61 protein-coding genes (2 of these 61 running past the window's edge) are annotated in these 57,671 nt (G+C 38.7%); 20 read left to right on the top strand and 41 right to left on the bottom strand.

Going from position 1 to position 57,671, the window contains the following annotated elements; genetic code table 11:
- Together HWV01_RS08810 and HWV01_RS08805 are read right to left on the bottom strand one after the other, a co-directional pair.
- Positions 1–475, bottom strand: the 5' portion of a protein-coding gene (locus HWV01_RS08810; RefSeq protein WP_211675022.1) for a serine hydrolase. 551 nt of this gene lie to the left of the window's left edge; 475 of the gene's 1,026 nt are visible here — the first part of the coding sequence; its start codon is at positions 473–475; its stop codon lies beyond the left edge, outside the window.
- A gap of 48 nt (positions 476–523) precedes the next feature.
- Positions 524–955: a GNAT family N-acetyltransferase gene (locus tag HWV01_RS08805; protein WP_211675021.1), complete on the bottom strand. Its 432-nt coding sequence runs from the start codon at positions 953–955 to the stop codon at positions 524–526.
- Positions 956–1,137: 182 nt separating this feature from the next.
- On the opposite strand from HWV01_RS08805, the gene HWV01_RS08800 reads away from it, so the two are divergent.
- Positions 1,138–2,034 carry a glycosyltransferase family 2 protein gene (locus tag HWV01_RS08800; RefSeq protein WP_249185490.1) on the top strand — a complete coding sequence of 299 codons (897 nt, stop codon included), beginning with the start codon at positions 1,138–1,140 and terminating at the stop codon, positions 2,032–2,034.
- A gap of 104 nt (positions 2,035–2,138) precedes the next feature.
- Here HWV01_RS08800 and HWV01_RS08795 read toward each other — a convergent pair whose 3' ends face one another.
- From HWV01_RS08795 to HWV01_RS08755, 9 genes are all read right to left on the bottom strand, one after another.
- Positions 2,139–3,410: an SAF domain-containing protein gene (locus HWV01_RS08795; RefSeq protein WP_211675020.1), complete on the bottom strand. Its 1,272-nt coding sequence runs from the start codon at positions 3,408–3,410 to the stop codon at positions 2,139–2,141.
- Positions 3,411–3,434: 24 nt separating this feature from the next.
- The gene (gene rfbD, locus HWV01_RS08790) at positions 3,435–4,316 is read right to left on the bottom strand and encodes a dTDP-4-dehydrorhamnose reductase (protein WP_211675019.1); all 882 of its coding nucleotides are present in this window, start codon (positions 4,314–4,316) and stop codon (positions 3,435–3,437) included.
- A gap of 11 nt (positions 4,317–4,327) precedes the next feature.
- Complete coding sequence (gene rfbC, locus HWV01_RS08785; RefSeq protein ID WP_211675018.1) at positions 4,328–4,864, bottom strand: dTDP-4-dehydrorhamnose 3,5-epimerase; 537 nt, start codon at positions 4,862–4,864, stop codon at positions 4,328–4,330.
- Positions 4,865–5,752 (bottom strand): glucose-1-phosphate thymidylyltransferase RfbA, encoded by an 888-nt coding sequence (gene rfbA, locus HWV01_RS08780; RefSeq protein WP_211675017.1) that lies wholly within the window; start codon positions 5,750–5,752, stop codon positions 4,865–4,867.
- Positions 5,742–6,815: a dTDP-glucose 4,6-dehydratase gene (rfbB, locus tag HWV01_RS08775; protein ID WP_211675016.1), complete on the bottom strand. Its 1,074-nt coding sequence runs from the start codon at positions 6,813–6,815 to the stop codon at positions 5,742–5,744. The genes rfbA and rfbB overlap by 11 nt, the downstream gene beginning before the upstream one ends.
- A 7-nt stretch (positions 6,816–6,822) precedes the next feature.
- Positions 6,823–7,689 carry a glycosyltransferase family 2 protein gene (locus tag HWV01_RS08770; RefSeq protein ID WP_211675015.1) on the bottom strand — a complete coding sequence of 289 codons (867 nt, stop codon included), beginning with the start codon at positions 7,687–7,689 and terminating at the stop codon, positions 6,823–6,825.
- The gene (locus HWV01_RS08765; protein ID WP_211675014.1) at positions 7,682–8,695 is read right to left on the bottom strand and encodes a glycosyltransferase; all 1,014 of its coding nucleotides are present in this window, start codon (positions 8,693–8,695) and stop codon (positions 7,682–7,684) included. Before HWV01_RS08765 ends, HWV01_RS08770 begins: the two co-directional genes overlap by 8 nt.
- Positions 8,685–9,854, bottom strand: coding sequence for a glycosyltransferase (locus HWV01_RS08760; RefSeq protein WP_211675013.1), 1,170 nt, complete (start codon positions 9,852–9,854; stop codon positions 8,685–8,687). Before HWV01_RS08760 ends, HWV01_RS08765 begins: the two co-directional genes overlap by 11 nt.
- Before the next feature lie 276 nt (positions 9,855–10,130).
- On the bottom strand, positions 10,131–12,374 hold the full coding sequence (locus HWV01_RS08755; protein WP_211675012.1) for a peptidase U32 family protein: 2,244 nt from the start codon (positions 12,372–12,374) through the stop codon (positions 10,131–10,133).
- Positions 12,375–12,486: 112 nt separating this feature from the next.
- Here HWV01_RS08755 and HWV01_RS22435 point away from each other — a divergent pair, with 112 nt between their 5' ends.
- Positions 12,487–12,609, top strand: coding sequence for a hypothetical protein (locus HWV01_RS22435; protein WP_256440738.1), 123 nt, complete (start codon positions 12,487–12,489; stop codon positions 12,607–12,609).
- A gap of 59 nt (positions 12,610–12,668) precedes the next feature.
- Here the strand turns inward: HWV01_RS22435 and HWV01_RS08750 are convergent, their stop codons facing one another.
- Positions 12,669–13,682: a hypothetical protein gene (locus tag HWV01_RS08750; RefSeq protein ID WP_211675011.1), complete on the bottom strand. Its 1,014-nt coding sequence runs from the start codon at positions 13,680–13,682 to the stop codon at positions 12,669–12,671.
- A gap of 326 nt (positions 13,683–14,008) precedes the next feature.
- Here HWV01_RS08750 and HWV01_RS08745 point away from each other — a divergent pair, with 326 nt between their 5' ends.
- Positions 14,009–15,856 (top strand): M3 family metallopeptidase, encoded by a 1,848-nt coding sequence (locus HWV01_RS08745; RefSeq protein ID WP_211675010.1) that lies wholly within the window; start codon positions 14,009–14,011, stop codon positions 15,854–15,856.
- A 78-nt stretch (positions 15,857–15,934) separates the two neighbouring features.
- Here HWV01_RS08745 and HWV01_RS08740 read toward each other — a convergent pair whose 3' ends face one another.
- From HWV01_RS08740 to HWV01_RS08710, 7 genes are all read right to left on the bottom strand, one after another.
- Entirely contained in the window at positions 15,935–17,344 is a 1,410-nt protein-coding gene (locus HWV01_RS08740; RefSeq protein WP_211675009.1) for an alanine dehydrogenase, read from the bottom strand.
- 138 nt (positions 17,345–17,482) lie between these two features.
- Complete coding sequence (locus tag HWV01_RS08735) at positions 17,483–18,364, bottom strand: LysR family transcriptional regulator (RefSeq protein WP_249185489.1); 882 nt, start codon at positions 18,362–18,364, stop codon at positions 17,483–17,485.
- A 311-nt stretch (positions 18,365–18,675) separates the two neighbouring features.
- Positions 18,676–18,942: a YceK/YidQ family lipoprotein gene (locus HWV01_RS22480; protein WP_371816357.1), complete on the bottom strand. Its 267-nt coding sequence runs from the start codon at positions 18,940–18,942 to the stop codon at positions 18,676–18,678.
- Positions 18,943–19,292: 350 nt separating this feature from the next.
- Positions 19,293–19,574: a DUF2913 family protein gene (locus tag HWV01_RS08725; protein WP_211675007.1), complete on the bottom strand. Its 282-nt coding sequence runs from the start codon at positions 19,572–19,574 to the stop codon at positions 19,293–19,295.
- A 64-nt stretch (positions 19,575–19,638) separates the two neighbouring features.
- Positions 19,639–19,848, bottom strand: coding sequence for a hypothetical protein (locus tag HWV01_RS08720; RefSeq protein WP_211675006.1), 210 nt, complete (start codon positions 19,846–19,848; stop codon positions 19,639–19,641).
- 246 nt (positions 19,849–20,094) lie between these two features.
- A complete protein-coding gene (locus tag HWV01_RS08715) occupies positions 20,095–21,054 on the bottom strand; it encodes a questin oxidase family protein (protein ID WP_211675005.1) in 960 nt (319 codons plus the stop codon).
- A gap of 322 nt (positions 21,055–21,376) precedes the next feature.
- Positions 21,377–22,024 carry a PEP-CTERM sorting domain-containing protein gene (locus tag HWV01_RS08710; protein ID WP_211675004.1) on the bottom strand — a complete coding sequence of 216 codons (648 nt, stop codon included), beginning with the start codon at positions 22,022–22,024 and terminating at the stop codon, positions 21,377–21,379.
- A 358-nt stretch (positions 22,025–22,382) separates the two neighbouring features.
- Between HWV01_RS08710 and HWV01_RS08705 the strand changes: the two genes are divergently transcribed.
- Positions 22,383–22,685 carry a hypothetical protein gene (locus tag HWV01_RS08705; RefSeq protein ID WP_211675003.1) on the top strand — a complete coding sequence of 101 codons (303 nt, stop codon included), beginning with the start codon at positions 22,383–22,385 and terminating at the stop codon, positions 22,683–22,685.
- A gap of 245 nt (positions 22,686–22,930) precedes the next feature.
- On the opposite strand, the gene HWV01_RS08700 is transcribed toward HWV01_RS08705, so the two are convergent.
- Complete coding sequence (locus tag HWV01_RS08700; RefSeq protein ID WP_211675002.1) at positions 22,931–23,095, bottom strand: hypothetical protein; 165 nt, start codon at positions 23,093–23,095, stop codon at positions 22,931–22,933.
- A gap of 130 nt (positions 23,096–23,225) precedes the next feature.
- Between HWV01_RS08700 and HWV01_RS08695 the strand changes: the two genes are divergently transcribed.
- The 3 genes from HWV01_RS08695 (at position 23,226) to HWV01_RS08685 (ending at position 27,328) form a co-directional block, all read left to right on the top strand.
- Positions 23,226–24,137, top strand: a complete 912-nt coding sequence (locus HWV01_RS08695; protein ID WP_211675001.1) for a LysR substrate-binding domain-containing protein — start codon at positions 23,226–23,228, stop codon at positions 24,135–24,137.
- Between the two features lie 993 nt (positions 24,138–25,130).
- On the top strand, positions 25,131–26,021 hold the full coding sequence (locus HWV01_RS08690; RefSeq protein WP_211675000.1) for a TIGR02285 family protein: 891 nt from the start codon (positions 25,131–25,133) through the stop codon (positions 26,019–26,021).
- The gene (locus HWV01_RS08685; protein ID WP_211674999.1) at positions 26,018–27,328 is read left to right on the top strand and encodes a GGDEF domain-containing protein; all 1,311 of its coding nucleotides are present in this window, start codon (positions 26,018–26,020) and stop codon (positions 27,326–27,328) included. The genes HWV01_RS08690 and HWV01_RS08685 overlap by 4 nt, the downstream gene beginning before the upstream one ends.
- Before the next feature lie 47 nt (positions 27,329–27,375).
- On the opposite strand, the gene HWV01_RS08680 is transcribed toward HWV01_RS08685, so the two are convergent.
- The 6 genes from HWV01_RS08680 to HWV01_RS08655 form a co-directional block, all read right to left on the bottom strand.
- Positions 27,376–27,600: a DUF3955 domain-containing protein gene (locus tag HWV01_RS08680; RefSeq protein ID WP_211674998.1), complete on the bottom strand. Its 225-nt coding sequence runs from the start codon at positions 27,598–27,600 to the stop codon at positions 27,376–27,378.
- A gap of 118 nt (positions 27,601–27,718) precedes the next feature.
- Positions 27,719–27,967, bottom strand: coding sequence for a hypothetical protein (locus HWV01_RS08675; RefSeq protein ID WP_211674997.1), 249 nt, complete (start codon positions 27,965–27,967; stop codon positions 27,719–27,721).
- A 161-nt stretch (positions 27,968–28,128) separates the two neighbouring features.
- Complete coding sequence (locus tag HWV01_RS08670) at positions 28,129–28,599, bottom strand: hypothetical protein (RefSeq protein WP_211674996.1); 471 nt, start codon at positions 28,597–28,599, stop codon at positions 28,129–28,131.
- Positions 28,600–28,664: 65 nt separating this feature from the next.
- The gene (locus tag HWV01_RS08665) at positions 28,665–29,312 is read right to left on the bottom strand and encodes a hypothetical protein (protein WP_211674995.1); all 648 of its coding nucleotides are present in this window, start codon (positions 29,310–29,312) and stop codon (positions 28,665–28,667) included.
- A 558-nt stretch (positions 29,313–29,870) separates the two neighbouring features.
- Positions 29,871–30,989 carry a hypothetical protein gene (locus HWV01_RS08660; protein ID WP_211674994.1) on the bottom strand — a complete coding sequence of 373 codons (1,119 nt, stop codon included), beginning with the start codon at positions 30,987–30,989 and terminating at the stop codon, positions 29,871–29,873.
- 439 nt (positions 30,990–31,428) lie between these two features.
- Positions 31,429–32,220 (bottom strand): hypothetical protein, encoded by a 792-nt coding sequence (locus HWV01_RS08655; RefSeq protein ID WP_211674993.1) that lies wholly within the window; start codon positions 32,218–32,220, stop codon positions 31,429–31,431.
- Between the two features lie 432 nt (positions 32,221–32,652).
- On the opposite strand from HWV01_RS08655, the gene HWV01_RS08650 reads away from it, so the two are divergent.
- On the top strand, positions 32,653–32,865 hold the full coding sequence (locus tag HWV01_RS08650; protein WP_211674992.1) for a hypothetical protein: 213 nt from the start codon (positions 32,653–32,655) through the stop codon (positions 32,863–32,865).
- Positions 32,866–32,893: 28 nt separating this feature from the next.
- Here the strand turns inward: HWV01_RS08650 and HWV01_RS08645 are convergent, their stop codons facing one another.
- The 3 genes from HWV01_RS08645 to HWV01_RS08635 form a co-directional block, all read right to left on the bottom strand.
- Complete coding sequence (locus tag HWV01_RS08645; RefSeq protein ID WP_211674991.1) at positions 32,894–33,451, bottom strand: hypothetical protein; 558 nt, start codon at positions 33,449–33,451, stop codon at positions 32,894–32,896.
- 121 nt (positions 33,452–33,572) lie between these two features.
- Positions 33,573–33,923, bottom strand: coding sequence for a RidA family protein (locus HWV01_RS08640; protein WP_211674990.1), 351 nt, complete (start codon positions 33,921–33,923; stop codon positions 33,573–33,575).
- Between the two features lie 108 nt (positions 33,924–34,031).
- Entirely contained in the window at positions 34,032–34,589 is a 558-nt protein-coding gene (locus tag HWV01_RS08635) for a GNAT family N-acetyltransferase (RefSeq protein WP_075478001.1), read from the bottom strand.
- A 439-nt stretch (positions 34,590–35,028) separates the two neighbouring features.
- On the opposite strand from HWV01_RS08635, the gene HWV01_RS08630 reads away from it, so the two are divergent.
- Together HWV01_RS08630 and HWV01_RS08625 are read left to right on the top strand one after the other, a co-directional pair.
- Positions 35,029–35,436, top strand: coding sequence for a LexA family transcriptional regulator (locus HWV01_RS08630; protein WP_211674989.1), 408 nt, complete (start codon positions 35,029–35,031; stop codon positions 35,434–35,436).
- Entirely contained in the window at positions 35,436–36,692 is a 1,257-nt protein-coding gene (locus tag HWV01_RS08625) for a Y-family DNA polymerase (RefSeq protein ID WP_211674988.1), read from the top strand. The genes HWV01_RS08630 and HWV01_RS08625 overlap by 1 nt, the downstream gene beginning before the upstream one ends.
- 179 nt (positions 36,693–36,871) lie before the next feature.
- Here the strand turns inward: HWV01_RS08625 and HWV01_RS08620 are convergent, their stop codons facing one another.
- The 3 genes from HWV01_RS08620 to HWV01_RS08610 are packed head-to-tail and all read right to left on the bottom strand — an operon-like array spanning position 36,872 to position 40,368.
- Entirely contained in the window at positions 36,872–38,110 is a 1,239-nt protein-coding gene (locus HWV01_RS08620) for an acetyl-CoA carboxylase biotin carboxylase subunit family protein (protein ID WP_211674987.1), read from the bottom strand.
- Positions 38,111–38,117: 7 nt separating this feature from the next.
- Positions 38,118–38,975 (bottom strand): DMT family transporter, encoded by an 858-nt coding sequence (locus HWV01_RS08615; protein ID WP_211674986.1) that lies wholly within the window; start codon positions 38,973–38,975, stop codon positions 38,118–38,120.
- A complete protein-coding gene (locus HWV01_RS08610; RefSeq protein WP_211674985.1) occupies positions 38,962–40,368 on the bottom strand; it encodes an FAD/NAD(P)-binding protein in 1,407 nt (468 codons plus the stop codon). The genes HWV01_RS08615 and HWV01_RS08610 overlap by 14 nt, the downstream gene beginning before the upstream one ends.
- A 471-nt stretch (positions 40,369–40,839) precedes the next feature.
- Between HWV01_RS08610 and HWV01_RS08605 the strand changes: the two genes are divergently transcribed.
- Positions 40,840–41,022 carry an ogr/Delta-like zinc finger family protein gene (locus HWV01_RS08605; RefSeq protein ID WP_211674984.1) on the top strand — a complete coding sequence of 61 codons (183 nt, stop codon included), beginning with the start codon at positions 40,840–40,842 and terminating at the stop codon, positions 41,020–41,022.
- Between the two features lie 55 nt (positions 41,023–41,077).
- Here HWV01_RS08605 and HWV01_RS08600 read toward each other — a convergent pair whose 3' ends face one another.
- Positions 41,078–41,236: a hypothetical protein gene (locus HWV01_RS08600; RefSeq protein ID WP_211674983.1), complete on the bottom strand. Its 159-nt coding sequence runs from the start codon at positions 41,234–41,236 to the stop codon at positions 41,078–41,080.
- A gap of 151 nt (positions 41,237–41,387) precedes the next feature.
- On the opposite strand from HWV01_RS08600, the gene HWV01_RS08595 reads away from it, so the two are divergent.
- From HWV01_RS08595 to HWV01_RS08585, 3 genes are all read left to right on the top strand, one after another.
- Entirely contained in the window at positions 41,388–41,600 is a 213-nt protein-coding gene (locus HWV01_RS08595) for a hypothetical protein (protein WP_249185488.1), read from the top strand.
- A gap of 147 nt (positions 41,601–41,747) precedes the next feature.
- On the top strand, positions 41,748–42,509 hold the full coding sequence (locus HWV01_RS08590; RefSeq protein WP_211674982.1) for an SDR family oxidoreductase: 762 nt from the start codon (positions 41,748–41,750) through the stop codon (positions 42,507–42,509).
- On the top strand, positions 42,509–43,144 hold the full coding sequence (locus HWV01_RS08585; protein WP_211674981.1) for a TetR family transcriptional regulator: 636 nt from the start codon (positions 42,509–42,511) through the stop codon (positions 43,142–43,144). Before HWV01_RS08590 ends, HWV01_RS08585 begins: the two co-directional genes overlap by 1 nt.
- A 22-nt stretch (positions 43,145–43,166) precedes the next feature.
- On the opposite strand, the gene HWV01_RS08580 is transcribed toward HWV01_RS08585, so the two are convergent.
- Together HWV01_RS08580 and HWV01_RS08575 are read right to left on the bottom strand one after the other, a co-directional pair.
- On the bottom strand, positions 43,167–43,817 hold the full coding sequence (locus tag HWV01_RS08580; RefSeq protein WP_211674980.1) for a DUF2268 domain-containing putative Zn-dependent protease: 651 nt from the start codon (positions 43,815–43,817) through the stop codon (positions 43,167–43,169).
- Between the two features lie 122 nt (positions 43,818–43,939).
- On the bottom strand, positions 43,940–44,677 hold the full coding sequence (locus HWV01_RS08575; RefSeq protein ID WP_211674979.1) for a hypothetical protein: 738 nt from the start codon (positions 44,675–44,677) through the stop codon (positions 43,940–43,942).
- Between the two features lie 344 nt (positions 44,678–45,021).
- Here HWV01_RS08575 and HWV01_RS08570 point away from each other — a divergent pair, with 344 nt between their 5' ends.
- A complete protein-coding gene (locus HWV01_RS08570) occupies positions 45,022–45,600 on the top strand; it encodes a sulfite exporter TauE/SafE family protein (RefSeq protein ID WP_211674978.1) in 579 nt (192 codons plus the stop codon).
- Between the two features lie 42 nt (positions 45,601–45,642).
- Here HWV01_RS08570 and HWV01_RS08565 read toward each other — a convergent pair whose 3' ends face one another.
- From HWV01_RS08565 to HWV01_RS08555, 3 genes are all read right to left on the bottom strand, one after another.
- On the bottom strand, positions 45,643–47,142 hold the full coding sequence (locus HWV01_RS08565) for an ABC transporter substrate-binding protein (protein ID WP_211674977.1): 1,500 nt from the start codon (positions 47,140–47,142) through the stop codon (positions 45,643–45,645).
- Positions 47,123–48,163 carry a Gfo/Idh/MocA family protein gene (locus HWV01_RS08560; protein ID WP_211674976.1) on the bottom strand — a complete coding sequence of 347 codons (1,041 nt, stop codon included), beginning with the start codon at positions 48,161–48,163 and terminating at the stop codon, positions 47,123–47,125. The genes HWV01_RS08565 and HWV01_RS08560 overlap by 20 nt, the downstream gene beginning before the upstream one ends.
- 168 nt (positions 48,164–48,331) lie before the next feature.
- A complete protein-coding gene (locus HWV01_RS08555; RefSeq protein WP_211674975.1) occupies positions 48,332–49,180 on the bottom strand; it encodes an N-acetylmuramoyl-L-alanine amidase-like domain-containing protein in 849 nt (282 codons plus the stop codon).
- 442 nt (positions 49,181–49,622) lie between these two features.
- Here HWV01_RS08555 and HWV01_RS08550 point away from each other — a divergent pair, with 442 nt between their 5' ends.
- From HWV01_RS08550 to oleD, 5 genes are all read left to right on the top strand, one after another.
- Positions 49,623–50,843, top strand: coding sequence for a multidrug effflux MFS transporter (locus HWV01_RS08550; RefSeq protein WP_211674974.1), 1,221 nt, complete (start codon positions 49,623–49,625; stop codon positions 50,841–50,843).
- A 106-nt stretch (positions 50,844–50,949) separates the two neighbouring features.
- The gene (locus tag HWV01_RS08545) at positions 50,950–51,999 is read left to right on the top strand and encodes a 3-oxoacyl-ACP synthase III (protein WP_211674973.1); all 1,050 of its coding nucleotides are present in this window, start codon (positions 50,950–50,952) and stop codon (positions 51,997–51,999) included.
- A gap of 4 nt (positions 52,000–52,003) precedes the next feature.
- Positions 52,004–52,882, top strand: coding sequence for an alpha/beta fold hydrolase (locus HWV01_RS08540; protein ID WP_211674972.1), 879 nt, complete (start codon positions 52,004–52,006; stop codon positions 52,880–52,882).
- Positions 52,883–52,887: 5 nt separating this feature from the next.
- Complete coding sequence (gene oleC, locus HWV01_RS08535; RefSeq protein WP_211674971.1) at positions 52,888–54,624, top strand: olefin beta-lactone synthetase; 1,737 nt, start codon at positions 52,888–52,890, stop codon at positions 54,622–54,624.
- A 25-nt stretch (positions 54,625–54,649) separates the two neighbouring features.
- Positions 54,650–55,717 carry a 2-alkyl-3-oxoalkanoate reductase gene (gene oleD / locus HWV01_RS08530; RefSeq protein WP_211674970.1) on the top strand — a complete coding sequence of 356 codons (1,068 nt, stop codon included), beginning with the start codon at positions 54,650–54,652 and terminating at the stop codon, positions 55,715–55,717.
- Positions 55,718–55,788: 71 nt separating this feature from the next.
- On the opposite strand, the gene HWV01_RS08525 is transcribed toward oleD, so the two are convergent.
- The 3 genes from HWV01_RS08525 to HWV01_RS08515 form a co-directional block, all read right to left on the bottom strand.
- On the bottom strand, positions 55,789–56,307 hold the full coding sequence (locus HWV01_RS08525) for a GNAT family N-acetyltransferase (RefSeq protein ID WP_249185487.1): 519 nt from the start codon (positions 56,305–56,307) through the stop codon (positions 55,789–55,791).
- A 25-nt stretch (positions 56,308–56,332) separates the two neighbouring features.
- On the bottom strand, positions 56,333–57,175 hold the full coding sequence (locus HWV01_RS08520) for a mechanosensitive ion channel family protein (protein WP_211674968.1): 843 nt from the start codon (positions 57,173–57,175) through the stop codon (positions 56,333–56,335).
- Between the two features lie 269 nt (positions 57,176–57,444).
- Positions 57,445–57,671, bottom strand: the 3' portion of a protein-coding gene (locus HWV01_RS08515) for a methyl-accepting chemotaxis protein (RefSeq protein WP_211674967.1). 1,336 nt of this gene lie beyond the right edge of the window; 227 of the gene's 1,563 nt are visible here — the last part of the coding sequence; its start codon lies off the right edge, out of view; its stop codon occupies positions 57,445–57,447.

Genomic DNA, 57,671 nt, shown 5'->3' with positions numbered 1-57,671 from the left:
TTGAATATGCAAACACGTCACCAGGGGCCGTTTTAAGTGGTTTATCAACCGCAACAATACCAGATAAATGATTAAGCAATTGCCTAACCGTAATAACCGCGTCCCACTTTCCTTTTAAATAGTTAAGATACTGACTAATTGGCGCATCAAGATCGACTCGCCCTTGGTCTACTTCTCTCATAACTAATGCAGCAGTCATTTGCTTACTTAATGATGCGATCACAAAGGGGGTTTGTAATGTAAATGCGGGCGCTGCCGAGTCAGAACTTGCTGACTGAGATGCTGACGTATAACTAAACGTAATGTCATTACCTTTTGCAATAACTGCCACGCCACTAAACACTCTTGGTACATCAGTACTGGTAAATACTGATTTAAATTCAGCGACATTATTCTGTGCAGCAACATTTCCCATGGGCAACGTCATCGCTAAGCTATACGCCAAACGACAGGCAAGTACATTCGTTTTCATCATTTTATAAATCCATCTATAACGGTGTGGGGAATAATCTAAACGCATTATTTATTGGCGAGACATATAAACAAATTGGTTATCACAGTCATCTATAACAAAGCCAAAACGGGCATATAGCTCACCGACTCGATTACCTTGTAAATGACTTAGCTTACAAGGTAATTGCTTCTCTTTGGCAAGTGTAATTAGCTGTTTTAATACCTTGCTACCAATGCCTTTCCCCTGATGTTCAGGTAATAAGAAAAAGCGGCAAAAATGAATATGGTCAGCGTTTATTTCAATCTTATAGCTGCCAACAGCGATACCATCAATACAGATCAACATAGGTTTACCAACCGCCCATTCCTCTGCATGCATTTGTTGCTGTAGTAGTTCATCCCAACCAAAAACAGCGTTAATCGGCCCATATTCCGCGGATTTTTTTAAGTTAAACGCGAAATCATAATCTTGCTCGGTAGCGAGTCTGTATTCAAGGTTCATGGATTGTCTATATTTGAAAATGGTTGAAATAATGGATAGTACCTATAAGTGATTAATATAACAAGATCAATAAGGTGAACAGTGCCGTATCCTATTCTGTATAATCAATCATCATAATAGCGAATAGCATCTTCCCTCACTACAATTACTAGGAGACCATCACTTGATAGGTGAAAACAGAAATGCTGATATCTATTTGCATGTGCACATACCAAAGAGATCATGTCGTCGATACCCTGAAGAGTATTGCAGCATTACGGCTACCCGAACATGTCAACATTGAAGTTATCGTGGTTGATAACGATGAGCAAGGCTATGCCGAAAAGCTAGTCAAGGCACAAGCAGCCCTCATGAATATTCCTGTTTTTTATCGCCAAGAAACGGCGAAGAATATCGCGTTAGCACGTAACTGTTCAATGGATAATACCAAGGGTGAATGGATAGCCTTTATCGATGATGATGAAGTTGCAGATCCCGACTGGTTAACGCAACTCTTAGCAACGGCGCAAACCTATCAAGCAGATGCAGTTTTCGGTCGCGTTAAATCAACCTACCCCAATAACACACCGCAATGGATAATCGAATCAGGTGTGTTTGATAGATCTGCGGTAAGTAATGGCCAAGAAGTCACCAGTGGCGCAACGAATTCAACTTTAGTCAGTCAAACCGCAATACAGAAATACCAACTCAAGTTCGATTCTAACTATGGTTTAACAGGCGGTGAGGATGCCGATTTCTTTTATCGACTGTATCAGCATGGCGGTAAATTGGTGTGCTCAAGTGAAGCGTATGTCAGTGAAGAAGTGGCAAGTAATCGATTAAACATACATTATTTATTAAAAAGAGCCATCCGAATAGGTGAAACATATACACGCTACCGTATACAGCAAACACCATTAGCAAATAAGCTCACTTATTTTAGTGATGTATTAATAAAACTCATTGTATTACTCTTTATCGTATTAATTAAATTACCTTTTGGCCAATCAAAATATGCAAAACCATTATTACAATTAGTTGATAAATACGGAAAAATGAAAGCATTATTTACCACCGACATCATCAAACTGTACAATTAAAGCAACCTAAGCCCTCATAAACACAAGTCATAAATAAAAAAGCAAGTCACAGGTAAAATGACTCGCTTTTGGTATTAACTGCGTCGTATATTAGCGCTATGAACCTAACCTAAATTAGCCCGTTTAATATCACGAGTATCTAATGGTCTATTCTCCAGCACCATCTCGTTAAATCGCTCACGTAATTCACAGCCATCTTTATGACCCTGGATTTCTACATGTTGAAATAAGATCGGGTCGCCTTTTTTAATATCGACTAATAACCTCGCTCCAATCGCTAAACCTAATGGCAATGCACTCTGTTCAACAGAGAACTCCGCGCCAGTCATTTCACCGTAATAATCATACCCTCCAATACAATCTAGTTGGTCTCCTTTTTTTAGGTCTCGCTTCGCACGGGTGATAACGTCAGAAACGGGAGCCCCCGATGGACGAACAATAGATTGATGCTCCACAACGTTAACATATAGCCCGTATAAGGCTTCAATACCAGGCATGTGATAAGGTAAATACAACAGATAATTAGGACCATCACCCATTTTATAGTAAGAAAGAGAGTGCAATATCTCAGGCTTGTCCGTGGTGATGACAGCAAATACCCCACCACTGGGTTCGACACCACAGACAACTTCGATAACGCCAGTTCGATTCAAAATACCGCCATCTTTTTTTAGTTGCAGCAAATTGACAATATCTTCAAGCGTCCCCTCCGCAAGATGCATACCAGGGACATCAGCAACCAAACCTGTGGCATTAGAAACAATCGTCATTTCCATCGACATTTTAGAACCATCTGCAAACGAAGTGATCATCGTCGGTTTTTGCCCCGATTTTTCAGCCCAAGGAAGTACAGTTTCTGGAGTGGCAAACGAATCGTGAAAACCTTTAAATTTACCCACTGCGACAATACCAAAGCCCAATACATCCGCGTAATTATAAAGGTGCTTAATTAACCCAGGTTCATCACCCCACATATTACTGTAGATCAGGTCTTTTTCACGGAATAACTCAGCCAAAACAGGCCCAACTAATGCGTCAGTTTCGGCGCTGACAACAAAATGCTTATTAGCAGCTAATGCCGCCAGACCAAGCTCACACCCAAACTCGGTATCACCGGTCAACTCAATTACAATGTCTGCATCACTTCTACAGAACTCTGTAATATCATCAGCAATAATAGATAAAGGTAAGTTGGCATCTTTTAATAACGCAATAATAGGCGTTCGGGTTTTAGAGTAGATCGACACGACATCAATAAAATCAAGTAATGTGATCTGTTGTATCAACCCTTTACTGATATAACCCGCACCAGCAATGGCAACCTTAATGCTCCCATGCTCGATTTTATATGCGTCTAATAGATTTCTATTTATCATTGATTTCCCCCAACGATGGAACGGTTATGCTATTGATTTTTTCACCACATGTTGTAATTTTTCCCGCCAATCCGACGGTTTAAATATCGGTGATATTTTATGGCAATTTAAAATGCCATTTTTCGGCCGCTTGGCAATTGAGGCATATTCTTCGCTCGTCACCGCTTTTAAATTTAGATATCGCCCATCGGGTTGATATTTATTCGACTCTTCGAAAATAGCGCAAGCAAAATCAAACCAACTGACTCCTCTATCACCGCAAAAATTATATTCACCGAATTGATAACGTCCAGTTTCAAGCGTGTAATCCTTAGCAATATCGAGCGCTAAGTTAGCCAAGTCACCTGCATACGTAGGGCAACCGAGTTGGTCGTTAACAACACGAATTTCATCCGTATTACGATTGATTGATAGCATAGTTACGACAAAATTACGCTGGTATTCGCTAAACACCCAAGATGTGCGAATGATAATATAGTGAGTCAAATACGATTTTATATATTGTTCACCCTGTAACTTTGTCCTGCCATAAACATTCAAAGGTGCTGCTTTACCAGCTTCAGAATAACCCGCTTTATCGTTGCCACCAAAAATATACTCGGTAGAAAAGTGAATCAATAGTGCTCCTATTTTATGACACTCTTTTGCGAGCAAATAAGGGCCGTAAGCATTGACTGCTTCTGCAATAGCGACTTCTTTTTCAGCTTTATCAACCTGAGTATAAGCGGCAGTATTAATCACTACATCGGGTCTAAATTGCAAAAACAGCGATGAAACTTGCTCTGCATTCGTAATATCCAGTGTATCAATATCGGTAAGTAAAACGTCCCACAACTGATGATCAACACGGGCTTGTATCGATTGGCCGATCTGCCCTTTCTGCCCTGTAACAAGTAGTCGTCCCATAAAATATGTCCTTAAAGAAACAAATCTTTAAACTTAAGTCCCATCTTGTCTTTGTCAGAGAGTAAAGGGTTACTACAAGGCCAATCTATATTTAATGCTGGATCATTCCAAATAAGACAACCCTCATCGTTTGGATCGTAATAGTCCGTGCATTTATATTCAAAATCAGCCATTTCAGACAACACGACAAAACCATGTGCTAACCCCGGCGGCAACCAAAATTGCAATTTATTTTCTGCATTTAACCGCACACCATGGCATTGACCATACGTGGGTGAGTCCAACCGAATATCAACGGCTACATCATAGACTTCTCCCATCACCACACGCACTAACTTACCTTGTGATTTGGTTTTTTGAAAATGTAATCCGCGTAAAACATCTTTCATAGAGCGAGAGTAGTTATCTTGTAAAAAATTATATTCATCACCTATAACATTTCTATAACGTGCAGCTTGAAATGTTTCCATAAAAAAGCCTCGGTCATCACCAAATACATCCGGTTCAATAACCAACGCACCATCAATGGGAGTCTTACAGACTTTCATCTACAGGTCCTCCTTAAGTAAACCGTAAAGGTATTGCCCATACTCCGTTTTCTGTAACAAGCATGCTTGATCTTCTAATTGCCCCCGTGAGATCCAGCCTTGTGAGTATGCAATTTCTTCTAAGCACGCAACTTTTAAACCCTGATTATCTTCAATGGTTTGCACAAACATCGATGCTTTTAATAATGAGCAATGTGTTCCCGTATCAAACCAAGCAAAACCACGACCAAAGCGCTCAACAAACAAGTCTCCAACATCCAAATACATATTGGTTATATCCGTTATTTCGACTTCATCACGTGCCGATGGGGTTAATGATTTAGCCATCTTAATGACTCGGTTATCGTAGAAGTATAGACCCGTAACAGCGATATTTGACTTAGGGTGTGTAGGTTTTTCTTCAATACTGATCGCGTTACCTTCACTATCAAACTCCACCACCCCAAATCGGCCTGGGTCCGTCACTTGATAACCAAAGATCGTTGCCCCTTCATCTCGGCTCGTTGCATTTAACAGTTTCCCAGTAAAATGCTGACCATAAAAGACATTGTCTCCCAATATCAGGCAGACATTATCGTCGCCAATAAAGTCTTCACCAATGATAAAAGCTTGCGCGATCCCCTCTGGCCTTGGCTGCTCAGCATACTCAATGTTAAGCCCAAATGTCGAACCATCACCGAATAAATCTTTAAAGTGTGGGAGGTCCTCTGGCGTCGAAATAATTAATATATCTTTAATATTAGCCAGCATAAGTACCGAAAGTGGGTAGTAGATCATTGGCTTATCATAAATCGGTAATAGCTGCTTAGACACCGCTCTGGTGATGGGATGTAAACGCGTACCTGAGCCACCCGCTAACACAATACCTTTGTATTTTTTATCGCCCATTCGCACTTTCTCCTCGACGTGTTAACTGATAATCACCGCTTAGAACTCGCTGCCACCATATTGTATTATCTAAATACCACTGCACCGTTTTTCTGATACCAGTCTCAAATGTTTCTTCTGGTTGCCAGCCTAATTCACGTTGAATTTTGCTCGCATCAATCGCATACCTAAGATCATGGCCCGGTCTATCACGAACAAATTTAATCAAGTCGCGATAATGTTCAATTCCATTAGGCTTATCGGGTACAAGTGCTTCCAGCGCATCACACAAGGTATGTACTACATCTATATTCTGTTTTTCGTTATGTCCGCCAATATTGTAACTTTCACCAACCTCTCCTTTTGTTGCCACTAGCACGAGTGCTTTAGCATGGTCATCAACATATAACCAATCCCTAATTTGCTTACCATCGCCATAGATAGGTAGTGACAATCCGCTCAACGCATTTAAAATCATGTGAGGGATCAACTTTTCAGGAAAGTGATAAGGGCCATAGTTATTCGAGCAATTAGTAATTAATGTAGGTAACCCATACGTTCTTAACCAGGCACGAACTAAATGATCGGAACTGGCCTTGGTTGCTGAATAAGGTGAACTGGGATCATAAGCGGTCGTCTCAACGAATAAATCGTCATGGTTGCTTAAATCACCAAACACTTCATCGGTAGAAATATGATGGAAACGAAAACCCGCCTTTTTTTCAGCGTCTAATGACAACCAATATACTCTAGCCGATTCAAGCAGGCTGTAAGTACCGATGATATTTGTTTCGACAAAACAGCTGGGATTTTCTATTGAACGGTCAACATGAGATTCAGCAGCAAGGTGCATAATAATATCAGGCTGATGCCGTCCAAAAATACGTGTCACCGCATCTTTATCACATATATCGGCATACTCAAATGCATAGCGAGATGATATTAACGTCACTGGTATTGAATCTAAATTACCTGCATACGTTAATTTGTCGAGGTTAACGACCTCATGCTCAGTATCGATTAATATATGTCGAATAACAGCACTGCCAATAAACCCAGCACCGCCAGTGACTAATATCTTCATATTGATGCTACTCGTAATTAACGCTTGAAGACCCTTGAACCTGTAGCTTTCGCGCGGTAGGTATACTTGGCTTCAATAAATACTGTAAATGATAAATACAGGCGTCTCTAATATGAAAACGTAATACACGATTGCTAAATACATCATAAATGCCGCCAGCACTGCAACGTAGTCCATCAGCGCCGACGACGATGTCACTTTCATAATGTACTTTATACCCGAGTTCCCAACACTTATAACAGATATCAGGATCTGCCATGAAGATGAAATAACGATTGTCAAAACCACCTATTCGTTCCCAAATGTCACGACTGATTGCCATGAAAGATGACTGTATCCAATCCACATTAGCCGGTTTAAAATAGTCAAATTCAGCATATTCGTAATACTCAGCGATCCCTTTCAGGATTGGCCAATTTCTAAGTGACGTTCTGCGTACCACCTGTGCGATTAAATTAGGAAAACGCCGTACCGTGTCAGGGGTCGAACCATCATCATTAAGTTGTCGAGTACCCACAATGCCAATACCTTTATCACGTTGGTATATAGCAATTACATCAGCCAGTGTCGTGACAGATTTCCATTCAATATCCGGGTTTACAAAAAACAAATAGTCACCACGGCATAAATCAGCACCTTGATTACAACCTCGGGTATAACCATTATTTTGTTGATTAAAAATCAAGGTTACATTTTCAGTGTCTTGATATTGCGACAGTATTTTTTGATTGCCGCTATCCATTGAGTTATCAATAACGATCACTTCTATATCAAAATTACCTTCCTGAATCAGTACCCTTTCGACATTATCTACAACTCGTTCAGCTTTAAAAAAATCAACAATAACAACAGAAATTAATATTTTATTAGCCATAAGAATCTTCCCTTTGCTCAACGAATAGTTTTTTATCGATAACAGAAGCAAACGTATGATTTGTTATATCTATTGCCTTGTCATATCTTGGTATTGAAATGAGCTCTGCCACACTGTATTCAGGTAATAATTCATCGGGATAAACAACTTTCATATTAGGGTTGCATAACTCTTTCGCAATTTGTAATTGGTGATCATCAGAAAACTCGCCAAATCGCGCTAATCTCGGCACAAAGACCACCTGCTTCTGAAAGGTAAGCATGTGATTGATACTGCCAACACCGCAATGACTAATCACCAAGCTGCTCTCTTTTACCAAGGCATCCATTTTATCCTTCGGTATCATCGCTGCAATTTCGCCATTAGCGGGCTTTTCTTCAACCTCAAAGCCACCGGTTTGAATAAACCAGCGAACGTTAGGATCTTTGTAAATATCAAGTTTGGCCATTGCCTTAATCAAGCGTGGAAAAGGGTAAGTATTTGTCCCCATCGTTACTAATACCAATGGTTTTTCAGGCGGCTGTAATGGTGTGATGACCTTGTTGGATTGACCTGCTAAATCAAATGTTTTGCCTTCATATTCCACGTTATATTCTCTAGCTACCCCTTCCCACTGCGACATAAATTCATCGTATAACTTATATTTATGAATAAATTTTCCAGTATTAGAGAGTTCAACAACACGAGACAGCGTATCTAAATATACAAATTTTAAAGGTAAGAACTTACACACTAGCGCAAAAGGTAAAACGAGTGGTCCCCCCGTCGTAAATACGATCCGCGGTCTTTCTTTTAAAAGCACATACACGGCATAAAAAATATTTACAAAGTGAATAAACGCATTTTTTTGTGTTGACCACATAACATAAGTTTTTTTAATTTTATCATCGTTACCGAGTGACATCGTTGTCACTAATACAATGTCCTTAACATGGCTACAAGCGCATAATGCTTGAGTAAGGTGTCCTCCTGCCGATGCAATGACAAGCACTTTTCTATTTGGCATTTCGATACTCCAGATTAAGGCCATCGACTAAACTTTGATAATGATTAACCACCGTTTTCTTCTCGAAAATGTCGAATGCATGTGTTTCGAATGCGCATTTAATACGATTTTGAAAAAAATCATGTCGTACAATCAACTCTTCCACTTTGTTCACTAATTCATCTATATCTTGAGTTCGTACCTTAATGCCAACATCAATGTCATCCAAATAACCATCAATACCGGTATTGGCGTGATATAAAATAGGTAAACCAGAAAATAGCGCTTCAACAAACACCATGCCAAAAGACTCATTCTTACTCGGTAATAAAAACGCCGCATATTCTGTTAATTTTTGTTGCAGAAGATTATTGTCAATACGGCCTTTAATCGTAACCTTCTCGCTTAACGATAATGCGTTGATTTTACCCTGCACTATTTTCATCTTACTTTTAGATCCAGTACCATATATATCCAGCTTAATATCTGGATATGCAACACTAAGTCTAGATATAGCCGCCAATAATGGCATTATTCCTTTTCGTTCATATTGTTCAAAACGAAACACGGTAACAAAGTGCTCAGCTCGATTTCTCTTACTGATATCTGCTAGCTGACTCATTTCACAGGGATTAGGGAGTAAACTCGATTGAGCTGCCGATGTATTGAGCGTACTTTTCAGCATTTTTTTAATTGGATTTTTAGCCCAAGAACTCACCCAAAATATATGTTCCGCCTCTTCTAAGACCTTTTTCCAACGTGATCTTAAAAAGGATTTACGTTGTAAAATACGTACATCCGTTCCCCCTCTAACGGATAGGAAATACGGAATGCCGATCTGATTCGCGATAGCAGCACCTAACGTGCCATCAATAGCCAATTTATGACCATGAATAAGTTGGTATTTGACCTGCTTCTTTTTGATAAGATTAAAAAGAAGATTACGAGCAAGAAATAAAGATAAAGTCAGCGCTAAACCAAAAGGTAACCCCCAATAATAAACCGAATATAATTTAGGATTATGCGGAATAACACGAACCAGCCAAGGCCATGGGGTACGATGAATAACAAATACGGTATTGGAGATACCAGAGGTGGCGTCTAATAGTGATTTTACAGCAGGCGTACTTTGATCATTGCGGCCATCGGGGTAATCAGAGTGTATATGTAAAATGTTCATATCATAACAACCTACCAGAACCCGCCTTAAATCAGCAGATAATCACCATTAAACAGGAATTATAGGCGTTAAATTCTAACATTGACCACTTTCTAAATGTAATTGAACATTGAAAATTACTAAGTACATAAAAATAAAGCCAAGTTTTACAGCATGTATTTTACTACAATCCGTAATACTTGGCTTAGATTAAATATTCAAGCTGTTGGGCTTAGATTTTGTCGTTAATGCTTATAAACCCTGAGTACTCTTTCTATAAACCCTGAGTACTCTTTTTTATAAACCCTGAGTATATTGTGCATTAGTTGCCACAGGTACTAAGTTATTTAACGCTACTTTTGACGCGTCATCGCCTGCAAGTAACGCTTCAAAGTGTTTGATTAGCTCGACTTTGTCTTGTTCTTCTTTAGAGCCTGCACCGATGTTAGTGAGATCAATAAAGAATTCATCAAACAGATGAGAGAAGTCATTTACTGCATCAAAGTTTAAGAACTGCTCGTCATTATAAATGCTTGGGTAGCCGCCTTTTTGCTTATCAACCGCAAACGAAATACCTTTAACATTGGTAATTGTTGTCGCTTTTTCACATTTCAACATGCAACCATCTTCAATCGCAGGCTTTTTACAGCCAACCGTTTGTTGGAAGAAACATTGACGACTTGTCATCATCAGAATCGGATGGTAAATACTGTAGAACATTTTAAAGTTCTTTGGACGAGTGATGTTTCTAATTTGACCACGGTTGATCTCGTTAGAAATAAACGCACCTGCACAGTTTAACTCTTCTTGTAGAGTGATTAATGCGTGTGAGTTGGTTGTGTTTAAGAACGGACCAGCAACCCACTCAATACCCATTTCAAATGCTTTATAAGCAATACCAGTGTTGTTAGTCACGATACGCTTAGGTTTCACTTCTTCAAGGATCTTCACTGACTCTAGATAATCTTTACCAATCAGTACCGCTGGGAACCAAGGAATTAAGCGTGGATTTTCTTGCAATAGTTTAATATGTTTAGGGCAGTTCTTTTTCAAGCTCTCTGGGATCTTAAAGTAGATATCAGCATCTGTTACATCAGCAAGGTGTAAATCTTTTACGTTCGCAATAAGCAGTGATAGCTTAGGTGTTTGTTCTATTTTAGGGTGCTTAGGTAATGCAGGTACATCAACGTGTTTAACCACATCACGCGAACCATTCAATAAAAATGCCGCTTGATTTTTCAGTTCCGTTAATTCTTTAAACGGTACTGTTAGATTTGCATCAAAGTTGTCAAAGTTCATTGGCGCAAGATCAAACGTTGCATTATTGAAGCTACGGAAACGTTTCTCAACCGTTTCTGGTGTGATTGAAATTTCATCTGCAATACGTAATAAAGAATCACTTTTCACTTCAAACGACGTGTTACCAGCAATAATGTTTACCGTTAACGGGCTATTTTCTTTTGCAGAAAAAGCTAACGTTAAAGCAATTTTATCAATGCTTAGGTCTTTAATCTTTTCTGCTAGTTCAGCACCTAACGCATTTTTATCAGTATAAAGATCTTGTTTCACATCATGGATCTGTACAACAGAGATCGCATCGCTTTTTTCAACTGCATAATTAACACTGTTATCACGTGGGTTATCAGTAAACATTTTCTTGTTTAGGTCGCCCTGCAAGAATGAGTTAGTGAAGCTACGGTTAAATACTTTATGCAGGTTGCCATCGTCAGCTAATAACTTGCCAGACTCAACAAAGTTGTTGATCTGTTTACGCCATGTATCGACAACTGTGTAAACATAGTGTGCGCCTTTAATACGGCCTTCTACTTTTAATGAATCAACACCTGCGTCAACCAACTGGGGTAAATCAAAGTATGCCGAGTTATCTTTCAAGTTAAGCGGGAAGCGATGACCTTCTGCAGTCACTTCGTATTCATCACGACATGCTTGACTACAGCGACCACGGTTACCTGAGTTGCCCACACTTACTGAGCTTGAGTAACATTGGCCAGAGAACGCGATACATAGTGCGCCATGCACGAATACTTCAGTGAGTACATCATGGTCATGCGCAACTGTCGTTAGTTGTTTAATTTCACCAAGGTTCAGCTCACGAGATAAATTAACGCGCGTTGCACCAATTTTCTGTAAGAATAAGATCTGACCTTCGTTATGAGTTGTTAATTGAGTAGAAGCATGAATATCTAACGTTGGAAAATGCTTTTTAACAATATTGAAAACACCTAAGTCTTGCACAATGATGCCATCAATACCACTGTTAACCAGTTTATTAAGCAGACGCACTAAGCTAACAACTTCGTGTTCTAAGATCACGACGTTAAGGGTTAAAAAGACTTCACAGCTGTGTTCGTGTGCAAGTCGTAATACGCCATTTAGCTCATCAAATGAAAGATTGGACGCACGGTTACGGGCATTGAACATATCCAAACCACAGTAGACAGCATTTGCACCAGCTACAATCGCCGCTTTAATCGCTTCTACATCACCACCCGGTGCCAATAATTCTATTTTTCTACTCATGCGAAATAACCCACTTATTGCTTTTATTGTAATTTTTTGAGGGGGCATTCTACCTGTATATGCAGGTCAATGCTATGAATTCGGGGGTATTGATCTAGATCAAGGTTTCTACATGCTCATTACAGGGCTAAATAGTGCCTATAATGTAGTAAAAATAGCGCAAGGTGTGATTGAATATTACCACGAACATCCAGGGTATGTTTTTGTACCATTAATTATCGATACCGATAACTAAAATATGGTGAGTTAAGTCATTAACTCACCATCATCTATAAAACTGAACGCAACTAAAAGCTAGTTTGCATCAGGGACTAATTGTTTCACCGCGTTAGGTAATACCGTTACGATCATGCCACGAACAGGATGCCATAATGCTGATAACAGTAATAATGCTGCCCCTATCGCAACACCAGTAATAGCAAAATTAGTACCTACGTCGCCATACATACTCATTAAGCTTGATAATGCATACAATACATATACCAGTGATGACACCATAAAGGCACGGCGGTCGATAATAATAGAAACCAGTGACATCAATAAGTACAAGGCAATAATAATCGCGATACTACTGATACTTTCATCGCCATTCAAAATACCAACACTTAAAAATATCGGATGAATAATCAAAGGTGCCGATAATAAATGTAACCAGAATGCAGTATCAGTACGGTTAGTAACACGTTCACGATCAGAAGAGTCCCAATACATAGCAAACAAGAAAGTTAAAATACCACAGGTAAATATCACAACCAGTATCCAATCCGTTAATACATTGATCGTTTCAGCCGTCGTAAATGTTGATATGAATGAAGACACGATAAAGCCGATCATTGCAGCAGTACCCGCTGCAATCGTAATTGGCACATTGAAGCGACGCCAGTGACAAAAAGCGGCAATGACAGACGCGCCAGTAGCAACCACCATTGCTTGCTCACCCAGAGGTGCAAATATTTCTATTGATAACTTAAACACACCACCAATAAAGGCGAGTAATAACATAATAGCAGGAAAGGCCATTTTTCTTTTCAGAACAAAGAATTCCGCAAGCGCCCACGATAACGCGGCAAAAGTGGCTAAACCTAAACGCGGATCTATCGATTTAACCACCCACAGTGATGAGAATAATAACAACGCACAAGCAATAACAATAAAAATATCGTTAAACCCACCGATTAAACGGATATTTTCTTCATCTGCAATTGTCACGCGCTTGGATAACAACTGGTCACGTCGAAACTCGTCAACGGACGACGCAGTAAAAATGCCTTTATCTACCGCATTATTAAGGTCTTCATCTGTATACATAGTGGTCCTAAAAGTGTTATTAATGATATATATTACTTATTAAAGTACTAAAGTGTATTGGCTTTGCTTATACGAGACAAGGGATGTATCAAATAATTCCAGAAAACAAGTAGTAAATACAAGTTCCTGCAATCAATTTAGCTAAAGTGTGATGCAAGATAAAGCGCAGCATATGACTGTAGGCGTATTATCTACTTAATTTATCTAATTTTTGACGAGTATCCTCTTTCGAAAATAATAACTATGGCATGAAATCAGCGAATGTATTCATTATAAGTGCCTTTCACGCACTATCACCATGACACGCTGTTTTACAAGGAGATGTTTTGAACCCACAAGATTATTTTAATCAACTCAATGATGATTATTTAGCACTACACCGCCGTAAAGAAGATCTATTTTGGCAAACTTACATGGGCACCAGCGATGACCATGACGGTTTTGCAGCTGCAGAAGCTAAACTCAGTGCTTTTATCTCAGACCCAAATCACATTCAAACGACACGTGGCAACCTTGACGTGCTATTACAATTAACCGATGAAGATGATGAGCTGGTGCAAGGACTCAAAGGTTGGTTAGCCTTTTTCGATGCCAATGCAATTGAAAGTGCAGAGGGCAGAGATAAAATGGCCGCCCTCATTCGCAGTGAATCGACGTTATTTACCAAGCGTCAAGATTACCTAATGTATTGCAATGATGAAAACGGGGATAAGCAGCAAGCATCTTTAACCGTGCTAGCCGCGAATATTCGCACCAGTAATAACGAAGGTGTTAGACAATCGGCGCATCAAGCATTATTAGATCTTGAGCAATGGGTGCTAAATAATGGTTATATCGAACTGGTTAAACAGCGCAATGACTTTGCTCGTCAACAAGGATTCCGTAACTTCTTTGATTACAAAGTAAATAAAACCGAACAGATGACACCAGAGCAACTATTCACTATTTTAGATGATTTTGAATTACGCACGCGTGAAGGTAACCTTAGCAGCATCCAAAATTTAGCAGATACTAAAGGCGACAGCGCGATTCAAGGTCATAATTTTAGCTTTATGTACGCTGGAGATGCAGCACGTCAACTTGACCCTTACGTACCATTCTCAAAATCATTACGTCGCTGGATTGAATCATTCGGCCGCCTAAATATAGATTACTCACAAGCCGATATGACCCTCGATTTATTAGACCGTCCCGGTAAATACCAAAATGGTTTCTGCCACGGTCCTATCCCATCCTTTTATGCTGAAGATAAGTGGCAAGCGGGTAAAATCAATTTCACCAGTAACGCGAAGCCCGATCAAATAGGTAGTGGTTATGACGGTATCAATACCTTGTTCCATGAAGGAGGCCATGCGGCTCACTTTGCCAATATTAAATTAAACTCGCCGTGTTTCTCACAAGAGTTTGCACCGACATCAATGGCATATGCAGAAACGCAATCTATGTTCTGCGATAGCTTGTTAAACGACGGTGACTGGTTAAAGCAATATGCTTATAATACTGATGGTGAAGTAGTACCAGACGAGGTTATCCAAGCATTGATTGCAGCAACACAACCGTTTAAAGCTTATCAAGAACGCAGTATCTTAGTGGTGCCTTATTTTGAATGGGCAGTGTATAGCGCTGATGAAGACGTGTTAACACCTGAATACATAACAACGCTAGCCCGTGATACTGAGCAACGTATTCTTGGCCTAGCAGCAAGTCCACGACCATTACTCGCTGTTCCTCATTTGCTATCGCAAGAAGCCGCTTGTTCTTACCAAGGTTACCTACTTGCGCATATGGCGGTATATCAAACTCGTGCTTACTTTATCGAGAAATTTGGCTACCTAACCGATAATCCAGCAATTGGTCCGTTACTGGCTGAGCATTACTGGAAGCCGGGTAACAGCATTAGTCACGATGCAACCTTACGTAGCTTAACTGGCGAAGGTTTCTCTGCTACTTACCTTGCTGAAACCTGTAATAAAACCAGTGAGCAGGCTTGGCTACAAGAACAAGCAAAAATCGAAGCTGCGCAAAAAAGAACTCGAGTTCAACCAGCTGCATTAAACGCAAAAATCAGTATTGTTGATGGTGCAGAGACGATCGCTGACAATCATATTTCTGATGGTCAATTATGCGATAACTTTGAAACTTATATTACGCAACGTTACGGAAGTGACTGTTAGTTATACCGTGAGGTAATTAAGTATTCTATCCGTCCTCAAACAGGGCGGATAGTCATAACCTAGCATCTTGAAAATAAGCTAAAATGGCCCGCAAACCAAAGCGCGTTTCACACCCGGCGTTAACTTATCAAGCCCATCAATCAATTTCTCACGACCAATCAATACATCGGTAATTTGCCCTGAATAGCGAACCGCCGTTTCACGCATCATGCCCATCATTGGCCAACCCCATAAAGATGAGATCAAAACACCGTCTTGAATAAAATAAGGCTGAGTCAAGAAACTACAACTAACCACAGGTTCTACCGGACTACGATTAGTCGCACTGCCCCCCACTAAATCAATAACCACCGAGTTTTCTGGGATTAACGATTTCACATGTTGGTTAGTGATTAAAAAATTCTTGCCCCTAAGCTCAGGCGACTGTTCGGCACCGTTAATCACGATATCAGCATCCTGCAACCAATAATCGATGTTACCTTTAGCTGTTTGAGCCCGACCTAATACATGAATATGTTTAACACCCTGTTGGTGTAATTCATCTAGCGCCCCCTGCCCGACATTGCCATAACCAAGGATAACGGCTTTAATATTGCTAATATCCACAGACGGTTTATGCTTTTTCAACAACGACAGCCCATATCTGGCACCAGCTTGACCTGTTTCATGCAAACATTTTATACGACGTAAGCCAAATTCGAGTGGTGGGTGGCTGTCTCGGTAAGCTGACATTGCTTGTTGTCCATACTCACGTTCAAATTCAGTCACATCAAAAAGATGAGTACCCGCATTGTGTAGCAGTAGCAATATGTCTTGTTGATCGTTAAAGGTCTGACTGTCATAGAAATACAGCGCATTAGGGCCTACAGCATCTAGCTCATCATATGAAAGTGTCGGTTGAATGACCCGTAATGAACGCGGAGAACGATTTCCAGCTCGCTTTATACCTCCTCGTAATCGTTCACTCCAACCAATAACTCTGACTTGTAAATCACCGATACTTTGCGCATTGATAAAAGGGGTTAATACGGCATTCATCGCTACACGAGCAAGGATCTTATGATCAGGTTCATACTTAGGTGACTCATGTATTTCTTCCATCGCAATAACGTTAATACGTTTATCTTGCAGCAATTTAGCGCGGTCTGGGTAGGAATGAAAATGAGCCATGCAGAATAAAGTACAGCCTTCTTTTATTTGCTCTACAGAAGCGATAGCTGGGCCTTTAAATTTAATAATCAGTGATTTATTCACATAAATTTGTTCCGCAGTTTGCATTATCGCGTTATTTGCTAAATATTCTTCATCACTAAAACCGACACCGTCGCCAGCACCAGTCTCAACATAAACTTTAATACCCGCTTGAACAAGCAGACCTACATCACTCGGTATCAAAGCAACGCGCTTCTCTAGCCCTTCTGGATTCTCAGGAGACTCTATTTCTTTAGCCAGTGCGATGGATGAATAACGTGCTGAATTATCTAACATAAATGTATATTCCCTGATACAACAAAGGAATATTAGTAGCATGAAAAATTAACTACTCAAAAGTCTCAACATCAAAAAACCACAAAAACATATTTATGTAACTTTTAACACTGCAACACAGCAGGAACAACCGAAATACTACCCCTTTAGATGTATTCGCTCTTTTAGGTATTTGATAAATAACTGCGTACGAGTATGTTCATAATCAAGGGTTGGATAATAAGCACACACAGCCCCGTGATCGACCGTTACATCTGGTAATACTCGGACCAGTTCACCCACCTCAATTAAATCTTCAAGCATCTTTTGACTGGCGAGTAAGATACCCATACCGCACTTAGCGCCATAAAATAAAGCCTCAGGGTTGGTGGTGGCAAAATTCCCCCGCAAAGTAATGCGATTACCAGTCGATAGCTTCACGTCTCGTATTGGCCTTTCGCCCCAAATGAGCATGTTATGAGATTCAAGATCATCAATGGTTTCGGGCTTACCATACTTCTCGATATAGTCAGGCGAAGCAAAAAACTTAGCGTCGTTTTTAAACAATTCAATAGCTTTATAATTATGTGAATTTAACTGTTCTAAATCACGACTAATAAAAACATCGACATAAGTCTCGGGCATTTGCCCTGGTGATGTGGTCAGTAATTGTATTTTAATTTTAGGATACATGAGCAAGAAGTCATTTAAGTACTTAATGATGAATTTAGAGCCTACCGCAGTTGTCGCACCAATCTTTAATATCCCAGTAGGCGTTTGGTTTACCGAACGCGCTTCGTCCACCAGCGACATCCACTGATCAAGTTGTAATCGTGACCGTTGGTAAAATAACTGACCAGCTTCGGTTTGATCAAGCGATCGCGTAGTTCGCTTAAGTAACTGCACGCCCACTTTCTCTTCTAACCAGTTTATACGCTTGCTGATTGCAGACCCCGTGGTATTAAGCTGATAAGCAGCACCGTTAAAGCTACCTTCTTCTACCACTTTGATATAAGTACGCACACATATTATCCAGTCCATCACTACCTACCCTTTCGCAATATCGCTATTGAAGTGAACATTCAATCCTAGTAAGACCTAATCTAGCATAAATAATCACATTTATAGTGACTGCAGAAGATAATGATACTGATTATGACTTGCAGGTGTTGAAGAACCGGCGAGAATCGTTAATGAATGGAATCATTATTACGGTATTTTTTTTGGGGGGGATTCGTTCACTAAAGAGGCTGATGAATAATGAGCTAAAATGTGTAGCAAAGCGGAACCGAGCAAACTACTAGCAGTCCCGCTTTAATTATTTGTTATTTTTATGTGCTAATGAAAAGTATTTATATACATTTCCTATCATTAACAACCGTTAGCTCCCGGTCTAATTTAGGTTTAACAAATAGATCCACAGGTAACAAGATTGTGTCCAGTACAAACGAAAAAGGCATATCAAGGACAATAAATGGAAAATCTACTAATGCAGTATGAGTTGAATATATTACGCGACAAGGAAAGTTTTTCACCGCATCTTCAGTACCACTATACGGGTGCCCAAATGTAACATTATGAGTTTTTATAGTAGAGCAGGAAACATTAAGCAGACACATTAACAAGATTAAAACTTTATACTTCATCGGAGTCCTATAGAGATTAAGTCAATACATAACAGTGCTTTACACTTAATTACATACACCGTCATTCCAGTTTAATTAAATTATTAATAGTACCGAATATACTATTAGCGACAAATGGATTGTGGTCAATAACGGTTTACAAATCAAATGAAACTAAAATAAAAACAAGAATTGTATGTATATTGGCCCGTATAGATACAATAATAAGAGGTTTGATTGAATGGTATTTTAGTTAAAGAAAAAGTAAAGTTTTCATGTTGCGCTATGGTGAACTTGAAATCAATCAGGTGTTCCTCAAAAAAAGTTCTAGCAAAGCAACAAGGTTATGAAGTTGAGTCCTTTTGGTCACCTTTACCTAGAGTGTCACTCATCTTAACCAATAGCCCTTCCAAATTTCCTGTTTTTGATTTAGCAGCGAGGACTATTTTTTTTACCTCTGACTTCACTAAGCGATGTTTTGTTATTTTTAATTTTGGTGTCAAAAACGTTTTAATAATTTTATTTCTTGCTGGTACAGTCACGAATTTTCCGCTGTTGGCCACATTCATGTAAAGATGTAACAAGCTATTATCAATTACATTTTTTAATTCGGTTTTGTCTGACATGTTTAAATCAAATCCCTAATAGGTGTAAGCGTACTGCTAGTGTTCATCTAATGCCCGTTAATCGTTAATTAGCGCTTGAACATCTAAACATTTTCATCGCGGCCATGATTCTTAACATATCATCTCCGTCTCTATCAGAGATACTGCCGCCACCGCAATGAAGGTTGGCCCAGTGCCTATCCCTATCCAATTCATTTCTTAATATTTCTTTTTTGTCTTTTTGATTTTGATTTTGATTTTGATTTTGATTTTGATTTTGTATTTGTATTTTCATAACCCATCCAGTTCATCGTCTAAATATAATTTTCAGACCTTTGTGCTATTATTTAATGTTGGGCATTTGGTCAAATATGAAAGCTGATTTATCAAACCCCACACCCAGGCGTACCCACTAATGAGTATTATCGATCAGTGTAGTATACTTTTCAAGAAACATTTGCACTGAACAAAAATTAATTCATATTTTTCTAATACTCCCCTCAAAATCAACCTTAAACCGTGGAGCTTATTGATGGCCTTGTTATTTAACCAGTTTTGAAACCAGAATTTTCATATGATTAATGCTTTTGTAATTTTTATGCTCTTCAATACAACTAAAAACAAGTTTAATTAAATGATCATCATTGCTTTTTGCTGCTATCTCAACATTTAATTGTTCTAAAGATTTTGTTTGAATTTCACAGACGTCTCTCAACTCTAAATTTTCTACAGAAAGAATAGCAACCAATGCAGCTGACCAATAACCCACCAATGCATTTTCTTTATCTTCAATATATGGAAGAACTATCCTCATTGCATGGCAACTGGTTACAGCGTGTAGAACTGTAAAGTCACTACTACGTAGATATAATTGAGTAAAAAGATGACTTAAAGACGCTAATGAAAGACCGCTGGAAAACTTGTTAATATTGGTAAATTTATTATGGTTAGCAATATCAATCATACGGTTAGTGATTGTGTCACCACTAGCTACATAATCTGAGAAAGTGTTTAAAGCGTTGTTCAATATTGCCGAGGGTTCATTTTCGCTTTTGGATGATTCAGGAAGTCTCAAATAATGTGATGACAGATGTGCTAAACCAAATGTAATTTCCTTCGCGTTTTCTTGAATTATGCCATAACTTAAACGAATCAAAGCATGAAAGGCAGAAGCAGCACAACCTTGAATAATCTTATCAATGTGGGAACGGAGAACTGCTTGCCAGCCATTTAGATTAATCTTATTTGTATAGTATTCTAAATACGCCCCAAATTTATCCCTTTCCCCTAGATGTTCAAACCAATTGAATTCTTCCGTGATAGAAGTGTATTCTAGCGGCTTCAAATTTTCAGAATACATTTGAAAATATTCTTTCAGCCGTGCATCACTAGCACCTAATCGATCTAAGGCAATTAAGGCCATTGGTAAATGATTTGTAAATCCTCCAACCTTGGTATCAATATCATAATCTTGGGCACGAGCCAATAACTCTTCTAACATAAGATACCTTATCTTTTGTAGTCACTTTAAACATAACGTTTGTATATCAGGACTCTCGATTTCCCAAATTTATTAATTATATATTTATGGGAAAACGAGCTGCTATGTGATTGAGTATATTGATATTAATTTTAGGCTACAAGATAAACCTGACTGCCTTTTGACAAATTGAGAATGCGTTCACCAAAATATACAAACAAATGGCAGGGTATAGCGAAGGTAAAATGCTAAACACTCTCGTCATCTCGGTAAGGAAATAATGATTGGCTCTAAAACCCCTAAACTTGGCTATTTGAGCATTGACCACTTCAAGAGCGACTACCTATGCTCTCTTTCTTGCTCTTATTGCTAGCCCTAAGATACCTAAGCCGAAGATAGCTAAACTTGATGGTTCAGGTACCACTGCACCACCTACACCCAGACCAAAAGAGGCCGAATCAAGTAAGTTACCCACAGAGATGCCGCCTACAGCGTAGACAGCGGAGTATGCAAATTTAATGTCGTTACCCAAAGCAAATATCCCTGAACCTGAATTCACTTGCCAAGTATTGATACCCGCATCGAATGTATCGTTGAACAAGTCGGTATCATCAGAAGTTCCAAAGGTATTATCAAGACCCAAGTCTGTAATTTGTAAACGCATCGTTTCTAAACCGCCAGTACGACTGCGATGTGCGAATTCCCAACCAATCTCTTTGGTGGCAGCTATACCTGACACTACCTGCGACAAAGTGCCTGCAATATAGGCGTTTAATTCAACAAACTGATTTCCTGTATGCGAAGGAAAACCTAAGAATCCATTTGCCCACACTTCAAATGCACTATCTGTTGTTTCCCATCCAGGCATTGCTGCAGGGGTTACCAGTTGCATCTGACCAGTAATGACAGGATCCTCAAAGCTGCCATTAATTAGTCCCGCATTGACTGAAAAAGCAAATAAAAATGTAAATAATCCGATTAATTTTTTCATTTTATTTTCCTTATATTCATTAAAGACAAATAGTCCAGTTATATCAAAGCAAGAACCTTACCTAAAATGTTAATTTCCTTATAAACATCTAGTTAATATATTTTGTTATTACGTAAAGAATAGCGCCAATCACCTAATGTAAAAAAAGTCGACTGTAGTAGTTCATTGAAATTGGCCTGCTTAACAGGAAGGGATAATTTTGCACTAAATTGAGGAATCAATGTTTCAGCGAAACGAAGGACAAACCTACAGCGTCAACGGTGATAAAAATAATTATGTGGAACCAAGATATTGCTCTCAGTTACATTAACCAAATAGGGTTATGATACTTACATCTTCTAAAAGATAAGGGAACAAAATGGCTGACGTAATTGCTTATATAATTATTATCCTAGGTAATCCATTTGCATATAGAATTGGACGCCTACTAATTTCCATTTTAAGTATTGGTAAATTGTCCATTCAACCACTACCAACTAAGTTTCCAGCCAATTTCGTACAAGCCTTTGATGGAGATAAGGTTGTAGAAAACCAAGATAAACAATCCCATTCAGTATCATATGGGATTGCAATTTTAATTGGCTACATTGTAATCGTAACTATATTTGGAACCCTACTATTTTACTCTATCGATGGATTTGTAGAGACTCTCCCATCGTAATCCCCCCCCCCGCATAGACATTACATCACTATAATGGCGTTTGCGTACTCGGCACATTAGACCTTGCTCAATACGAGAACCAGTGGACAGTCTTGTAAAAACTGGGATACAGCTAGCGCCGACAAAGAAGAGCGACTCCACCGAGTAGAGCCGTTACAGTAATAGACTGAGCAATCATGCATTTTTAGAGGTATGATAACCACCCACGTTTTATATGTTTATTATTGCTAATTTTTTCATAATCACTATTTTGTATAAATAGCATAAGATAACCCTAGCTTATTTGATATAAGACCTAATCGTTTCTCTAGTTTATTTAATCGTTTAGTGTTTTTTATCTTGTTCTCTATTTTCTGGTTTGTTTTAGTTTCATTATTTTCTACTGTTTTATCTATTGTTAATAATGTCATTCCTGTACCCTCGTATTAGTTTGTTGGTATATTTTGTCTATTAAGGAAACTAAAAACCAACGATAAGAACTAACAACTAATATAAGAAAAACTTATAGTAGTTCTGATTGGAAAAGAATAGAGAAAAAATATGGATGCCAGACTTAAACATTTAAATGCCTTAAGAACTTTTGAAAGCGCCGCACGTCACCAAAGTTACAGTAAAGCCGCTGAAGAATTATTTGTTTCACAAGCGGCAGTTAGTCAGCAAATTAGACAGTTAGAAAACGCGATAGAGGTTAAGTTGTTTATCCGTACTGGTCGTAAAATGAAGTTAACGCAAAGCGGTGAAAAGCTTTATTGCTCAACTCAACAAGCATTGTCTACCCTAATACAAGGATTTAATGATATTCAATGTGAAGCAATTGAAGGGAATATTACTATTACTTCAACACAGGGCTTTTCATCTTTTTGGCTAATGCCTCGTTTGTATAAGTTCTCGATATTACACCCAGAAATAAGCATTAAGATTGTAAGCTCTAGCGATATTGAAGATTTACAACAAAATCATATTGATTTAGCTATTCGTTTTAGTGAGAACGAGAACATCAAAATCCCCGACAATTTAACTTATGTTCCATTTGGTCAAGACAATGCATATCCGGTTTGTTCACCAAAACTTGCCAAGCAAATGCAATTAAAAGAGCCTAAAGATATTTTAAATTGCTGGTTAATCAAAATAACAAAAGCAAGCATTGACTGGCCTGATTGGTTTGTCGAAGCTAAAATTAAGGATTTTCAGAAACATAAAATGTGGAGCGAAGTATCATCTAGTGACTTGGCGTTAAATGCGGTATTAGCTGGTCATGGTGTAGCACTCACATCAAAGGCACTCTTTTCACAATATTTAGAAAATGGGTTGCTTGTTACGCCTTTTGATATAAAACATCCTACCGTATGTTACCGTTTTCTTATTTTTGATCCAAATTCAGCCAAAAGAGCAAGAATTAAAGTATTTACTGACTGGATAAAACAAGAAATGGCGGATTATGAGCAAGGCTAACCACTATAGAATTAAACCACATCAAGATCCCATATGAAGGACTTTATCCCTAAATCCAAAAAGCCTCTAGTTAAGAGGCCTTTCGAATTTTTATCTACTTGGATTTTCAAGCATCGCGTATTTTAGCTTTTCACTTAAATCAACGGATGTACGTTTCTTCTTAAACATTTTAAATAAGAATGACATTATAACCCCCACCTCCAGTACTTTCGATATGAAAGTACTAAATAAAACATATAAAACATAGCTTTACTGTGTAACCATTTGTAAGGAATAGCTAAATGAGCGACGAAGGAGCAAAAGCCAACCGTTTTTGTAGTGCTCCTGCATATCAATCCCGGTCCAATTAAAGCTGACCCCGTATGATGGTTTTCCTCCACATAAAGTGAAGCTATTTATCTCCGGGCCCCAGTAATACTTACCTTCATATAATACTCATGGGCATAATGACTAGCATGAGTAAAAATAACATAGTTTTTATTGGCATGGACACACACAAATAATTTATTGAGGTCGCTTATATTGAGGATGTGCGTTATCAACTTTATATTCATATAGACCACTCAGGACAATTTCATCTCGAAATAAAAAATCACTAATAAGGGATTAACAGTTACAAATACTTACAAATAAAACATTTTTTTTATAATTAATTTTTGTTTTAATAATTACTTATTTGCTTAGACCTTAGCACTATTTCACGATGCTAATTATCCAAAGAAGCCTCCATGCCTTTCCATTTCTATGCATTATTGGCTATTTTTATGATCGTAACTCCATATGTATTTTTTATTAAAAGTATTAAAACCAATAACCTCTCTTCAGCGAAGGATGTAGCAGAGTAATGCTAGTGGTATATCGGATTTGACCACAAATTAGAGGCTTAATACCACTACGCATACTATATAAGATAAGAAGCAAGAACCGTTAAAAATTAGTATTCGAAAAGATATATTAGAAAGTGCAGATTCAGAAGATGAAAAGAAGGGTTAAATGACAATTTATAAAATAAATTATATCTGCTTTATCGTTATTTTTTTATATGTGGGTCAGGTATCAGCAAATGCAAATAAAACTATTACATGGTACAAACCAGAATTCCCACCTTTAAGCATTGTTCATGGACCTTATTCTGGAAAAGGATATTCAGACCAGATTGAAAGTTACCTGATTAATCGAATGGAAGATTTTGACTCTCAGGTACTAATCTCACCGTTTAAACGCACGTTGCGTGATATGAAAAAGGGGTTAAATGCTTGCTCAGTTACTTTACTTAAAACTCCTGAACGTGAAAAATTTATTATTTTTAGCAAACCCGCACGACTGCTGTTACCCAACAGTCTTGTCGTACGTAAAAATGATTTACCGAAATTTAATGATTTTAAAGATAAATTAGGACGTGTATCCCTTGAAAAAATAATTCAATCTGGCGGGATGCGTCTTGGCTATTCAAATGGTCGCTCTTATACCAAACCGATCGATGCTCTTCTAGATAAATATAAAGGATCTGAGAGCATTATCGAAAGGGTCGGTAATGAAGGTCCAAAAGGCTTATTGAGAATGTTAATTAAAGGGAATATAGACGCCATGTTTGCTCAACCTGTTGAAAGTCAATTCCATGGGCGCGCCATCGGAGTATCTGATGATATCGCCCTACTACCAATCAGTGAAATTAAAGATTATACGATCGGTTATATTGGCTGCTCTAAGACACCTTGGGGTGAGGCTGTTATAAAAAAGATTAACACTTTGCTGGTTAAAGCGGTAAAACGCGATGACTTTAGAAGTTTCTACGAATATTTTTTGGATGACGATTCAAAAATACGTTACCGAAAAGTTTATAGTGATTTTTTAAACTCAGATAAAATTAACCTACCAACATGAAATTAAGATTACGAGACCACATTTGGTTTAATCAAACGATCTACACGCTTTCCGTCACCCTCATTTTAGGACTGTTCTTTGCCTCTGCAACCATTACGCTTGATCTGCTTGACGAACAAGTGAGCACTAGGAAACATGCAGAAAAAATGGTTTATGCAATGCGCTACCAAGCGGCTCAGGCCGTGTTTAATATTGACCCATTATTAGCAGCAACGGTAGCGAAAGGTTTATCTGAATATGAGTTATTTCAACATGTGTATATTATTGATGATTTAGGTACATACCTTTATAAAATCGAACGAGCCCCCTACCAATCATATTTATCAGGGCTTTCAGAGCTGCTATTCAATTGTGACACTCCAATTGTCGTACCACTAACCTATCCGGGAAGCGAAATTGAGATAGGAAATATTGAAGTGCACTTGGATCATTACCTTGTTGCCGAAAAATTTTTTCAACGAGCTTTTCGTACTATTATCGGAAGTTTATTTCAAAATATGATTCTTAGTATCTGCTTATTGATTCTATTTTATTATACGCTGACCCGTCCATTAATGAATTTAGGTTGTCAAGTCAACGAAATAGATCCGAATAACCCAACTAAAAAATTAGTAGTTGGTAATTTGCATAGTAAAAACGAGCTGGGTGTAATCACTAGTTTGTTGAACCAGTTATTAGTACGTCTGAAAGATGTGCAAAACAAACACAAACGTGCAGAACAAGAGCTAATTAATCAAAATGACACACTAGATTTTATGGTCAAAGAGCGTACTGTAGAATTACGTGATATGAATAATAAACTACATTTATTGGCAACAACCGATCCTTTAACTGGTCTTTACAATAGACGCTTTCTTTTTGAAATAGGTACAAAAAAACTTCATCAAATGCAACGCTATCAGCACTCCGCTGCAGTCATGATGTGCGACATCGATCACTTTAAACAGGTGAATGACAATTTTGGGCATGCAATGGGAGATAAAGTATTGCAGGGCGTTGCTAAGTGTTTTTCATCGATTCTTCGCAAAGATGATATTTTAGCTCGTTATGGTGGGGAGGAATTCGTTATTCTGTTAAGTGAAATATCACTTAAAGATGCTCAAACATTGGGTGAGCGCCTATGCAGTAGCTTTAACGACATGGTATTTACCCATGCAGATAAAAACGTGAAAGTATCCGTCAGCATTGGTTTATCAATAGCTCCTGTTCATTGCAATTATGACATCAATGCCTTAATTAATACTGCTGATATGGCACTTTATAAAGCGAAAGAACTTGGACGTAATCGTTTGGAAATTGCTAATTAATCCATGGCGACAAAGTGGCGATGATTTAGCGTCGCTTTATATACAATTTACTTTTTATTAAACGCGCATCGTATTTTTTGTATTATATAAATTAATAAAAACAACATACCAACTACAATACTTATCATACCAAGTGGCAGAAACATACTCTCATGAAGATGGCCGTCATTATCAAGAAATTGATAAAATGTACTTTCGGCTATTAGCGATAATATTCCCAAGCTAAGTAACAACAAAGAAGCTAGAAGAGTTTTGTTAGTGAAAATATTCATTTAGGCTCCTGCATACCAAAGCGCCTTGCTAAGTGGAAAATAATGGTTGGTTAAATTAGCGACGAAGGAGCAAAGTTAACTGTTTTTGTCCTTGTTTAACAGCTTGTTAGCTTAATATTTAATAATCTAGATCACCACGGTATCTTTCAATTGTTTTATGACCACAGTTTGTACATATTAAATGTAAATCTCTTAGCTCCATAAACCCAGCAGTGCCTCCAGCCCCCCAGCCAGCAACAAGTGCAGATATAAACTCTTTGACCTTTGCCTTTCTTCCCATATTGGAATTATTCTGAGGCTTTACTATAACCCCAATATGATCGACCCCTTCATTACATTTTTTGCAAAAACGTTTTTCAGGTTCCATGTTATTCTGCTCCTGAATCAATTTTACGAATTTAAGCTAACGCCTGCCTCAGGAGAAAAACGAGTTGGACCGATTTTTTGCTACTTTTAGCAAAACGGGCTGACTAATTATGTCCCTTGCAGGCACTTGTTAGGCTGCTATCTGACTGTAAAACATACCCGTTATTGTTTCATATCGGTTGGTGCTACATACCTACAACATAGCTTTAATCGCTTTTCAGCCTCATCAAAACTAAGTAGGTCAATTTCTGTTGTCGACGTTATAGAGGTTCTATTAACAGCAACGCGGCTCTTCATTTCAAAAGAGTATAGTTTTCCCGCTTCAATTGAATGATTAAACTTAACGTCTGGCATACCGGCTAGAGCAGACCACCCGTTTATAAATTGACGATCTCCTGGAGCTAAATATACCCAAGTAAACCCTTCTTGCTGTAATGATATCACTTCCTTACCGTCAACTAACAAATATGAAGACCACGCGGTTGGTTCTGCATAATCTCTAAAAACATACAAAATGGCCTTATCGCAAGTCACCTCTGGTAATGGTGCTTCAGCGTAACTTGGCGCGGTTGCGTTGGTTGCACAACCTGAAACAATTAAAATAGAAAACGTCAGTAATATTATTTTATTCATATACATACCATTTTAAGATTAACGCTTTGCTAAGGGGCGATCTCCCCTGGTTTTTTTGTTAGCTTTCAGTTCTCAGATTTATTTTTTAGCTCTATATTAAACGGGAATGCTGTGTGAAAACGACTTATTTCAATGCTGTTTCCGTAGCGATTCCATTCTATCTGTAAATTTATGATCCCACTTCCACTTACTCCAAAGTTACCATAGCTCAATACAGCCCTCAGAAAATCATTATAACCTCGATTTTTATTGGGTTCTGGCCAAAACTTGACGTAACGGTATTGTTTTACATTTCGTGAAACATCACCTAAATCCATAGATTTCAAAATCACCGGATTTGATTTTTCATTGATACTAACAATGAACAGATATTCATTAGCTCCCCAACTTGTTGGTGATAACCCCTCTGTCCAGAAAACAAGCTCAGGTTTACCATCAAAATCTAAATCAATCCAATGAATTGCGGACTCGTTAATATTCTTTGATATATTATCTAAACGAGGGAGGACTTCTTGTTGATAATATTCTTGAAAATCAACTTTAGTGTTTGATAATTCTTCTTTACTAAGTTTAACCTTAACATAAATCTCATTTTGCAATAGTTTTATGATTTCTCTTCCATTTTCAACATCATATTCTGTACTCGCAGAAGCACCATGCGAACAAAGAACAAATATGGAAGATACCAATAGGAAAAATACTTTTTTAAACATTGCCCTACTCCATGAAAGTGCTGATTGATTGTACGTTTTTGAAACATAATATTTGTATAACAGGACTCTCGATTCCCCAAATTCATTTATTTAGTCTTGTAAGTTATATACAAGACTAACTATGAAACTGATTATATTGATATTAATTTTAGGCTACAAGATAAATCTGACTGCCTTTTGACGAATCGAGACTGGGTTAGGAGCCCTATTGATAAGTTTATAAGGGGACCTATCAATAGAATTTTAAATGGTGTATTAATCAATTTAACCTCTATAAATAGCTGTGTTATAGGAGATCATTAGAAATAATAACGTTTAAAGATTTGTAGTCGGAGGCATGCGTAAAGGTTGTGTATGCTTTAAGATGTAAGATATTACAAGATAGGTATCGGCCTGATTGATTTAGTTGATGGTATCCATGAACAAAAAGATTTGTTCAACTCTGAGCCAAATGACAGGATATACCGAAGGTAAAATGCATCAATGTTTAGGATGGAAGTCTTGGATTGGTACACACTTCAATATTATCAGGTGTTGAAGTGTGTACCAAATTAAGACTTACTCAATACGAGTGATAAAGTCGTATTTATCAGAGTCTGCTTTAGTTATCCAGTGCGCGCCGCTAGCAGGAGCCGAGTCTAAAGTAAAGATATAAAAATCAACCCCTTTATCTCCCATCACCTTATTAAAATAGGTCGCTTGCTTACGATGACTTTCGTTGGTGTACGGGAATTCTTTGGCTGTTTTACCGTCCTCCGCCCAACTATGCACACCCACTTGCTTATTAAGCTCAATGGCTTTATTGGTATCTGAACGTTGCAAAATTCGTGGGTTACCGGCTGCGAACAGATCCGTGCCTCCAGAGAAAACTTTACCAGTTGAGGTTACGATCGTCGTCATCTTCTTGCTATTGATCATAAGTCCGGTGTACATGTTGATCTCATCATCAGCACTGCCGCCGACAAAGTTGTTAAACTTCAAGGTCATATTACTGCCTGGATTTGAAGTCACAATATCAAAAAGCTTGAAATAGGTTGACGCACCAAGAGTCGAAGCAGTTTCAACACCAGGGATTAAATCACGATAAAAATCGCTAAAGGCAAAGGAAGTGGTGATCGTTACTTTGTTGCCATTTTTGGCTTCTGTTAAAATAGTAGAACCAAGAATGGTAACGTCTTCCGACATCTCATTATCATATTCAAAGCTGACGGAGAGATTTTTATCAATCGTCGTCGTAGCAATTAATGTGGTGTCACTAGAAATAGAGCGTATATTAGCATCACAATTAAACTGATCCTGAACCTTGCTTTCGGCGTAAATAATACAATTCTCATTATCCTCAGCATCAGGAAGATAAAGGTCAACATTGTTTAAGCCTAAACTATCCGTAAGCCTAATTATTTTTTCAGAACCACTAATGTCATCAGCAAACTCAATTTTATCATACTGCACCCCATTATAAGTGAGCGTCATTGCTTTTTCTTGGAGCTCTTGTCGCGATTGCTTCAATTCATCAAGCTTATCCGATGAAAATGCGTAATCAGCCTTCGGTTTAACTGGCGTTGTTGGCGGGTTAACTGGCGCTGTTGGCGGCTTAACTGGAGCTGTTGAAGATGAATCTGATCCGCACCCAGAAAGGACGGTGACAAGTAAAGCTACAGTTGTTATTTTTTTCATATTAAATCTCATTCATTAACAAAGTTATTAGAAAGATTAAAACAAAAAATAATGGCAAACAAAATGTTTAATTTGTAAGCGTTTGTTTATTTCATCATAGTTTGTTGAGATTAAACTACTTTTTTGAAATTATCGTTAATTTACTATATTTTACATGGCTTAGCGTTAGAACACTAAGCCATAGTAGGACAGAAACAAGTTAGAAATTGAAACTTTGCCATCAAAATATAGCCTATTTTTTAATCTAACCGTGTTTTTAACTCTAGCAGCTTTTTCTTAGTCTAGGCTATGTTTGATTTCTTTCGAAGCTCTAATGCTTTCAGCTCATCTTTAGCAACACCAAATCCATTCGCATACATAAAGCCTCCAATGAGGAGGCCTATTTCAATAAACAACTACAATAAAGTGATGGAATGGATGCGGCTAATTGGGTATAGAATTACTTTAATAAACATTCAGGATCATCAAATAAGAAACTTGCTATTTCCATTAGTGTTTTTCGAGGGTTACTTGATGTAGTCCCAGTTTTTATCAAATAATTTAAGTATGCAGTAAATGATGCAGTAGAGGCTTTACTTTTATCACCGGGAGTAAAAAACAATTGACCAAACTTAAACACAGGCTTATAGCCAAATAATTTCAACCCTAGTAATTCTCGAGCAAATACACGAGGGACATTATATTTATAATCCCAAATATCTCCAATGTAACACTGGAAATAACATTTCCATTTATCTTTATCACTCATTTTATTCCTAATACTTGGATTGATGGTGATGCTAAATTGGTTATATCTAGATTCTGCAAGATGGAAATCCTGCAAACCTGTCACCCCACCTAAAATAAAGCAATCATTAAGAATAGGATTCCAATTTTTATCACTTAATACACTTCCTGTACTAACCATGGAATTGCTATTTATTAAAGGTGTCTGTTTTCGTAGTTCGCATCTTTTTTCTATAAGTCGCGAAACTAATGCGAGTTCTTCTTTTTCTTGCACACCTCCATGTGAACTAAGACCAAAGTTGAAAAGTAATGCTTCATCCTTTCTAATTTGAGTACCACCCAATAACAAGAAACCAAGTGAACTTTTCTTTGCATTTTTATATAGCCACCAAGAATTTAAAATATTATCAGATTGAGTCCAATCCCATGAAACCCATGAATGGTGTGCAATATAGCTAGGCGCGAGCTGTGTAATTTCTTCAAAGAATCGATTCAGATTATACATAGGTATTAACTCTTATATGTTATATAACTTGTTTTGGGGACTTTTGTTACAGTTTATACAGATCTAATTTAATTAATTGTAATGAAAAGTAAGGAATGTCGTATTCTGCTGATTTCGCATCGATTATATTCTCAACTCTATTCCCGTGATCAATGAAGGTACTTGACTTCTGACTGATAAATATACGCAACAACCGTATATTAGCTAAAATTTTTATTACCGTTACTTAAATTAGAGCAACGTTATGCGCGATATTATCTTTGTATTCGCGTAGCGCCATAAGATAATATTTCACCTCGAAATACCTCTGCGTATAACGCATGCTAGGTGAAATCTAACGAACGACTATTAACAAACCCGAGCATCCTTACTCACATAGTCACTTGTACAATAAGATACGTATTAATTAGGATGTGCGCCCCTTCTAGTTACATGGATTACGAACTTATTGATAATGGTAATAAACTAAAACTTACAATTAAAGAGCTAGATAAGTCCCTAGTAGACCTAGGGTTAAAGGTAGGTCAATCAATACAACTTAAACGAATTAGTCAGCATAAAGACTTCAGCGTATTAGAAAAGTTAGCTTTCTATTCCAAAGATAACAAATATGATTTAGAGATCATTAAAAACAAAGACGGCTAATTAAGTTGTTTTTTACGTAATGATACAGTTAGCATAATAGTTGAAATTCATACTCAGATTCACTGACTTTACTAAATGATGTCTCGTGACTTACAGCAAGGTCAAAAGGATTGATGGAAGAGACAACAAAGAATGATGAAGAATTAGTGAACTGAACTTTGATGCCGGCTTCAAATTTCGCATGATTTACCGCATCTTTCGGCATATCTGATTCCAAGCCCTCATACTGTGTTGTCGCGCCCTCAGTGTGACCTAAGAGTTCCTCTTTATCGCTAGCTGACGTCGGAACTGACCAATTACATTTATTCACTATAAATATATTCTTTACGGTTTCGTTATCCATTAAACCTATCGTCACATCTGGTTTACTGTTAATCAATTCATCCGAGGTCGCGATTAGAAACACTTCAAAACTCGATGCCACATATTCATCTTTTGCTCTTATGGAAACGAGTTCTCCATTCATCAGGACGAAGGTAACAACTGTTACATAGTCATGAAACTTAAAGATGTTGATTTGCCGAACACCAATCTTCTTAATTTTCAGGAGGGTCTGTTTGGTTCCTGGGGATAACGTCAAATCCATGGTTGCTCTTTTATGCTAGCGCTCATTTAAGGGCGCTGATAATTGTTTGCTAAAATTGTGTAGCGAAGTGAAACTGAGCAAACTGTTATCAGTCCCACTTTAAATTCTTGTTAGCATAACTTTAACCACGAACTGCTGTAACAGTTACCTCAATTAAAACTTGTCCTTCGAGATCTACACCTAAACATGCTCGTTGAGGCCAATGCTGCTGATTTATTCCAAGCCAAGTTTTCCAAACAGAATCCATGATTGGTTTATCCGACATATTAGCAATATACACTTGAGCAGAAACTATTTGAGTTTTATCTGAACCAAGCTCCAACAAGTTGCTTTGAATTGTATCTAAGGTGAGCTTTGTTTGCTGCTCAATACCAACAGAAGAATCTGAAGAAGTTGCGACAGTCCAAACTAAGTCTTTATAAGCAGATGACTTGCTACGTCCATCGTAAATCCCACCTTTTCTCTCGATCATAGATACTTCCTTGTGCTGCTAACGCCCAATTAACAGGCAAAAATTGTTGATTAAAATAAGCTACGAAGGACCAAAACCAACAGTTTTTTGTCCTTGTTTAATTTCTTGTTATATTTCACAGTACTCGGACTTAATTAAGCCAAAGCATTTAAGATCATGAAACTGATTTTTCCAGTAACCACTTTGACGCCTAATACCTTCCTCTTTGAATCCAACCTTTAGAAGAAGTGATTCTGATGCGGAGTTACCCGGAACAGTATCGCCTTGTATACGATTAAGTTTGCCGCAAGATAACTCACCTAAAAATGCAGCTTTTACTATTCGATGAACTGCTTCAGTGGTAAGCCCCATCCCCCAATATTTTGGTAGTAAATCATATCCAAGAACAGCATTCTTCATTTTGTGGTCCCAAGTATTAAAGCCACAAGTACCAATAAGTTCATTTGTTTCTTTCAGGCGAATAGCCCAACGAATTCCAGAGTTTTCTTTAAAGCGAGAGTTAAAGAGTTCTATTAAGTTGCTAGCTTGTGAAATATTAGTGAAAGCTTCCAAATTATAATATTCGACAACGGAACTGTCAGAGAACAACTCAAATAAGCTATTTGAATCTTCTTTAGATAATTCATCTAACCTTAAGCAATTTGTCTCTAAAACTGGAAATGACAACCTGAATCCTCCGTGAAATATAACATTTGTATAACAGGACTCTCGATTCCCCAAATTCATTCACCTCAATAAAAGCAGATTAATTAATTGAAAAATCAGATTATACTTCAAATTTATTAATTACATGTTTATGGGAAAACGAGTCGTCCTGTAAATTATTTCTTTAGCCTTGTAAGTTATATACAAGACTATCTATGCAACTGATTATATTGACATTAATTTTAGACTACAAGATAAACCTGACTGCCTTTTGGCAAATCGAGACTGCGTTCACCAAAATACAAATAACACTGTATAAAATCACCCTGTTTAGCCATTTGATTTAATCTCACTCTCCCCCTGGAGGAGTTCAAATCAAATGGTGGAATAAACCTCACTTCTTGAGTTTTCCTTATAACTGGCCTAAAATAAATACTGTATATAACAACAGTGTTTATTTATGAATATAATTCCAATCTCTGCAAGTGCTGGTATCACTGGTTTTGAAAGTCCTGCAGCTGAATATAGCCAGCTTAGATGTACCTTGGACGAAATTCTTATCGATCACCCAAGCTCCACTTTCATTGGTAAAGCCAGTGGTAATTCAATGGAAGGTGTTGGTATTTTTGATGGTGATTTATTGATTGTTGATAGGCATGTTACGCCCAGGCAGCACGATATTATTGTTGCTAATTTAAATGGAGAGTTCGTTTGTAAGTTACTGGATGTTCGCCAACGTATGCTAGTGTCTGCAAATGATAAAGTTAAGCCTGTCTTCATTAATGATTTAGATTCTTTTAGCATTGAAGGGGTTGTTATACGCTCTATTCGTTGCCATCGCCCTAGCTATCTATTGGATGATAAGTAGTGTTTGCCCTCGTTGATGCCAATTCATTCTATTGCAGCGCAGAGCAAGTGTTTCGCCCAGATTGGCGTAATAAACCCATTGTGGTTTTGTCTAATAATGACGGATGTATCGTTGCCGCAAACAGGCAAGCAAAAGAAGCCGGTGTTCCAAAGTTTAAGCCTTATTTCCAGATCAAAAATTTGTGTGAAAAAAAGGGCGTTATTACTCTCTCTTCTAACTACGAGCTTTATTCAGACCTCTCTGCAAAGATGATGCAAGTCATTGGTCGTTTTGCACCTGAACAGCATATCTATAGTATCGATGAGTCTTTCTTGTCATTTAAACAAACTTATCCTGCAATACCTTGCCTTCGAACCCATGCCGCTAAGATTCGGCGTGCAGTATGGAAAGAATGCCGATTGCCTGTATGTGTCGGAATTGGCCCTACCCTGACTCTTGCTAAAATAGCTAACCAGGCAGCAAAGAAATTACATCACTATAATGGCGTTTGCGTACTCGACAATGACGCAGAACGATTAAAGGTACTTGCAGCGATGAGTATCAGTGATGTTTGGGGTATTGGTCGCAAGCTATCAAAGATCATGACAGTGATGGGACTCAATAACGCATTAGACCTTGCTGAATACCCCGCGGGTTTAGCGCGTAAAGAGTTCAATATTGAGGTTGAACGCACAATACGAGAACTCAATGGGCTGCCTTGTAAAAATTGGGATACAGCCAGGGCTGATAAAAAACAAATTTACTCTACACGCAGTGTCGGTGAACGCATTACAGAACTCAGCACACTACAACAAGCGCTAAGCCAGCATGCTGGCATTGCATCGCTAAAAGCACGTAAGCAACATTCATTGTGTAAAGTAATGCTGTGCTTTGCGGCAAGCTCACCGTTTGATGACAAACCCGCGAGTTACCGCGCTATTCATCATTTCCCATACCCGACTGCTGATGTGGATCAAATAACGAAAGCTGCAACCCGATTAGCAAAAGAGCTGTTCCATAAAGATGTAAGATATTACAAGATAGGTGTCGGCCTGATTGATTTAGTTGATGGTACACATGAACAAAAAGATTTGTTCAACTCTGATCAAAATAACGACAATCTGATGCAAGTGTTCGATAAGCTCAATCAGAGATATGGCAATAATACCGTATTTTTAGGCGCCCAAGGCACAGAGCAAAAATGGGCCATGCGACGTAAAGTGCTTACACCACAATATACAACCAACTGGCAGGATATACCTAGGGTAAAGTGCTGAACCTCTTCGTCATCTTTACAATAAAATAATAATTAAACCTGTCAATTTCCCTTGGTAATTATAAAAACGACAGAGTCCCTGTTGTTCAAAGGCTTAGCGCTATTGCTCTAAGCCATAGTTAGACAGAACCTTGATAGGGTTATTTCCCTATCCGATAGTAATAATTAACACAAACCAGATTAGTTACAAGACTTATAAACTATAGGACTAAACTGAACCATTTGCTTGTAAGCCAAACTTAGAGCGTTTTTTTCTCCGCTGCAGGTTATATAAGCACAATGATCTAAATTTGACTGACAACCAACGTGCTCATCGCCAATTTTAACTGTAGATTTAAATTCGGTACAAACATCGGTGTTAACTGAAGGGTAATTAATTTCTTTAACCAAGCCAATACCGCGGGGATACACGAGATAAAAAGCCTCGTTTTGCCTAGTTGTATATTGCTTCACTGGTGGTATTCCTTGTTGAATACGGATATCTAAATTTAATAAATTAACACCTGTCGCTTGTTGATACATAGTTGTCACAAGCATACCCGGCGGGCGAGCACCTACTTCAAGGAAAATAAGTTCACCATTACAAACAAAAATTTCGCTATGATACACTCCATCTGTTGCATCTAGAGCTTGAAGAGCCTGCCAAGTAAACGCTATCAACTCATTCCTCAATGGCAAACTAGATTCCATAAAACGCCCACCTAATGGTTCTCCTGACTGAAAAGCTAGCGTCGGTTTATAATACTCTGTACATTCAGAAAAAATAGCCGATCCTTTCCAGATCCCTATATCGCAATGAAACAGTGAACCATCAATATAAGATTCTATTTCATAATCAGTAAGTGCATGTCCCAACTTTAATTTAACGTTTTCAAATTCAGATGATGAATTAATGATAAAAACATTATTAGAGCCTGCTGAACGGCGTGGTTTTAAAACAAAAGGTAAACCAACTTTCTTCGTTATATCTTCAAATAATATAGTGATTTCAACTTTTTCAATAAACGATGGTACTCTAATATTTTTCTCATCAAGCCTCTGTTTCATAATAATTTTATCTCGAAACCTTGACATATCACTATTAACTTCTTTTGATAGATTAAAGATAGTCCTCAAGCTGTGAACTAATTCGACACACCCTTCATCAAAACTAATAATAGATAGCTTATAATTATCCCAAATGGCTATCGACTCTTTTACTATCGACTCATCATATTCATAAATAACTCCGTCATCATAAATAACAGGGACAGTAATAATGTTTGAAAATTGTTCCTTAACGTTGCGAGAAAGAGACAACACCTCATTATCTGAAGCAATTAAAACCAATTCAGCATCAATTAAACTAGGGTCATTAAAATCAACTTGACTAATTTGTCTGCTTGATAAAAATATAATTACTTGATTAAACATATCCATATCTAAATTATTCCCTGTGTAAGAGTTTTGCTTGGAAAAATAGTAAGAGTGTCATTGCACATATAGACATAATCTCTAAGGCGGTAAACGATGTACCTTCAACTAAAATCATAAAAATTAAGCATATAATTGGAGTGAATGGTGTAAATTGAGCAGTAAGAGATACACCCAACTTTTTAATTGCAGCCTGCATTAAAAACAAAGGTATAATACTTCCAATAATTGAAATGAAAACTAATAAAAATAAATCTGAAGATACCAATGTTGAAAATGCGGAATCATAAATACTATAACTTCCGCAAATAGCGATAACCAAAAAAAACCTAAGTGCTAATACTTGCGATACCTTCACACCTAAATTACTGTGTAATACAGCGCTATCCTTCATATATTGTAATGCAAAGAATGTAGAAATTAATGTCAATAAAATTCCTACTACAGTTTTACCAATCGCCGCATCAGAAATAAGAATAGACGTCATTATTGAAAGTGTAAAAACACTTAATGTTGACGTAATATTTAGTTTATTTCTATCTTGTTTAAATAATACAGAAAAGAAAGATAATCCCGAAAAAAATACAATTATATAAACAATCGGACTCACATAAAGCATCACATAAAATGCCAGAAAGGTATTAACCAATGTCGACACATTTATTTTTACCATGACCTTAACATTACCCTTGGCGATTAGAGTTAACTCAGATAAGTTATTAATATTGATCAAAATAAAAAACAGTGCTGCAAATCCATAAGTAATTAAAGTTGATAGCACGGGGTCAACTGTTTTTACCACCTGCGACATAAATACAAATGATATCGAAAATAAAAAACAGAATGCTATAATGTCCTTATACTTTGCCACACTCCACCTCCTCAATTTTATGGCCTTGCTTTATTATGTTTGCAATATCCATCACTATTTTTTTTGCTTGTACGACGGACGATCTAACGTAATTAGTTATCAATAACTCTCCTTGTGCTGGCCCCCCACAAACATAGATGGGCACCTGATTATCTTCAGACTCAACACGCATAGTATGACTATTTATTTTTAACCCACCAAGTTCATTTATACTGACACCTTTTCCTTCCAAAGCTATAATCATCTCTTTTGATATTGGTTTATTCGTAACTCCAGTAGCGTTGATCACGATATCGAAGTCAAGAGTGTCACCTTTTTGAACACAGGAAATTGAATCATCATTAATCTTTAAATCTCGATCTATATCTCCGGCTATAACCTTGAGTTTGTTATTTTTTATCATACTTAATAGTTTTTCTGCATTTGATAAAGGAAAGGAAGATACAAAACGTTTCATAAACACTTTGTAGCACTTCAATTCATCCAACCTTTCTTGCTCTGAGAGCTTCGGCCAACGCTCATTTATATCATCTGCAAACTCGCCAATAAAATCTTGCCAGATATTAGAGTTTGTTTTACATTTTTTGATATCTAGCTCAAGTTGCTGTTGGATATCTTTTATTTGATGCTGGGAGCTAGAAATAAATGCCTTTAACCAATTATTATTACCATTTTCGGCTCTTATTAGCAGTGAACTCCTAACACTGGGAAGTTCACCTGATTTTGATATCATTGTTACTTCCGCATTGGCCGAATGTTCATAGATCGCTATTGAGACATCAATCGCTGATAACTTTGAACCTAAGACCAATACTTGGCTATTATCAGTAACTTTATCTAAAAAATTTGTTTCTGGATACGCGACTTTAACTACATTAGATGAATCAGAATCACGCAAAGCTAAAGGAACAAGCTGCTCAACACCTGTAGCGACGACTACAGCATCAAATAAATAACTGTTACCATCATCACTCCTTAGACATATCTTTTGATCTACCATCGACATACTCGTAACACGAATCTGCTTAACTACAGTTTCGCACTTAAAGCTAGCTGCAAATAAAGATGACTGTTCCACACGATCTTTACAATAATCACGGAATAAGCTCCTGCTTACAAAATCTGAAGGTAATATAGACTTGTGTGAACCACGATCTAGAAACCACTTGTAATAATCTAGCTTATCATCTGCATGCAAAGATGTTGTACCTATACTGGTATTCGTTAGCGTAGATGTGAGGCAGGAATTAAAACTAAAACCATTTGCTAATCCTTGAGGATCAAAAATTGTGATCGTTTCAATATCCATATGTAACGACTTTATTGCTTCTAAATAAACAGCTATTCCGCTAGGGCCACCGCCAATAATGGCTAATTTTCTAACTTTAATCATAAATATATCTATAACCTATTAACTGACAAATCGAGCATAAAGAGTAATGCGACTCCAAATATGACTCGTTTTATCAAATGGTGAAAAACAAAATGTACCACCAAGTAGGCACGCGGTAAACAAGGTGTTGATATTTAACAAATAAATAGGGCGTCAGACGTGAATAATTGAAAAGTAAGAAATAATATATTGAAATTTGAACATATTCCTTATAATTCTGATGAGTATCCAGATTGTAATGACTAGTAATACTACCTACCGTTTTCAGTTCATTTATGCTAATTGTACGTAAGCTTTACCCATTTTTCGTATGATAAAATCTATTGCAAACTGACACATTCACATTTTTAGTGAATCATAACTTAAAGCCATTTCGGGAAAAATCTGCTTAGGTTATCGACATCCCTACCATATAACCCGCCAGAAAATTAGCAGCCACGACTCCCAAATAATTTACCAACAGCTTTCACCTTGGCAAGTATATATTGCAGCTGTACTAATCCAGAATGTGGCCATTCATTTGTAATGAACTTAAGCTTTAGCCACACATTAAGCCCGTCAGCAAAAAGCTCTGGTAAGCTGGCCTTTGAAATGCTGAAATCACTCGTTCCCAGTCTGCAGAAAGAACTTAAGCAGAAGCTTTCAATGTTGTAATAGCAAAACTGGGTTATGGAGTTTGCTATTACACATCTAAAATTGTTCACCTGGTCTAATCAATCGACTTATCTAAACGCTCGGTATTACAAGAACCACTCAAAACACCCATACGTCTAACCATTTCATTCATGCGTACGGTCATTTGATTCATATCTCGCACAAGATTTCTTGCCGCTTCTGAATCGATTAGCGACTTACCCTCTACATTCATCGTCTGCAGAGTCGTTCCATTACTATCAACAGTAATGAGATATCGAGTGATATGAGGGTCATCATTTAACTCTGTTAAGATGCCACTTGTATCAAGTACCTGTTATTTTATAATGGCAAATACGTCATAAACAGTTATAAGGAAATTCACCATGTCTGTTCGTAACCTCAAAGACGGTCACAAGAAACCTTGGCTTTGTGAATGCTACCCACAAGGCCGTAACGGAAAGCGTCTTCGCCAGCGCTTTGCCACCAAAGGCGAAGCGACAGCCTTCGAACGTTACACAATGAACGAGGTTAATGATAAGCCCTGGTTAGGTGATAAGCCGGACACAAGGAAGCTATCAGACTTGATTGAACTCTAGTGGCAACTACACGCTAAACCCAGCTCTCAAATCAACAAAATACTCACATATTCTAATTTACATTTTAAATGCGCGCTTGTAGATTAAATAACTCAGGGTTATTTAATCAATTTACACTTTCTAATGACAAATACAAAAGGAGTTGCAATGAGTTATACAGTGATAACAGGGGCAAGTGCGGGTATCGGCAGTGAATTCGCAAAACAACTGGCACAAACAGGTCAAAACTTAATATTAGTTGCTCGCCGTAAAGAAAAGTTAGAAGAGCTAGCGCAAACGCTGCAAGCCCAACATGGTATTGATGTTAAATGCTTTTCGATTGACCTTGCAGAGCCAACTGGAAGTGAGATATTAGCGACTGAGATCCGCATTAACCACCTTGCTGTCAATGGCCTGATTAACAATGCTGGTTTTGGTGACCGCGGTAACTTTGCAGACTTACCACTGCAGCGCCAAATGCAAATGATCCAATTGAATGTAAGTACCTTAGTTGAGCTTACCCACCGTTTAGTGCCAAACATGCGTGAACAGAAGAAACCGTTCATCATCAATGTCGCGTCAACCGCTGCATTCCAAGCGGGTCCTAATATGGCGGTATACTATGCGACAAAAGCTTTTGTACTGTCTTTCTCGGAAGCGATACACGAAGAACTTCGTCATCAAGGTATTGCAGTCAGTGCGCTCTGCCCTGGCCCAACCTTGTCTGAGTTTGCCGCAGAAGCCAATATTACCGATTCCAACCTATTTAAAGCCGGGGCGATGACATCAGCAGATGTTGCAAAGCAAGCGTTAGCAAACCGTCACAGTGCAATTGTGGTTACAGGTATCAAAAACCAAGTTGCTGTATTGGCTGGCAAAGTATCACCCCGCTTCATCACGCGTAAAATTGCGGGATGGTTACAAGCATAATGCAGTGTATTATTAAATGCCGCGCAACGACACCAGAGCAAAAAGCGTTACGTCTTACTCAGATCATAGACGTAACCGCCGCTCGTTTTACAACGCTCAGTTATGAAGACGTTAACCTAAAGCATATCGCTGCCGATGTGGGGATCACCAAAGCAGCCTTATACCGTTATTTCAGAAACAAAGAAACCTTGTTCCTCGCTGTGTATACACAAGAAATAGCATGCTTAGCCCAGACAGCAGTGGGTGACATGGGACAGCTACCACTGATTGATTCAATCTGTAATACGTTAATTAAGCACCCGTTATTTTGTAAACTCAGTGCGATCATGCACACAGCGCTGCAATGTAACTTAACGCTAGACGAAGCACGTCAGTTCAAAAGCACGTTATTACAATTCATTGAGCAATATGCAGTAATGATAAGTGAACATTATGCTCTGACTATCGAACAAGCGACCGAGCTGTTATTGCAGGTTCAACAGGTAATAATTGGTTGCTGGCACATGAGCCATTCAGTAGGCTCGGTTGCAGAGGTCATTAAAGAAGGACCACTACAGTTATTTGAGCTTAATTTTGCAGACATATTACGCTCGCATATAGCTCGGCTTGTTACTAGCTATCAACAGCAAGCCTAGGTTGCGCCTAACCGCTTGCTGCCTATAACGAAGTGACATCAAAAAACTCACTTGCCGATACATTCCAAAGCTGTGATGCAAGGACCCCTGTTTTGTTTATGTAGTTTGAAACAATATAATAACCCAGTGTATAGCCTGCATGCAGAGGTATTGCATCAGGTTCAGTCCCAAAAAACCAAGCATTATGATCGTAATTTAAATTAGCCGTTTCACTTAGCATTCTTGAATGTAAAACATCAATCATATCTTGGTTGATTGCTTTGGCGTAAAATGGAATATCACCATTTCTAAGCTCGGTTTCAAAGTGGCAGGCTAGCCCTTCGCTTATTAACGCTTCCCGAAGAGTGTCTCCATACCCTACCCCTTTATGTCGAAAGCAATGATGAATCTCATGGCCAAGGCTAGGTATAAACTCTGTATTAAGCGCCGAATTCAAGTTGTCATTATTCAAATCGAAGAACAACATTATTTGTTTTGATGATGGACTGTATCCACTAAAACCAAATTCAGGTATGACAAAGTTACCTTCAGAGATCACCACATCAATATTGATTTCGTCCAAAGGCAGTTTTTCACCAATACATTCAAGTGCTTCATCAAAAAGACTATCCAGCCGAGTCAAAAGGTGATCAAATTTTCCATGTGCATTTAACTTATGTAAAAAGATGTTCATATATCCCCTAATCTCAGCAACTTATTATTGCGCTTTGCTTTTAAAATCAATAACACAAGAAAGATATACATGGTGAAGCCTCTGGGGCCCACCACTTATTTTGTTAACGAACTAAATAATGTCTAAAAGTCTTCTAAGGCAGCGAAATACGCCATCACTTCATCGATATGAAATTTACCATCTTTGTTTGTATCAGCATTTTCCATCATAAATGCATCAAAACACTCTTCCCAATATACAGAAATGCTTCTGAAATACTCAAGTTCCATACCATCATCAGGATCAATGAATCCCGTTTGATCGTAGTCGTAAGTTTCTAAGTACGCTTTAATCTGTGTTAGTTCTTCACTTGTGAAGCGAGCTGTATCATTTGAAATGATTCGGCGAAGTTGGAAATTAAACACTGCACGCCCTGCACCATCTAAGGTTACAGACAGATTTCGTTCTGTTTCATTATTTTTGATACCGAAATTGTCAGCGCTCTTAAAAGTAAGGGTTTTTTCACCAAAGTCATCATCACCACCATTGAGACTATCATCTATATCTTTCATGCTGCATCGGATAGACACTTCATGAATAGCTGGGATCTGAAAAGTATCGGTCAAATTTTTATCAAGACAATCGATGGTTTCACCACTGCTTACGCTATGGGTTTGAGTCAAATATGCACTATTATGTGATGGGTCCACTTCTAAAAAGGCAACGTGGCTTGCCAGTGTTAGCATTAAATTATCTCGGTCATCTAAAGGGTGCCCATTCGAAGCAGAATGCACAGCCCATTTTAAATCACCTGAACTCCAATTATCAGAATCGTCAGTAAGGTTAATTGACATTAATTGGATTTGAAATTCATTTTTCATCGATTATTCCCTTAAGTTAATGATATATAACTTTTAATTGTTAACATTTAACTACTTAGGTGCAAGCTATCAAACTTAATTATTAATTAATAGTATTATTTTTATTGGTTTAAAAAATTTTGATAAGGCCGTGATTACTCATGACCATAAATGGCGATCCTTCATAAATTGTTAGCGACAGTCTGTAAATATTACAGGTCGAACACAGCGTCACTATGCAGAAACAGTCAATCCAGACGCTTTCAAATCAACGTCCTTACCTCTAACTTTTAATACAAACAAAAACGTCACAATACTCACTTACAATTACCACTTTAGTACTATTTAAAAAGGACGATATAAAAGTGGCTAGTTGTAACTTACTTAAGTTTTCAGAGTCAGGCGGTTATGGATGTAAAATCCTTCCTAATATGTTGGGAAAAATACTAAAAACCACCAGCAAAAATAATGCTTCTGATGATCATAAACTGCAATTTTTAATAGCAGACAAACCTGATCAATTTTATATTATCGGTAAGGTAAATTCTGGCTCAGCTTCAGTGCCCTTGATCGGTATTGTACTTGGCTTAATGTATGGTGCTGTAGGCCAAGGTGGCGGATTTATTTATCTACCTGTGATGATTTATATTTTCCACTGTAATCCTAAGGTCGCGATAGCATCTGCGCCTGTGATCGGTTTACTTTCATCTGTTAGTATATTTTCCGGGCGAGCGTTCACTGACACTATTGACTGGTGGCTCTGCTTTTATCTTATTATTGGCATTTTTGTCGGCGCAAAAATAGGAGCGATGATCTCATTAAAGCTCAATGAAGTTGTTTTAAGAAAATGTATTAATGTATTTTTTTCTAAGCTCAATAAAAATTATCTCTATGGCTTTTTAAGCAAACAAATACGTTCAATAATTTATTACAGCTTTCTCTAGAAGGCATTTTTGAGAAAGCTGTAATATGAAGGAATATGATGATTAACGCGGATTTGAATCTAATGAAATCCATATTTTATTTAATTCACTCCAGCCATATCCATTCACGTTAGCGCCATTAATTTGTTCAGATAACGCGAGTACAAAAGGCTCATGCTTTAATTCTTTTACTACGTTTTGCTCACTCAACCAAGAGAACAATGCGGCCAATAAGTCTGTCGCTTGATTGAAGTCTCTCTCGTTCCGAATTGACGTAAGAGATGAGTGTAGAGCTTCGAGTATTCCAACATCCAGCTCATGATTTTCAAATGGATACTGTAATAAAAAACTTAACCAAGCACTAAATGAATCATTTTCTTCAATAACACTACAAATACTGACTTGTTCAGATTGACTGTAGTCCCCATAATCCACTGAAATACCTTGATCATTATCGGTTGATATACTGCTAAACAGTTTCTTGCATTCCGCTGTATCTTCAAAAGTAATATGCCGTTCCATCATCGATTTATGAGGGTTTTGGATCATTAAAAAGGAGGCCGATTTGTCACTTTGGCTCGTAACAGTCGTATCTGGTACCTGAAGGCAAATCTGATTTTGTGCACACGCTTTGCTTTGTGCCCATTCAGGATAAACCCACAGCTCAACCCAGTCGAGGATAGAGGTCTCACGTGAGTAGTAAGCATTACGGCTTAATCTAAGCATTTTAGAAGAGAATACTGCCAATGAGAAAGCCCCCGAACCAATAAGTCGCGTGGTCGTCGAGGTCATCTTAAATATTGACGACTCTGCCCGAGAAAGTAATCTGGGTAGATGCCAATCTGGCTGATTTAATTTAATCTCCAACTGCTCATCAGAAACAGCATTCACTTCTATAATATGGTTATAAGTCGAATGCCAATATGCATGTTGGATTAACCTATTTAGGCAATGAGCAACATCTTGTGCTTTGAGTATACTCCCATCATGAAAACGTATCCCTCTGCGAATTTGAAATTGCCACCTTGTAGCACTGTCATTAGAGACCCAGTGATAAGCTAAATCACCGACTACACTCCCTTTCTCTACTGACGTCAAACATTGGCAAATTTGAGTCACCAAAAAACGTTCCGTACGCCGCTTCACCTTATGAGGTTTTAGCTCTTCTAACTCACGATGAAAAGGCATATAAGCAATACGACGAGCTGAGTGACTAGCGTCATTTAAATATGATTGAAACTCCCTTCCTGCATCTCTACCACCAAAGCTAAGGATACTAAGCAACTGATCTAAGTTTCCTTCATCGGCTAGACCTCTAGCGGATTCATAGCAAGCATCAATGGGCTCGACTTGGCAAGTAAGTATCGCTTTTTTACTTCTTCCAGAGCTTGCCTCCCATTGAATCCAACCAACACTCACCAATTTTTTTAGTATAGTTTGAACATGTCGTTCAGTGACATGCAGCAGAGCCGCTATCTGACTTATTTGACAAGTCGATACTCCAGGACCAAATGTTTGAAAGATTTGTTCGTAAATTTCAAGCTTACGCTTTAAGTTTGCCATTCAGTGTTCCAAAGCCCCCTAATTGAGTCAGGTAACCATATCCAGCGTTAATTAACCCATGTTCCATAATCGATTGGACTTGAGCTGTTACTTCTGACAATAGGATGTCAGATTCAGTTTTATTTTCAAGCACAAGCTGTGAAAAGTGATCGATTTCAAATTCAAAACCATTCCCCTCTACTGGATGATCGATGGTGAATGTTTTTCCTTGATATTCAATATCAATGACACTGGGATTCCACCATTTTTCTCGAATGGTAATGGCTAATTGATCACCACGTAATATCGCGACCCGTGGTAAATTTTTCACAATTGAAGCTGATATTTTTCCGTTAACCTGACCTGTAAAAGTAAAACAAGCATCGGTGTCAACGTATGACTCGGCCACCAGCGTTGACATCTCAACAACAGGTTCCGGGACATTAACCCCTAACGACCGACATAGGTCACAGTATAACCAAAGTCCGTAAACCCCCACATCGAGCGTTGCACCGCCCGCTAAATTTGGATTAAATATGAACAACTCGGGATCATATTCGTGTTCATTACCAAAGCTCGCTTCAATTGAAGTCAGTTTAAGGTTATGCCTGATCAGGTAGTTCTTCAATTCTTGGTAAGCTGGAAATGCAACGGTTTTCATGGCCTCTAATAATATCACCCCATTTTTTGTTGCTAACGCCTTCATAGATAACCAATCCTGTAGGTTGGTGAACGCTGGTTTTTCAACAAAGACATGCTTCTTATGGGTTAAAAATAGTTCAACTAAGGGATAGTGGTACGGATGTACCGTTGCAATATATACAGCATCAACATTAGGATCCGTTGCCATATCGTCGTAACAGCCATAGCTCACGTTACTTTTAAACTCTTCACCAAATTGTTCAGCGCGACCTAAATCTCTGGCGGCTACAGCATATAACTCGCCATATTGACTATTGCCATTCAAAGCCGTAGCAAACCGCCTAGCAATATTGCCTAATCCAGCGATTCCCCATCTTACTCTTTTGTCTGTATTAACCATGATTTATCTCACTATTTAACTTGTAGTTAAGAGTTTATAGGCAAAAGCATTCTTTAAATATGGAACAGATAATAGAAGTTGTTCATGATTTAAGGCGAGAACTGAATGGGGTGAGTGAAGGCATATCATTGACGCCTTCACTCCGATGATCAGGATAGGATTGTAATTTTAAAGTGCCCTGTAGACTACAATTCCCGGTTTACCTTGGACATATTCTAAAAATGGCGTATCAACGACTTTCATATTGTTAGAAAGTGATGATGCATTTCTATATACGGGTCCATTTTTCCCTCTAATAAATATCCCCGTGTGGGTTACATCTAGTCCTGCTATGTTTGTATATATACCAATGTAGTCACCATTTTCAAGGTTATTAACGACACTGCCATCTATACTATCGCCTGGAATATAGGATATTTTTCTTGATACTATTGGTAACCCTGCGATGTAAGTTCCACCATCCGCTTTTTGATTTAACTCTTTTTGTATCGTGTTAGTGTGCTCAGTTAAATACTCTGTTATATCTTCAGCATTTCTATCACCGTTATCATCTTCATAGGTCCAGTCTGAAAAGAAATGTTTTCTTAATAAGAAGTCAACTTTACTATTTTTATATCGCGTTTTAATTAAATTATCTGAAAAGTCATATGAAAAGTCATATGATTTTCTTAAAGATTCGACATAATCTAAAAAGGTAAAACAGTCTAATGCTCTGAAATCCGCTACAAACCTTTCTTTTTCTACACCAGATCCAATAAGACGATTTTTCACATAGGACGAATTTAAAAATAATTTAGAAATAGCTTTAATCTTTTTTGGGTTACTCTGATTTCTTTGTAAAATACGATCAAGCTTATTAGATTTTTTCTCATACAGAGATGCATAAAATTTAAAGTCATGCACTTTATGTTTGTTGGTTAAAGTATCATTGTTAACATTATGCTCCCCTAGTGCTGCATAACTAGAGGTACTAAACAATATTGATGTAAGTAAAATAGGTAAAACTTTTAACTTCATAATAAAAATCCATTTAAATATAAGTGGTTAAGTAAAATATGATAGAACTCGATAGTGATAAGTATTTATGATGAAATGGCAAAGATAATTGAGTCCGATTAAAGATTTGCTTGCTGACATCTGCATTTTCATCGGTTCCGGTGAGTAAATCACTGCGGTCTAGAATAGGTTCAAATTCATCATATAAAACAAGTTAAATCAATGTACTAATCGACAATATCACGTTGATAAATGCTAAAAAACTAAGGATTTATAAGTAACACTAAGTAACATTAAGTAATGCGTAGCGAGTGTATGTAAGATCGATATGAACATATTATGAATGGGTAAACATGAGTAACAAAAAATAGACAAACCAAAGCTTGTTTAGGTCCCATTAGGACTTAATGACATTCCAATAAAGCGGATTATCATTCATGTAGCCTTAATATACACTGGCTACATGAAAATAAATCAAACGCCATTTAACAAAATCCCACTTGCCTTAGCCATGATGATCATTGCCACTGGACAAGTGGGTGTCAGTATTTATCTGCCTTCATTGCCATTGATAAGCCGTGATCTTGGTGTGCCCCAAGCCGACATACAGCAGCTTGTCACCCTATTTTTAGTCGGCTTCGGATTATCGCAGCTTTTCTATGGTCCGTTGTCAGACGCTATCGGTCGTCGCCCGGTATTTTTACTCGGTCAAGGTATCTATTTGGTCGGAACCTTAATCTGTGTGCTACTCCCCGACAGCTATACTGCACTGATTACAGGTCGCTTATTACAAGGTTTAGGTGCAGGTAGCGCATCTGTATTAAGCCGCAGTGTCCTCCGCGATAGTTACAGCGGTAGCCAACTCACGCAAGCGATGTCCTATATGTCCATAACAGCATCTATCCTGCCTATTTTGGCTCCTGTTGTCGGCGGCTGGGCCGCATGGCATTTTGGCTGGCAATCCGTGTTTATCTTTGTATTGCTTTATCTATCGGCCATTGTCACTTTAGGATACTTTGTCTTACCTGAAACGTTACCACATGCAGTGACAAAATTTAAAATAAGAAAAACACTACGTGGCTACTGGCATTTATCACAAAACTACCAAGTGATCTCATCAGCAAGCTATAACTGGGTCGGTTACTTATCAACGCTGGTATCCGTGTCACTGCTACCCTTCTTATTACAAGAAGGATTAAAACTTAGTCCCGCAGAGTACGGAGAAGTGATGATCATCCCATCTACAGGATTATTAATGGGCTGCTTGATCTTAAATAAACTAAATAAACGCTTCACTACCAATCAACTAATATACTTAGCATCGAGCATTATGATGATGGCTGGCTGTTGGTTAGTGTTTAATGAGATGTCGTTGCCTAACCTGATATTTGGTTTTACTTTACTATCCATAGCACAAGGGATCTGCTTTCCATTATCGATGAGCATGTTACTGGCACCACACAGTAAGCAAGTCGGGGCGGTATCTGCATTATCGGGATCGGTACAGATGTGTATTGCCGGGCTGCTCGGTGGTTTTTTAATCAAACATTTGATCAACAGTCAAACAAGTTTGGGGGTTTTCTATTTACTCACAGGTTTAACCATAGCGCTGATATTAACGCATAGCCGACATCGGCATTTAAACCAATCCTATTTACCCTTAAACTCGCATGACTCGAAATAAACTTTTAGTTGTATCTACACCGCTTTCTTGCTCAAATAACGTTAACGTAATTTATGTAATTAAAATAAGGCGATAATTCGCCTCAATTGAGCAAAATAACCTAGCCATGAAATATAACCGCGTTTTTATTAATAGCCTGACCTATGAACTGGCTCCTGAGATCATAACAAGTACAGCACTAGAACTCCGCTTAGCTCCTTTATATCAAAAGTTACGAATTCCTGTCGGTCAACTTGCCGCTCTCACTGGTATTACCCAACGTCGCTGGTGGCCAAAAGACTACATGTTATCTGACGGCGCGTTAATTGCCGCACAAAAGGCCCTTGATGAAACGGGCATCAATGTCAGCGATATCGGCGCGGTAGTATATACCGGTGTCTGCCGTGACCAACACGAACCAGCAACAGCATGCCGTATCGCCGCAAAACTGGGCGTATCTAATAACACCGCCATTTATGACATCAGTAATGCCTGTTTAGGGGCCTTGTCCGGCATGTTAGATATCGCCAACCGCATCGAATTGGGCCAGATAAAAGCGGGTTTAGTGGTTTCTTGTGAATCTGCACGTCATATTGTTGATGTGACTATCGATGATATGCTAGCCGATCCGACCATCAGAAATTACGCCACATCACTGGCGACCTTGACTGGCGGCTCTGGTGCCGTTGCTATATTACTTACCGATGGCAGCTTAAATTTAGCTGGGTCTCGAAATCACCAATTATTAGGGGCCACGCACTTATCTGCGCCAGAACATCACGATCTATGCCAGTGGGGATTGAAAGAAATCGATACTCAGTTATACCGTGAATATATGCGTACCGACGCAGTCAAATTACTCAAAGAAGGCGTCGCACTGGCGCAAGAAACCTGGCAGCAATTTTTAGAGCAACGCCAGTGGACCCCTGAAGATGTCAATAAAGTAATTTGTCATCAAGTCGGTGCAGCCAACCAAAAGAAAGTATTAGCCGCCTTAAATATTCCGGTTGAAAAAGAGTTTCCGACCTTCAAATACCTGGGAAACATGGGCACAGTATCACTGCCGGTGACCGCAGCGATGGCCGACGAAGAAGGCTTTTTGAAGAAAGGTGACAACGTGAGCTTCTTAGGAATAGGCAGTGGCTTAAATTGTATGATGCTTGGATTAAAATGGTAACCCTATGTTAGATAAATTATTCCCGTTTAAACGTAACTACCTTGATCGTAACGGTCAGCAATATCATTACCTCAATGAAGGAACCGGAGAGCCTGTCGTTATGGTTCACGGTAACCCGAGTTGGTCGTTTTATTATCGAAATCTAGTCTCGGCATTAAGCACCAATTATCAGTGTATTGTACCCGACCATATTGGTTGTGGTCTTTCTGATAAGCCCGATGATAACGATTACGACTATACCTTAACCAGCCGAATTGATGATCTGGAAGCATTACTTGAGCATCTGGATATTAAAGAAAACATCACCTTAGTCGTCCACGACTGGGGCGGCATGATAGGTATGGGTTATGCCGCGCGATATCCAGAGCGGATCAAACGCCTGGTGATCTTAAATACAGCGGCTTTTCATCTGCCTTTATCAAAAGCGTTTCCGCTACCATTATGGATCTGTCGCAGTACCTTTGTCGGCACGTTTTTAGTGCGCGGTTTTAATGCCTTTTCATCTATCGCTTCGATTGTTGGCGTTCGTCGCAAAGCAATGAGCCGAGATGTTCGCCGCGCTTATGTATCGCCTTTTAACTCTTGGCGTAACCGTATTTCCACCTTACGTTTTGTGCAGGACATTCCGCTAAAACCTGAAGATCGAAATTATCAGCTAGTCTCTGATATTAGCGATAGTCTGGCTAAGTTTTCGACTGTGCCAACCCTGATTTGCTGGGGATTAAAAGATTTTGTGTTTGATAAACACTTTTTAGCGCAATGGAAACAACGCATGCCGCACGCGCAAGTGAATGAATTTGATGACTGCGGTCATTATATTCTTGAAGACGCCAGTGATGAAGTTATCGGGCTAATTACTGACTTCATCACAGATAAGGGCTGAATTATATGGCAATCAGCGCAACCTCAGAGGCGATGAACTTCTGTCGCCATCTCTCCCACGCAGCATTCGCGACCCCCGACTCTCTCGCTGTCGCCGTGCAGCGTAGCAGTAGAGGTCAATTGGTTTATGACGAAATTAATTTATCGTCTCTTGATCAGCAAAGTGATGAACTCGCCTATGCGCTAAATGCTTATGGCATAAAACGAGGAATGAAAGCCGTATTAATGGTCACGCCAAGCATTGATTTCTTTGTCTTGACCTTTGCATTATTTAAAGCGGGTATCGTGCCGATCTTAGTTGATCCAGGAATGGGGATCCGTAATCTAAAACAATGTTTTAGTGAATCGGCTCCCGATGCTTTCATTGGTATTCCCAAAGCCCATATCGCACGTAAACTGTTTGGCTGGGGTAAAGACAGTGTCAGATGTAGCCTGACCGTCGGCGGCTGTGAAATACTGTCTCGCCTCACCGGACAAATGAGCTTACAGCGTTTATTAACTGAGTATCGTGCCAATTTAACCCCAAATAAACATCAAGATGAGCAGGTTAAGCCTTATCCTATCGCGCTATTTGATAACAGTGAATTGTGTGCCATATTATTCACCAGTGGCAGTACTGGCGTGCCTAAAGGCGTTGTTTACAGCCACCAAATGTTTGAAGGACAAATACAAGCGCTCCGCGATGATTACGGTATAAAGCCCGGAGAAAGAGATCTCAGTACCTTCCCGTTATTCTCGCTATTTGGTCCAGCGCTGGGCATGGCGTCAATTATTCCAGATATGGATGCCAGCAAACCGATAACCGCTAACCCGAACTTTATCTTTGCTGCCATTGAAAAATACCAGTGCACTAACCTGTTTGCTAATCCGGCATTAATCGAGATCCTTGGTCAAGCAGGCTGCAAACACGGTCAACCGCAGATATTAACCAGCTTGAAACGCGTGATATCTGCTGGAGCGCCAGCAACCTTATCGTCAATTTCACGCTTTACTCGCTTGCTTAAAACCGATGTAGAGGTATGGAATTCTTATGGTGCCACAGAGTCATTGCCCCTCACTAAGATTGGCAGTAAAGCACTGTTAACCATGCAAGACATTACCAATAATGGTGGCGGGATCTGCGTTGGCCAGCCAATCAAAGATGTTGAGATCGCCATTATTGCGATCAGCGAAGATGTCATTACAGATTGGGATAATGACTTAACCTTACCAACCCAACAAATTGGTGAGATCGTCGTGAAAGGACAAGTAGTCAGTCAGCGCTATTATCGCCGCGACGTTGCCACCCAACAAGCCAAGATTAAAGACCCAACGAGCACTGAATCACAGCCAGTGTTTCGACACCGCATGGGGGATCTTGGATATGTGGATGAACAAGGTCAGTTATGGATGTGTGGACGTAAAGCGCACAGCGTAGCCACGCCGAGTCAACGCTATTTTTCGATCCCTTGTGAGCGAATATTTAATACCCATGAGCAAGTGAAACGTACCGCACTGGTGGGGATCCAATACCAAGGTGAAACCATACCGTTACTGTGTGTCGAATTAGAAAATGATGCTGTCATCTCGACTGAACAGTTATTTAACGAACTTAACGCGATTGGCAATAAACATCAGCAAACATCCGCGATCAACGCGTTTTTAATTCACCCTGATTTTCCTGTCGATATTCGCCACAATGCCAAAATATTTCGTGAGAAATTAGCTCTTTGGGCACAAAAACAAGCACCTTATAATCGTTAACAGTATTCTAAAACAAGGTCTTAATATGACGAATTTCAGTTTACGTCCGCCCGCAGAACAACGTGCACTTACTGCATTATCTGCGACCACCAAACATGTATTTGTCACTGGTGCCGGTGGTTTTTTAGGGACCAGCATCTGCCGGGCATTATGTGCTGCCGGAATTAAAGTCACCGGGTTCGCCCGTGGCCATTATCCGCACTTATCAACGTTAGGTATCAACATGGTGCAAGGCGATATCAGCGATTTGTCGACGCTCACCGCGGCGATGAAGGACTGTGACTTGGTCTTTCATGTCGCATCGAAAGCAGGTGTATGGGGTTCGAAAGCTGATTATTATCGACCTAATGTGGAAGGTACTGCCAATATCATTCAGGCCTGTCAGTCACTGGCTATCGAGCGCTTAGTATATACCAGCACCCCAAGTGTGACATTTACGGGCGAAGACGAGGCAGGGATCAATGAATCGCAACCTTACGCCCAGTCATTCTTAAATTATTATGCGCAATCCAAAGCGCTTGCCGAGCAAATGGTACTGGCCGCTAATAGCGATAAATTAAAAACCCTTGCCTTAAGGCCACATTTAATTTGGGGACCCGGTGATCCGCACCTAGTGCCACGAGTCATTGCCAGAGCCAAACTCGGTCGATTAAAATTAGTCGGTAAAGAGGATAAACTGGTTGATACTATCTATATCGACAATGCCGCCTATGCCCATATTCTGGCGGCGCTAAGGCTCGCCGACCCTACGCCAAGTTGTGCTGGTAATAGCTACTTTGTCAGTAATGATCAACCTATCACGATGGCCAGCATGCTCAATAAAATACTCCATTGTGCTGATTTACCACCGGTGACGAAACGCGTACCAGCACTACTGGCCTACTTAGTCGGCACCGTACTGGAGAAGGTATACCAGTTACTTGGCAAGACCCAAGAACCAATGATGACGCGTTTTGTCGCGCGTCAATTATCAACCAGCCATTACTTTGATATCAGCGCGGCTAAAGCGGACCTTGGTTATCAGCCTCAGGTATCTATTGATGAAGGTATGCAGCGTCTAAGAGCCTCTTTATCAGGAGACATCAAAGTTTGATTACTTTTAAAGTTTCGTCTCTTTGAAAATAACCATTAAGATCCTTTGGAGAAGCACGGAGTCAGTCTAGTTTAGCTGGCTCGATTCTCCCATTCACGACGAATCATCCCATATTTAATCGAATCATAATACTCTCCTTGGTAGTAACGAACCTTACGTAAACAGGCTTCTTGTTGAAAGCCTAACTTCTCTGCGCAAGCCATCATCCGAGGATTTCCAGACCAAGTAGTTAAACCAACACGCTCAATGTCCAAAACAGCAAATAAGTAGCTGGTCCATTGTGGTAGCGCTCTATAAGCCAAACCTTTACCCCAAAAATTAGAGTCGTAGATTACAATCCCCATTTCTAGCCAGCGAGTAGACTCACATTCCCAGTAATAACTAACAGTCCCAACTGGCACGTCATTTACTGTAACTAATTGGATATCTGAACCATCGCATAAACGTGAGAAGGTATTTCTTGAAAACTCGTTCAATGATGGCGTTGAATATGGAAAATAAGGAGCATTAAACTTAGTCCACTCTTCATCGCAAGTTATCAAATAATAAATTGATTCCAATTCACTAGGCTTTGCCCTACGAATTTTCACTTCATCAAGTTCCTTCATAGTGTGCTTAAACCTTTTCTGAAAGTAATCGTACTTCACGTTGTGGAAAGGGGATGGTGATTCCGTTTTGTTTCAGTGCCTGAAACATCTTTAGGTTAACGCTGTATTTCACTTCAAAATAGTTTTTCGTTGGCACCCAGAAACGTATGCCCAAATTAATTGAACTATCGCCAAAGGCTTCAATGCCAATTTGCGCGGCAGGATCTTTGGCTACTGCATCTATGCTAGCCAGCACAGTACTTAAAGTGGCAATAGCCTGTTCAGGATCGTCGTTATAACTAATGCCGATGGAGGCTTCCACCAACATGTATTCAAAGGAATTATGCAGGATTTCACCAACGATATGCTTGTTGGGAATACTGATTTCATCACCCTCTTCATTCGTGAGGATCGTCATCCCAAGAGTGATCTCTTTAATCACGCCAATGACGCCCTGGATTTTGACGGTATGACCTACCACAAACGGACGGGTTAAAATAATAGTAACCCCCGCGGCATAGTTTGACAGCATACCTTGCAGGGCCAAACCAGCACCCAATGCCAACGCACCGACGGCAGCAATAAACGGCGCCACACTGATCCCGAGTTTGCCCAATGCAATCACTGCGACCATCACAATGACGAGCATGCGCACAGCATTGGAAATAAATCCGCTCAGGGTGACATCAACATCATGCTTTAGACATTGGGCAGCAATAAAGCGTTGAACTTTACCAGCCACCCACAAGCCGATGATGAAAATAATCATCGCACCAAAAGTCTGGAAACTGTATTGCACCACAAATTCAGTTATGATGGTATACACGTTCTGCAGTTGTTCTAGCTCTTCTTGTAACGCGATCTCGTCCATATTGTTGTCCTTTAATCCTTTAAATTCCCTGAATAATGATATTGCTTGCCAATGCTCATTGACGTTCGATCGGTTACGGTTACGTTTATGTCTTGCCTGTTTATCTCATCACAGCGATGACACGGAACTCTGTATATAAGATTAGGTTATCGATAACAAAAGAGGTTATTTTCCGCTGACATAAGCTTGATATTTAGATAGTGAGCGTGACGTCGTCACACTCACTATTGAACATAATAAAGAACCCCTAGAATTAGAAGCCTTAAATATTATATTTTGAATGAACCTACATGAAGATCTAAAGTTTGAGCAAGCTGCTCCAGAGTTTTACTAGACGCTTCTAGCTCTTGGCTAGCGATCAAGCCTTCTTGAACAGAGTTATTGACCGAATCCATATTCATATTGATTTCATTTGCTACACAAGATTGCTCTTCGGTAGCAGTTGCGACTTGGGTATTCATATCAAGGATAGTAATGACTTGCACTGATATGTTTT

Origin of the sequence: Moritella sp. 5, assembly GCF_018219455.1 — a bacterium.
In the GTDB taxonomy this organism is placed as follows: Bacteria; Pseudomonadota; Gammaproteobacteria; order Enterobacterales; family Moritellaceae; genus Moritella.
The sequence above is the reverse complement of the archived record's forward strand: the minus strand, read 5'-3'. Positions and strand labels throughout refer to the sequence as shown.

Bases quoted from the DNA above. Each gene is read 5' to 3' on its own strand.
- rfbA (WP_211675017.1), bottom strand. From the start codon at position 5,752: ATGGGCGATAAAAAATACAAAGGTATTGTGTTAGCGGGTGGCTCAGGT.
- HWV01_RS08755 (WP_211675012.1), bottom strand. From the start codon at position 12,374: ATGAGTAGAAAAATAGAATTATTGGCACCGGGTGGTGATGTAGAAGCG.
- HWV01_RS08685 (WP_211674999.1), top strand. From the start codon at position 26,018: ATGAAATTAAGATTACGAGACCACATTTGGTTTAATCAAACGATCTAC.
- HWV01_RS08580 (WP_211674980.1), bottom strand. From the start codon at position 43,817: ATGAACATCTTTTTACATAAGTTAAATGCACATGGAAAATTTGATCAC.
- HWV01_RS08575 (WP_211674979.1), bottom strand. From the start codon at position 44,677: ATGAAAAATGAATTTCAAATCCAATTAATGTCAATTAACCTTACTGAC.
- HWV01_RS08675 (WP_211674997.1), bottom strand. From the start codon at position 27,967: ATGGAACCTGAAAAACGTTTTTGCAAAAAATGTAATGAAGGGGTCGAT.
- HWV01_RS08610 (WP_211674985.1), bottom strand. From the start codon at position 40,368: ATGATTAAAGTTAGAAAATTAGCCATTATTGGCGGTGGCCCTAGCGGA.
- HWV01_RS08725 (WP_211675007.1), bottom strand. From the start codon at position 19,574: ATGTCAGACAAAACCGAATTAAAAAATGTAATTGATAATAGCTTGTTA.
- HWV01_RS08555 (WP_211674975.1), bottom strand. From the start codon at position 49,180: ATGAAGTTAAAAGTTTTACCTATTTTACTTACATCAATATTGTTTAGT.
- HWV01_RS08800 (WP_249185490.1), top strand. From the start codon at position 1,138: ATGCTGATATCTATTTGCATGTGCACATACCAAAGAGATCATGTCGTC.
- HWV01_RS08760 (WP_211675013.1), bottom strand. From the start codon at position 9,854: ATGAACATTTTACATATACACTCTGATTACCCCGATGGCCGCAATGAT.
- HWV01_RS08540 (WP_211674972.1), top strand. From the start codon at position 52,004: ATGTTAGATAAATTATTCCCGTTTAAACGTAACTACCTTGATCGTAAC.
- HWV01_RS08695 (WP_211675001.1), top strand. From the start codon at position 23,226: ATGGATGCCAGACTTAAACATTTAAATGCCTTAAGAACTTTTGAAAGC.
- rfbD (WP_211675019.1), bottom strand. From the start codon at position 4,316: ATGGGACGACTACTTGTTACAGGGCAGAAAGGGCAGATCGGCCAATCG.
- HWV01_RS08710 (WP_211675004.1), bottom strand. From the start codon at position 22,024: ATGAAAAAATTAATCGGATTATTTACATTTTTATTTGCTTTTTCAGTC.
- HWV01_RS08680 (WP_211674998.1), bottom strand. From the start codon at position 27,600: ATGAATATTTTCACTAACAAAACTCTTCTAGCTTCTTTGTTGTTACTT.
- HWV01_RS08690 (WP_211675000.1), top strand. From the start codon at position 25,131: ATGACAATTTATAAAATAAATTATATCTGCTTTATCGTTATTTTTTTA.
- HWV01_RS08660 (WP_211674994.1), bottom strand. From the start codon at position 30,989: ATGAAAAAAATAACAACTGTAGCTTTACTTGTCACCGTCCTTTCTGGG.
- oleC (WP_211674971.1), top strand. From the start codon at position 52,888: ATGGCAATCAGCGCAACCTCAGAGGCGATGAACTTCTGTCGCCATCTC.
- HWV01_RS08765 (WP_211675014.1), bottom strand. From the start codon at position 8,695: ATGCCAAATAGAAAAGTGCTTGTCATTGCATCGGCAGGAGGACACCTT.
- HWV01_RS08770 (WP_211675015.1), bottom strand. From the start codon at position 7,689: ATGGCTAATAAAATATTAATTTCTGTTGTTATTGTTGATTTTTTTAAA.
- HWV01_RS08705 (WP_211675003.1), top strand. From the start codon at position 22,383: ATGGCTGACGTAATTGCTTATATAATTATTATCCTAGGTAATCCATTT.
- HWV01_RS08620 (WP_211674987.1), bottom strand. From the start codon at position 38,110: ATGGATATGTTTAATCAAGTAATTATATTTTTATCAAGCAGACAAATT.
- HWV01_RS08590 (WP_211674982.1), top strand. From the start codon at position 41,748: ATGAGTTATACAGTGATAACAGGGGCAAGTGCGGGTATCGGCAGTGAA.
- HWV01_RS08715 (WP_211675005.1), bottom strand. From the start codon at position 21,054: ATGTTAGAAGAGTTATTGGCTCGTGCCCAAGATTATGATATTGATACC.
- HWV01_RS08600 (WP_211674983.1), bottom strand. From the start codon at position 41,236: ATGAATGTAGAGGGTAAGTCGCTAATCGATTCAGAAGCGGCAAGAAAT.
- oleD (WP_211674970.1), top strand. From the start codon at position 54,650: ATGACGAATTTCAGTTTACGTCCGCCCGCAGAACAACGTGCACTTACT.
- HWV01_RS08735 (WP_249185489.1), bottom strand. From the start codon at position 18,364: ATGGACTGGATAATATGTGTGCGTACTTATATCAAAGTGGTAGAAGAA.
- HWV01_RS08645 (WP_211674991.1), bottom strand. From the start codon at position 33,451: ATGGATTTGACGTTATCCCCAGGAACCAAACAGACCCTCCTGAAAATT.
- rfbC (WP_211675018.1), bottom strand. From the start codon at position 4,864: ATGAAAGTCTGTAAGACTCCCATTGATGGTGCGTTGGTTATTGAACCG.
- HWV01_RS08670 (WP_211674996.1), bottom strand. From the start codon at position 28,599: ATGAATAAAATAATATTACTGACGTTTTCTATTTTAATTGTTTCAGGT.
- HWV01_RS08520 (WP_211674968.1), bottom strand. From the start codon at position 57,175: ATGGACGAGATCGCGTTACAAGAAGAGCTAGAACAACTGCAGAACGTG.
- HWV01_RS08595 (WP_249185488.1), top strand. From the start codon at position 41,388: ATGTCTGTTCGTAACCTCAAAGACGGTCACAAGAAACCTTGGCTTTGT.
- HWV01_RS22435 (WP_256440738.1), top strand. From the start codon at position 12,487: ATGCTCATTACAGGGCTAAATAGTGCCTATAATGTAGTAAAAATAGCG.
- HWV01_RS08750 (WP_211675011.1), bottom strand. From the start codon at position 13,682: ATGTATACAGATGAAGACCTTAATAATGCGGTAGATAAAGGCATTTTT.
- HWV01_RS08665 (WP_211674995.1), bottom strand. From the start codon at position 29,312: ATGTTTAAAAAAGTATTTTTCCTATTGGTATCTTCCATATTTGTTCTT.
- HWV01_RS08740 (WP_211675009.1), bottom strand. From the start codon at position 17,344: ATGTTAGATAATTCAGCACGTTATTCATCCATCGCACTGGCTAAAGAA.
- HWV01_RS08720 (WP_211675006.1), bottom strand. From the start codon at position 19,848: ATGAAAATACAAATACAAAATCAAAATCAAAATCAAAATCAAAATCAA.
- HWV01_RS08585 (WP_211674981.1), top strand. From the start codon at position 42,509: ATGCAGTGTATTATTAAATGCCGCGCAACGACACCAGAGCAAAAAGCG.
- HWV01_RS08640 (WP_211674990.1), bottom strand. From the start codon at position 33,923: ATGATCGAGAGAAAAGGTGGGATTTACGATGGACGTAGCAAGTCATCT.
- HWV01_RS08655 (WP_211674993.1), bottom strand. From the start codon at position 32,220: ATGTATAATCTGAATCGATTCTTTGAAGAAATTACACAGCTCGCGCCT.
- HWV01_RS08630 (WP_211674989.1), top strand. From the start codon at position 35,029: ATGAATATAATTCCAATCTCTGCAAGTGCTGGTATCACTGGTTTTGAA.
- HWV01_RS08560 (WP_211674976.1), bottom strand. From the start codon at position 48,163: ATGGTTAATACAGACAAAAGAGTAAGATGGGGAATCGCTGGATTAGGC.
- HWV01_RS08805 (WP_211675021.1), bottom strand. From the start codon at position 955: ATGAACCTTGAATACAGACTCGCTACCGAGCAAGATTATGATTTCGCG.
- HWV01_RS08700 (WP_211675002.1), bottom strand. From the start codon at position 23,095: ATGACATTATTAACAATAGATAAAACAGTAGAAAATAATGAAACTAAA.
- HWV01_RS08545 (WP_211674973.1), top strand. From the start codon at position 50,950: ATGAAATATAACCGCGTTTTTATTAATAGCCTGACCTATGAACTGGCT.
- HWV01_RS22480 (WP_371816357.1), bottom strand. From the start codon at position 18,942: ATGTGTCTGCTTAATGTTTCCTGCTCTACTATAAAAACTCATAATGTT.
- HWV01_RS08795 (WP_211675020.1), bottom strand. From the start codon at position 3,410: ATGATAAATAGAAATCTATTAGACGCATATAAAATCGAGCATGGGAGC.
- HWV01_RS08565 (WP_211674977.1), bottom strand. From the start codon at position 47,142: ATGGCAAACTTAAAGCGTAAGCTTGAAATTTACGAACAAATCTTTCAA.
- HWV01_RS08650 (WP_211674992.1), top strand. From the start codon at position 32,653: ATGGATTACGAACTTATTGATAATGGTAATAAACTAAAACTTACAATT.
- HWV01_RS08550 (WP_211674974.1), top strand. From the start codon at position 49,623: ATGAAAATAAATCAAACGCCATTTAACAAAATCCCACTTGCCTTAGCC.
- rfbB (WP_211675016.1), bottom strand. From the start codon at position 6,815: ATGAAGATATTAGTCACTGGCGGTGCTGGGTTTATTGGCAGTGCTGTT.